This window comes from Serratia sp. YC16, from assembly GCF_009707615.1.
Classification (GTDB): Bacteria; Pseudomonadota; Gammaproteobacteria; order Enterobacterales; family Enterobacteriaceae; genus Serratia; species Serratia surfactantfaciens.
This window is the reverse complement of sequence record NZ_WLYN01000001.1, coordinates 1,305,913-1,363,428: the sequence shown is the minus strand read 5'-3', so window position 1 is coordinate 1,363,428 and position 57,516 is coordinate 1,305,913. Positions and strand designations below refer to the sequence as shown.

51 protein-coding genes and 2 tRNA genes (2 of these 53 cut by a window edge) are annotated in these 57,516 nt (G+C 58.9%); 35 read left to right on the top strand and 18 right to left on the bottom strand.

Features of this window, described 5'->3' with window-relative positions; genetic code table 11:
• The 6 genes from nuoI to nuoN all read left to right on the top strand — a co-directional run.
• Positions 1–271: the 3' end of an NADH-quinone oxidoreductase subunit NuoI gene (nuoI, locus tag GKN89_RS06375; protein WP_025160170.1), read on the top strand. The gene continues 272 nt to the left of window position 1, outside the view; the window shows 271 of its 543 coding nt (coding positions 273–543); its start codon lies off the left edge, out of view; it ends in the stop codon at positions 269–271.
• 13 nt (positions 272–284) lie between these two features.
• Complete coding sequence (gene nuoJ / locus GKN89_RS06370) at positions 285–842, top strand: NADH-quinone oxidoreductase subunit J (RefSeq protein ID WP_019453717.1); 558 nt, start codon at positions 285–287, stop codon at positions 840–842.
• Entirely contained in the window at positions 839–1,141 is a 303-nt protein-coding gene (nuoK, locus tag GKN89_RS06365; protein WP_004936014.1) for an NADH-quinone oxidoreductase subunit NuoK, read from the top strand. Before nuoJ ends, nuoK begins: the two co-directional genes overlap by 4 nt.
• Positions 1,138–2,985, top strand: coding sequence for an NADH-quinone oxidoreductase subunit L (nuoL, locus tag GKN89_RS06360; RefSeq protein WP_019453716.1), 1,848 nt, complete (start codon positions 1,138–1,140; stop codon positions 2,983–2,985). The genes nuoK and nuoL overlap by 4 nt, the downstream gene beginning before the upstream one ends.
• A gap of 95 nt (positions 2,986–3,080) precedes the next feature.
• Positions 3,081–4,610 (top strand): NADH-quinone oxidoreductase subunit M, encoded by a 1,530-nt coding sequence (gene nuoM / locus GKN89_RS06355; protein WP_025160171.1) that lies wholly within the window; start codon positions 3,081–3,083, stop codon positions 4,608–4,610.
• A gap of 6 nt (positions 4,611–4,616) precedes the next feature.
• Positions 4,617–6,074 (top strand): NADH-quinone oxidoreductase subunit NuoN, encoded by a 1,458-nt coding sequence (gene nuoN / locus GKN89_RS06350; RefSeq protein WP_004936000.1) that lies wholly within the window; start codon positions 4,617–4,619, stop codon positions 6,072–6,074.
• A gap of 59 nt (positions 6,075–6,133) precedes the next feature.
• Here the strand turns inward: nuoN and GKN89_RS06345 are convergent, their stop codons facing one another.
• A complete protein-coding gene (locus GKN89_RS06345) occupies positions 6,134–7,009 on the bottom strand; it encodes a LysR family transcriptional regulator (RefSeq protein WP_154746563.1) in 876 nt (291 codons plus the stop codon).
• Positions 7,010–7,280: 271 nt separating this feature from the next.
• On the opposite strand from GKN89_RS06345, the gene GKN89_RS06340 reads away from it, so the two are divergent.
• The 10 genes from GKN89_RS06340 (at position 7,281) to menE (ending at position 17,664) form a co-directional block, all read left to right on the top strand.
• Positions 7,281–8,516, top strand: coding sequence for an MFS transporter (locus GKN89_RS06340; RefSeq protein WP_063919780.1), 1,236 nt, complete (start codon positions 7,281–7,283; stop codon positions 8,514–8,516).
• A 130-nt stretch (positions 8,517–8,646) separates the two neighbouring features.
• Positions 8,647–9,156 (top strand): DUF1097 domain-containing protein, encoded by a 510-nt coding sequence (locus GKN89_RS06335; RefSeq protein WP_019453712.1) that lies wholly within the window; start codon positions 8,647–8,649, stop codon positions 9,154–9,156.
• A 239-nt stretch (positions 9,157–9,395) separates the two neighbouring features.
• On the top strand, positions 9,396–10,160 hold the full coding sequence (gene idnO / locus GKN89_RS06330) for a gluconate 5-dehydrogenase (protein WP_154746562.1): 765 nt from the start codon (positions 9,396–9,398) through the stop codon (positions 10,158–10,160).
• A gap of 22 nt (positions 10,161–10,182) precedes the next feature.
• Positions 10,183–11,214: an L-idonate 5-dehydrogenase gene (gene idnD / locus GKN89_RS06325; protein ID WP_154746561.1), complete on the top strand. Its 1,032-nt coding sequence runs from the start codon at positions 10,183–10,185 to the stop codon at positions 11,212–11,214.
• Between the two features lie 81 nt (positions 11,215–11,295).
• Positions 11,296–11,607, top strand: coding sequence for a stress response protein ElaB (elaB, locus tag GKN89_RS06320; RefSeq protein ID WP_025160172.1), 312 nt, complete (start codon positions 11,296–11,298; stop codon positions 11,605–11,607).
• 388 nt (positions 11,608–11,995) lie between these two features.
• Positions 11,996–13,672 (top strand): 2-succinyl-5-enolpyruvyl-6-hydroxy-3-cyclohexene-1-carboxylic-acid synthase, encoded by a 1,677-nt coding sequence (menD, locus tag GKN89_RS06315; protein ID WP_154746560.1) that lies wholly within the window; start codon positions 11,996–11,998, stop codon positions 13,670–13,672.
• Positions 13,669–14,439: a 2-succinyl-6-hydroxy-2,4-cyclohexadiene-1-carboxylate synthase gene (gene menH / locus GKN89_RS06310; protein WP_154746559.1), complete on the top strand. Its 771-nt coding sequence runs from the start codon at positions 13,669–13,671 to the stop codon at positions 14,437–14,439. The genes menD and menH overlap by 4 nt, the downstream gene beginning before the upstream one ends.
• Before the next feature lie 11 nt (positions 14,440–14,450).
• Entirely contained in the window at positions 14,451–15,308 is an 858-nt protein-coding gene (gene menB, locus GKN89_RS06305) for a 1,4-dihydroxy-2-naphthoyl-CoA synthase (protein WP_019453706.1), read from the top strand.
• The gene (gene menC / locus GKN89_RS06300; protein ID WP_154746558.1) at positions 15,308–16,291 is read left to right on the top strand and encodes an o-succinylbenzoate synthase; all 984 of its coding nucleotides are present in this window, start codon (positions 15,308–15,310) and stop codon (positions 16,289–16,291) included. Before menB ends, menC begins: the two co-directional genes overlap by 1 nt.
• Positions 16,279–17,664, top strand: coding sequence for an o-succinylbenzoate--CoA ligase (menE, locus tag GKN89_RS06295; protein ID WP_154746557.1), 1,386 nt, complete (start codon positions 16,279–16,281; stop codon positions 17,662–17,664). The genes menC and menE overlap by 13 nt, the downstream gene beginning before the upstream one ends.
• A gap of 43 nt (positions 17,665–17,707) precedes the next feature.
• Here menE and katA read toward each other — a convergent pair whose 3' ends face one another.
• A complete protein-coding gene (gene katA / locus GKN89_RS06290) occupies positions 17,708–19,144 on the bottom strand; it encodes a catalase KatA (protein ID WP_019453703.1) in 1,437 nt (478 codons plus the stop codon).
• Positions 19,145–19,482: 338 nt separating this feature from the next.
• On the opposite strand from katA, the gene GKN89_RS06285 reads away from it, so the two are divergent.
• The 3 genes from GKN89_RS06285 to GKN89_RS06275 all read left to right on the top strand — a co-directional run bounded on the left by GKN89_RS06285 (position 19,483) and on the right by GKN89_RS06275 (position 23,408).
• Positions 19,483–20,022 (top strand): YfaZ family outer membrane protein, encoded by a 540-nt coding sequence (locus tag GKN89_RS06285; protein ID WP_019453702.1) that lies wholly within the window; start codon positions 19,483–19,485, stop codon positions 20,020–20,022.
• Positions 20,023–20,224: 202 nt separating this feature from the next.
• Positions 20,225–22,405 carry a TonB-dependent siderophore receptor gene (locus GKN89_RS06280; protein WP_154746556.1) on the top strand — a complete coding sequence of 727 codons (2,181 nt, stop codon included), beginning with the start codon at positions 20,225–20,227 and terminating at the stop codon, positions 22,403–22,405.
• 94 nt (positions 22,406–22,499) lie between these two features.
• A complete protein-coding gene (locus tag GKN89_RS06275; protein ID WP_230328955.1) occupies positions 22,500–23,408 on the top strand; it encodes an ABC transporter substrate-binding protein in 909 nt (302 codons plus the stop codon).
• Between the two features lie 34 nt (positions 23,409–23,442).
• On the opposite strand, the gene tyrP is transcribed toward GKN89_RS06275, so the two are convergent.
• Positions 23,443–24,651 (bottom strand): tyrosine transporter TyrP, encoded by a 1,209-nt coding sequence (gene tyrP / locus GKN89_RS06270; protein ID WP_063919773.1) that lies wholly within the window; start codon positions 24,649–24,651, stop codon positions 23,443–23,445.
• Positions 24,652–24,896: 245 nt separating this feature from the next.
• On the opposite strand from tyrP, the gene GKN89_RS06265 reads away from it, so the two are divergent.
• Entirely contained in the window at positions 24,897–26,093 is a 1,197-nt protein-coding gene (locus tag GKN89_RS06265) for a nicotinamide mononucleotide deamidase-related protein YfaY (protein ID WP_025160177.1), read from the top strand.
• A 3-nt stretch (positions 26,094–26,096) separates the two neighbouring features.
• Here the strand turns inward: GKN89_RS06265 and GKN89_RS06260 are convergent, their stop codons facing one another.
• On the bottom strand, positions 26,097–27,299 hold the full coding sequence (locus GKN89_RS06260) for an NAD(P)/FAD-dependent oxidoreductase (RefSeq protein WP_154746554.1): 1,203 nt from the start codon (positions 27,297–27,299) through the stop codon (positions 26,097–26,099).
• Between the two features lie 119 nt (positions 27,300–27,418).
• Here GKN89_RS06260 and GKN89_RS06255 point away from each other — a divergent pair, with 119 nt between their 5' ends.
• A complete protein-coding gene (locus tag GKN89_RS06255) occupies positions 27,419–28,240 on the top strand; it encodes a helix-turn-helix domain-containing protein (protein WP_154746553.1) in 822 nt (273 codons plus the stop codon).
• Between the two features lie 247 nt (positions 28,241–28,487).
• Positions 28,488–28,640, top strand: a complete 153-nt coding sequence (locus GKN89_RS24460) for a Hok/Gef family protein (protein WP_004935921.1) — start codon at positions 28,488–28,490, stop codon at positions 28,638–28,640.
• Between the two features lie 59 nt (positions 28,641–28,699).
• Here the strand turns inward: GKN89_RS24460 and yfaE are convergent, their stop codons facing one another.
• The 4 genes from yfaE to ubiG form a co-directional block, all read right to left on the bottom strand.
• A complete protein-coding gene (gene yfaE / locus GKN89_RS06245; RefSeq protein ID WP_019453695.1) occupies positions 28,700–28,960 on the bottom strand; it encodes a class I ribonucleotide reductase maintenance protein YfaE in 261 nt (86 codons plus the stop codon).
• A gap of 3 nt (positions 28,961–28,963) precedes the next feature.
• Positions 28,964–30,094, bottom strand: a complete 1,131-nt coding sequence (nrdB, locus tag GKN89_RS06240; protein ID WP_019453694.1) for a class Ia ribonucleoside-diphosphate reductase subunit beta — start codon at positions 30,092–30,094, stop codon at positions 28,964–28,966.
• Between the two features lie 67 nt (positions 30,095–30,161).
• A complete protein-coding gene (gene nrdA / locus GKN89_RS06235) occupies positions 30,162–32,450 on the bottom strand; it encodes a class 1a ribonucleoside-diphosphate reductase subunit alpha (protein ID WP_019453693.1) in 2,289 nt (762 codons plus the stop codon).
• 438 nt (positions 32,451–32,888) lie between these two features.
• On the bottom strand, positions 32,889–33,614 hold the full coding sequence (gene ubiG / locus GKN89_RS06230) for a bifunctional 2-polyprenyl-6-hydroxyphenol methylase/3-demethylubiquinol 3-O-methyltransferase UbiG (protein ID WP_019453692.1): 726 nt from the start codon (positions 33,612–33,614) through the stop codon (positions 32,889–32,891).
• 212 nt (positions 33,615–33,826) lie between these two features.
• Between ubiG and gyrA the strand changes: the two genes are divergently transcribed.
• Both gyrA and rcsC read left to right on the top strand, forming a co-directional pair.
• Positions 33,827–36,469, top strand: coding sequence for a DNA topoisomerase (ATP-hydrolyzing) subunit A (gene gyrA / locus GKN89_RS06225; protein ID WP_019453691.1), 2,643 nt, complete (start codon positions 33,827–33,829; stop codon positions 36,467–36,469).
• Between the two features lie 165 nt (positions 36,470–36,634).
• Positions 36,635–39,496 carry a two-component system sensor histidine kinase RcsC gene (gene rcsC, locus GKN89_RS06220; protein ID WP_154746552.1) on the top strand — a complete coding sequence of 954 codons (2,862 nt, stop codon included), beginning with the start codon at positions 36,635–36,637 and terminating at the stop codon, positions 39,494–39,496.
• A gap of 61 nt (positions 39,497–39,557) precedes the next feature.
• Here rcsC and rcsB read toward each other — a convergent pair whose 3' ends face one another.
• From rcsB to GKN89_RS06200, 4 genes are read right to left on the bottom strand one after another with little or no spacing between them, the layout of a single operon-like run.
• A complete protein-coding gene (rcsB, locus tag GKN89_RS06215) occupies positions 39,558–40,208 on the bottom strand; it encodes a response regulator transcription factor RcsB (protein WP_019453689.1) in 651 nt (216 codons plus the stop codon).
• Positions 40,201–42,903, bottom strand: coding sequence for a phosphotransferase RcsD (gene rcsD / locus GKN89_RS06210; protein WP_154746551.1), 2,703 nt, complete (start codon positions 42,901–42,903; stop codon positions 40,201–40,203). Before rcsD ends, rcsB begins: the two co-directional genes overlap by 8 nt.
• A gap of 20 nt (positions 42,904–42,923) precedes the next feature.
• Positions 42,924–44,078, bottom strand: coding sequence for an MFS transporter (locus GKN89_RS06205; RefSeq protein WP_063919770.1), 1,155 nt, complete (start codon positions 44,076–44,078; stop codon positions 42,924–42,926).
• A gap of 54 nt (positions 44,079–44,132) precedes the next feature.
• Positions 44,133–44,540, bottom strand: a complete 408-nt coding sequence (locus tag GKN89_RS06200) for a DUF4186 domain-containing protein (protein ID WP_154746550.1) — start codon at positions 44,538–44,540, stop codon at positions 44,133–44,135.
• 697 nt (positions 44,541–45,237) lie between these two features.
• Here GKN89_RS06200 and ompC point away from each other — a divergent pair.
• Positions 45,238–46,368: a porin OmpC gene (ompC, locus tag GKN89_RS06195; RefSeq protein ID WP_025160179.1), complete on the top strand. Its 1,131-nt coding sequence runs from the start codon at positions 45,238–45,240 to the stop codon at positions 46,366–46,368.
• A 153-nt stretch (positions 46,369–46,521) separates the two neighbouring features.
• Complete coding sequence (locus GKN89_RS06190; RefSeq protein ID WP_019453684.1) at positions 46,522–46,938, top strand: VOC family protein; 417 nt, start codon at positions 46,522–46,524, stop codon at positions 46,936–46,938.
• Here the strand turns inward: GKN89_RS06190 and GKN89_RS06185 are convergent.
• A complete protein-coding gene (locus tag GKN89_RS06185) occupies positions 46,932–47,510 on the bottom strand; it encodes a TetR/AcrR family transcriptional regulator (protein WP_154746549.1) in 579 nt (192 codons plus the stop codon). The two genes, GKN89_RS06190 and GKN89_RS06185, sit on opposite strands and share 7 nt — an antisense overlap.
• Before the next feature lie 107 nt (positions 47,511–47,617).
• Between GKN89_RS06185 and GKN89_RS06180 the strand changes: the two genes are divergently transcribed.
• The 4 genes from GKN89_RS06180 to GKN89_RS06165 all read left to right on the top strand — a co-directional run bounded on the left by GKN89_RS06180 (position 47,618) and on the right by GKN89_RS06165 (position 48,869).
• Positions 47,618–48,085, top strand: coding sequence for a nuclear transport factor 2 family protein (locus tag GKN89_RS06180; protein WP_154746548.1), 468 nt, complete (start codon positions 47,618–47,620; stop codon positions 48,083–48,085).
• 127 nt (positions 48,086–48,212) lie between these two features.
• Positions 48,213–48,542, top strand: a complete 330-nt coding sequence (gene osmE / locus GKN89_RS06175; protein ID WP_019453681.1) for an osmotically-inducible lipoprotein OsmE — start codon at positions 48,213–48,215, stop codon at positions 48,540–48,542.
• A 157-nt stretch (positions 48,543–48,699) separates the two neighbouring features.
• Positions 48,700–48,787, top strand: a tRNA-Ser gene (locus GKN89_RS06170).
• 6 nt (positions 48,788–48,793) lie between these two features.
• A tRNA-Thr gene (locus tag GKN89_RS06165) sits at positions 48,794–48,869 on the top strand.
• 235 nt (positions 48,870–49,104) lie between these two features.
• Here the strand turns inward: GKN89_RS06165 and GKN89_RS06160 are convergent.
• Positions 49,105–49,347 carry a DinI family protein gene (locus GKN89_RS06160; RefSeq protein WP_047574299.1) on the bottom strand — a complete coding sequence of 81 codons (243 nt, stop codon included), beginning with the start codon at positions 49,345–49,347 and terminating at the stop codon, positions 49,105–49,107.
• A gap of 661 nt (positions 49,348–50,008) precedes the next feature.
• Between GKN89_RS06160 and GKN89_RS06155 the strand changes: the two genes are divergently transcribed.
• Both GKN89_RS06155 and GKN89_RS06150 read left to right on the top strand, forming a co-directional pair.
• Positions 50,009–50,662: a helix-turn-helix domain-containing protein gene (locus GKN89_RS06155; RefSeq protein WP_154746547.1), complete on the top strand. Its 654-nt coding sequence runs from the start codon at positions 50,009–50,011 to the stop codon at positions 50,660–50,662.
• A complete protein-coding gene (locus tag GKN89_RS06150; RefSeq protein WP_154746546.1) occupies positions 50,663–51,151 on the top strand; it encodes a hypothetical protein in 489 nt (162 codons plus the stop codon). It begins immediately after the preceding gene.
• Here the strand turns inward: GKN89_RS06150 and GKN89_RS06145 are convergent.
• The 4 genes from GKN89_RS06145 to ttrS form a co-directional block, all read right to left on the bottom strand.
• On the bottom strand, positions 51,144–51,875 hold the full coding sequence (locus GKN89_RS06145; RefSeq protein WP_154746545.1) for a metallophosphoesterase: 732 nt from the start codon (positions 51,873–51,875) through the stop codon (positions 51,144–51,146). The two genes, GKN89_RS06150 and GKN89_RS06145, sit on opposite strands and share 8 nt — an antisense overlap.
• A gap of 17 nt (positions 51,876–51,892) precedes the next feature.
• Positions 51,893–52,555, bottom strand: a complete 663-nt coding sequence (locus tag GKN89_RS06140) for a VUT family protein (RefSeq protein ID WP_063919755.1) — start codon at positions 52,553–52,555, stop codon at positions 51,893–51,895.
• A 337-nt stretch (positions 52,556–52,892) separates the two neighbouring features.
• Positions 52,893–53,492: a tetrathionate respiration response regulator TtrR gene (gene ttrR, locus GKN89_RS06135; RefSeq protein WP_154746544.1), complete on the bottom strand. Its 600-nt coding sequence runs from the start codon at positions 53,490–53,492 to the stop codon at positions 52,893–52,895.
• Entirely contained in the window at positions 53,467–55,218 is a 1,752-nt protein-coding gene (gene ttrS / locus GKN89_RS06130) for a tetrathionate respiration histidine kinase TtrS (protein WP_370520174.1), read from the bottom strand. The genes ttrR and ttrS overlap by 26 nt, the downstream gene beginning before the upstream one ends.
• 194 nt (positions 55,219–55,412) lie before the next feature.
• Here ttrS and ttrB point away from each other — a divergent pair, with 194 nt between their 5' ends.
• The 3 genes in view from ttrB to ttrA are tightly spaced (each overlapping or abutting the next) and all read left to right on the top strand, a layout consistent with a single transcriptional unit that may run on beyond the window.
• On the top strand, positions 55,413–56,150 hold the full coding sequence (gene ttrB / locus GKN89_RS06125; protein WP_154746543.1) for a tetrathionate reductase subunit TtrB: 738 nt from the start codon (positions 55,413–55,415) through the stop codon (positions 56,148–56,150).
• On the top strand, positions 56,147–57,172 hold the full coding sequence (ttrC, locus tag GKN89_RS06120; RefSeq protein WP_154746542.1) for a tetrathionate reductase subunit TtrC: 1,026 nt from the start codon (positions 56,147–56,149) through the stop codon (positions 57,170–57,172). Before ttrB ends, ttrC begins: the two co-directional genes overlap by 4 nt.
• Positions 57,165–57,516: the beginning of a tetrathionate reductase subunit TtrA gene (ttrA, locus tag GKN89_RS06115; protein WP_154746541.1), read on the top strand. The gene runs 2,720 nt beyond the window's last position; only the first 352 of its 3,072 coding nucleotides appear in the window; it begins with the start codon at positions 57,165–57,167; its stop codon lies off the right edge, out of view. Before ttrC ends, ttrA begins: the two co-directional genes overlap by 8 nt.

Here is a 57,516-nt window from a genome sequence, read left to right as displayed (position 1 = left end):
CTTCCGCATCAACTTCTCGCGCTGCATCTTCTGCGGCCTGTGCGAAGAGGCTTGCCCGACCACCGCTATCCAGCTGACGCCGGATTTCGAATTGGGTGAGTACAAGCGTCAGGATCTGGTGTACGAAAAAGAAGATCTGTTGATCTCGGGGCCGGGTAAATATCCGGAATATAACTTCTACCGGATGGCCGGTATGGCGATTGACGGCAAAGCCAAAGGCGAAGCCGAAAACGAAGCCAAACCGATCGACGTCAAAGGTCTGTTGCCCTAAGGAGCCAGCAAGCATGGAAATTGCATTTTACCTGGCAGGTTTGATTGCGGTGGCCGCGACGATTCGCGTGATCACCCATACCAACCCTGTGCATGCGCTGCTGTATCTGATCGTCTCGTTATTGGCGATCTCGGCAGTCTTCTTCTCGCTCGGCGCCTACTTTGCCGCCGCGTTGGAAATCATCGTTTATGCGGGCGCCATCATGGTGCTGTTCGTATTCGTGGTGATGATGCTGAACCTTGGCAACGTGCAGCAGCAAGAGCGCGACTGGATGAAGCCGACGGTGTGGATCGGGCCTGGCCTGTTGTCGCTGGCGTTGCTGGTGGTGCTGATTGTCGCTATTCGCAGCGTATCCGATCAGGGTATCAGCGGTGAGATGGTCGACGCGAAGGCGGTGGGCATCAGCCTGTTCGGTCCTTACGTATTGGCGGTTGAGCTGGCTTCAATGCTGCTGTTGGCGGGTCTGGTTGTCGCCTTCCATATCGGCCGCGAACACAAGCCTGGCGAGGTGCTGAGCAACGCGCCGGCGAGTGGCGAAATGGCGAGAAGAAAATCGGAGGAGCAAGCATGATCCCTCTTCAACACGGCCTGATCCTGGCGGCTATCCTGTTCGTGCTCGGGCTGACCGGGCTGCTGGTGCGCCGCAACCTGCTGTTTATGCTGATCAGCCTGGAAGTGATGATCAACGCTGCGGCGTTGGCGTTTATCGTGGCGGGAAGCTACTGGGGCCAGGCGGACGGGCAGGTGATGTACATCCTGGCGATCAGCCTGGCGGCAGCCGAGGCCAGTATCGGCCTGGCGCTGCTGCTGCAGCTCTACCGTCGTCGTCATACCCTGAATATTGATACTGTCAGTGAGATGCGCGGATGAACCTATTATATTTAACAATTCTGCTACCGCTGATCGGGTTCCTGCTGTTGGCATTTTCCCGCGGTCGTTGGTCTGAGAACACGGCGGCCACCGTCGGCGTGGGCTCTATCGGCCTGGCTGCGCTGGTCACGGTGTATGTGGCGATGGATTTCTTCGCCCAGAAAGCCGCCGGCGTGCAGCTGTTCGAACAAAGCCTGTGGACCTGGATGGCCGTCGGCAACTTCAATATCGGCGTGACCCTGGTGCTGGACGGCCTGTCGCTGACCATGCTGTCGGTGGTTACCGGCGTCGGCTTCTTCATCCACATGTTCGCTTCCTGGTACATGCGCGGTGAAGAGGGCTATTCGCGCTTCTTCGCCTACACTAACCTGTTTATCGCCAGCATGGTGGTCCTGGTGCTGGCGGACAACCTGTTGCTGATGTATCTGGGTTGGGAAGGCGTGGGCCTGTGCAGCTACCTGTTGATCGGTTTCTACTACAAAGATCCGGCCAACGGCGCGGCGGCGATGAAAGCTTTCATCGTCACCCGCGTGGGCGACGTGTTCCTGGCGTTCGCGCTGTTCATCCTCTACAACGAGCTGGGCACGCTGAACATCCGCGAGCTGATGATCCTGGCGCCGCAGAAACTGGCGGTGGGCGATACCGCCATCACCTGGGCGACGCTGATGCTGCTGGGCGGCGCGGTCGGTAAATCGGCGCAGCTGCCGTTGCAAACCTGGCTGGCGGACGCGATGGCGGGCCCAACCCCGGTTTCCGCACTGATCCACGCGGCGACCATGGTGACCGCGGGTGTCTACCTGATCGCCCGCACGCACGGCCTGTTCCTGATGGCGCCGGAAGTGCTGCACCTGGTGGGCATCGTCGGTGCGGTCACTCTGCTGCTGGCCGGCTTCGCCGCGCTGGTGCAGACCGACATCAAGCGCGTGCTCGCTTACTCCACCATGAGCCAAATCGGTTACATGTTCCTGGCGCTGGGCGTGCAGGCATGGGACGCGGCGATCTTCCACCTGATGACCCACGCGTTCTTCAAGGCGCTGCTGTTCCTGTCGTCCGGTTCGGTGATCCTGGCCTGCCACCACGAGCAAAACATCTTCAAGATGGGCGGCCTGCGCAAGAGCATCCCGCTGGTGTACGTCTGCTTCCTGGTGGGTGGCGCGGCGCTGTCTGCGTTGCCGCTGGTCACGGCCGGCTTCTTCAGTAAGGACGAGATCCTGGCGGGCGCGATGGCCAACGGCCACATCAACCTGATGGTTGCCGGCCTGGTCGGTGCGTTCATGACCTCGCTGTACACCTTCCGTATGATTTTCATCGTGTTCCATGGCGAAGAGAAAATCAAAGCGCATGCCGGTAAAGGCATCACTCACCACCTGCCGCTGTTGGTTCTGCTGGTGCTGTCCACCTTCGTCGGCGCGATGATCGTGCCGCCGTTGCAGGGCGTGCTGCCGGATACGACCGAACTGGCGCACGGCAGCGTGCTGACGCTGGAAATCACCTCCGGCGTGGTGGCTATCGTCGGCATTCTGCTGGCGGCCGCGCTGTGGCTGGGCAAACGCAGCCTGGTCAACAGCATCGCCAACAGCGCGCCGGGTCGTTTCTTCTCGACCTGGTGGTTCCATGCCTGGGGCTTCGACTGGCTGTATGACAAAGTGTTCGTCAAGCCGTACCTGGGCATTGCGAAGCTGCTGCAGCGCGATCCGCTGAACTCGCTGATGAACCTGCCGGCCGTCTTCTCCCGTTGGGGGAACCGCGGTCTGACGGTGAGCGAGAACGGCCAGGTGCGTTGGTATATAGCGTCTATGGGTGTGGGTGCAGTGGTCGTATTGGCTCTGTTGATTTTGGTTTAATTGAATAATTTAAACAGACGCATTTTTCGGGCGTAGCGCCGGGCAGGCGCTACGTACAAAGTTTGAAATTATTCGTATAAGGGACACAAAACGCCATGCTATTACCTTGGCTAATTCTTATCCCCTTTATCGGCGGTCTGCTGTGCTGGCAGCTTGAGCGCTTCGGTACTAAGGTGCCGCGCTGGATAGCGCTGATCGCAATGGGGCTGACGTTGGCGCTCTCTCTGCAGCTGTGGATGCAGGGCGGCTATACATTGACCACGCCGAAAGGCATTCCGCAGTGGCAGAGCGAATTCCTGCTGCCGTGGATCCCGCGCTTCGGCATCTCCATCCACCTGGCGCTGGACGGTCTGTCGCTGCTGATGGTGGTGTTGACCGGTCTGCTGGGCGTGCTGGCGATCCTCTGTTCCTGGCGTGAAATCCAGAAGTATCAGGGCTTCTTCCACCTCAACCTGCTGTGGATCCTGGGCGGCGTTATCGGCGTGTTCCTCGCCATCGACATGTTCCTGTTCTTCTTCTTCTGGGAAATGATGTTGGTGCCGATGTACTTCCTGATCGCACTGTGGGGCCACAAGGCGTCGGACGGTAAAACCCGTATCACCGCGGCGACCAAGTTCTTCATCTACACCCAGGCCAGCGGTCTGGTGATGCTGATTGCGATCCTGGGCCTGGTGTTCGTGCACTACAACGCCACCGGCGTGTGGACCTTCGATTACGAAGACCTGCTGCAAACGCCGATGTCCCACAATGTGCAGTATGTGTTGATGCTGGGCTTCTTCATCGCCTTCGCGGTGAAAATGCCGGTGGTGCCACTGCACGGCTGGTTGCCGGACGCGCACAGCCAGGCACCGACCGCAGGTTCCGTCGACCTGGCGGGCATCTTGCTGAAAACCGCGGCCTACGGCCTGCTGCGTTTCAGCCTGCCGCTGTTCCCTGAGGCTTCGCACGAGTTCGCGCCAATCGCCATGTGGCTGGGCGTGGTCGGCATCTTCTACGGTGCCTGGATGGCGTTCGCGCAGACCGACATCAAGCGTCTTATCGCCTACACCTCGGTTTCGCACATGGGCTTCGTGCTGATCGCCATCTACACCGGCAGCCAGCTGGCTTACCAGGGCGCCGTGATCCAGATGATCGCGCACGGTCTGTCTGCCGCCGGTATGTTTATCATCTGCGGCCAGCTGTATGAGCGCCTGCATACCCGTGACATGCGTCAGATGGGCGGCCTGTGGGGGCGTATCAAGTTCATCCCTGCGCTGTCGCTGTTCTTCGCCGTGGCTACGCTGGGGATGCCGGGCACCGGTAACTTCGTCGGCGAATTCATGATTCTGTTCGGCAGCTACCAGGTGGTGCCGGTGATCACCGTGATCTCCACCTTCGGTCTGGTGTTCGCTTCGGTTTACTCGCTGATCATGATGCAGCGCGCTTATTACGGTGCGCCTAAATCTGACCAGCCGCTGCAGGGCATGACCGCGCGCGAGCTGTTCATCATTCTGCTGCTGGTGGTGTTGCTGGTTCTGCTGGGGGTTTACCCGCAGCCGATTCTGGATACTTCCAACGCGGCGATGAGCAACGTGCAACACTGGTTTGGTTCGTCAGTTTCAGCAATTTCAACAACAAGGCCGTAATTCGCCATGACAATAACTCCTCAACAACTGATCGCACTGCTGCCGCTGTTGATCGTCGGATTGACGGTGGTGGTTGTGATGCTAGGCATTGCGTGGCGACGCGACCACTTTATCAACGCCACCCTGACCGTGATCGGTCTCAACCTGGCGCTGCTTTCGCTGTACTTTGTCGGCCAGGCAGGCCCAATGGACGTCACCCCGCTGCTGCGGGTTGACGGTTACTCGATGTTCTACACCGGGCTGGTGCTGCTGGCGAGTCTGGCGACCTGCACCTTCGCCTATCCGTGGCTGGTCGGCTATCCGGATAACCGCGAAGAGTTCTACCTGCTGGTGCTGATCGCCGCCCTGGGCGGCATCCTGCTGGCGAGCGCCAACCACCTGGCTTCGCTGTTCATCGGCATTGAGCTTATCTCACTGCCGCTGTTCGGCCTGGTGGGCTACGCCTATCGCCAGAAGCGCCCGTTGGAAGCCGCCATCAAATACATGCTGCTGTCCGCCGCCGCTTCGTCGTTCCTGCTGTTCGGCATGGCGCTGCTGTATGCCGAGTCCGGCGATCTGTCGCTGGCCGGCCTCGGCAAGAGCCTGCAGGAAAACATGATGCACCAGCCGCTGATCCTGGCCGGCATGGGCATGATGATCGTCGGTCTGGGCTTCAAGCTGTCGCTGGTGCCGTTCCAACTGTGGACGCCGGACGTGTATCAGGGCGCGCCTGCGCCGGTCTCGACCTTCCTGGCGACCGCCAGCAAGATCGCGATCTTCGCGGTCGTGATGCGTCTGTTCCTGTATGCCCCGGCCGCCGACAACGAAGCGCTGCGCATGGTGCTGTCGATCATCGCGTTCTGCTCTATCTTGTTCGGTAACCTGATGGCTATCAGCCAGACCAACATCAAGCGTCTGCTGGGCTACTCGTCCATCGCTCACCTGGGCTACCTGCTGGTGGCGCTGATTGCGGTGCAAACCCACCAGCTGTCGCTGGAAACCGCCGGCGTTTACCTGGCCGGTTATCTGTTCAGCAGCCTGGGCGCCTTCGGCGTAGTCAGCCTGATGTCCAGCCCGTACCGCGGCCCGGATGCGGATTCGCTGTTCTCTTACCGTGGCCTGTTCTGGCATAAGCCAATCTTGTCCGCGGTGATGACGGTGATGATGCTGTCGCTGGCCGGTATCCCGATGACGCTGGGCTTTATCGGTAAGTTCTTCGTGATCGCGATGGGCGTCAGCGCGCACCTGTGGTGGCTGACCGGCGCAGTTGTGGTAGGCAGCGCCATCGGCCTGTATTACTACCTGCGCGTGACCGTCAGCCTGTTCCTCAGCGCGCCGGAATCACTGCAGCGTGATACCCCGAACAACTGGGCGTTGACCGCCGGCGGCGTCGTGGTGCTGATCTCCGCCGCGCTGGTGCTGCTGCTGGGCGTCTACCCGCAGCCGCTGATTTCGCTGGTGCAGATGGCGCAGCCGACGTTCTGATAACGCTTCAGACGGCAAAAAGGTCGCTTCGGCGACCTTTTTTTATGGGGAAACGGCACTCAGCTGTAATGAGCACTAAACGATGCTTCCAGCGCCTGCACTACCGCGCGCACGCGGGCGGCGCGCTGTATGTCGGGATGCAGCACCAGCCAGATATCCACCCAGTCTTTGTTTTCCGGGAACAGGCGCACCAGCTCAGGGTCTTTGTCCGCCAGGAACGCGGAGAGCAGGCCGATGCCCAGCCCGCTGCGGGCGGCGGAACGCAACATCAGCTGCGAATTGCATTGCAGCACCACGTTGGGAGCGTGCAGCGTTTCACCGCAGAAATCGCTCCAGTGGCGCGGCACCAGTTCACGCGGGAACATCAGCAGATCGTGCCCGCGCAGCTGCTCACCTTTGGCCGGCATGCCGCGCTGCGCCAGGTAGCGCCGGCTGGCGTACAGCCCCATCTCGATGGTGGCCAGCCGCTTGATGATCAGCTCATCGTCATCGGGGCGGGCACCGCGGATCGCCAGGTCCGCGCCGTGATAAGAGATGTCGGCGATGTTCAGCGCCGTCAACAGCGTGATGGTGATGGCCGGATAGCGTTGCCGCAGATCTTGCAGCGCCGGCATCACGAAGGCTTCGGCCAGGGTATCGGTGGTGGCGATGCGCACGTTGCCGCACAGGCTTTCGTCGCCGCTGGTGGCTTTGCGGCCGATCGCCTGCACCGCATTTTCCATCTTCATCACGTCCGCCAGCATGGATTCGCCCAGCGGGCTGAGGGAGAAGGATTTCGGCGTGCGGATAAACAGCTTCGAACCCAACGAACTTTCCAGCGCGGAGATGCGGCGGCCTACGGTCGCCTGATCCACCTGCAGCTGATTGGCGGCTTTGCGAAGCGTGCCACAGCGCGCGACGGCCAAAAAGAAGCGTGCGTCGTCCCAATTCATCATGCCATTTCCTTTTTGCGGGTTGGTCGGCGCTGTAAAGCACAGGCCGGGCGAACGATAGCGGTTTCCATCATAAAGCGTTGTCCAGCCTGTAGGGAGAGAAAGACGTTAACGGCTTGCCCATCGGCGGTTATTTCTCCAGTGATGCAAGAATGAATCACCCTGATGCATTCTTGACGATACTTCGGCTGCTGCTGTAACGCTATGATAAGCGCCGTTCCCGGGCTGACCGGGCGATGGCAGGCCGCCGCCTGCCGATTTTGGGAGTTGAAGCATGTCAGAAAATACCGCCCTTCAGGATGCGGCGCCGAAAAATATGCAGACGTCGCACACGGCCATTTTACTGTTCCTGGCGCTGGCGTTGATGTCGGCATTGCTGAACAGCAGCGCTCCGACGCCGCTTTACCCGTTGTATCAGCAGCAGCTTGCGCTGAGTTCCGTCAGTCTGACGGTCGTTTACGGCGCCTATGCCGCCGGCGTGTTGATCTCGCTGTTCGGCGTCGGCAATCTGGCCGGCAAGGTGAAGGACTTGCGCAGCATGATCGTGCCGGCATTGCTGGTGGTGTTGAGCGGTGCGTTGCTGTTCGCCTGGGCCGATACCTTCGCCATGATGCTCATGGCGCGGCTGCTGGCCGGGGTAGGCACCGGGGCGCTGACCGGCGCGGCGAACATCGCGCTGGTGCGGTTTGGGCCGCGCGACGGCGGCAAAAACGCGGCTCTGATCGCCACGCTGTCGTTCACTACCGGGTTGGCGCTGGGGCCGATCTTCAGCGGCATCGCCTTACAAACCGGTTTTCATCCCACGACGCTGCCGTTCGTTCTTATCATGGCCATTGCCGCCATTGCTGCGCTGGGCGTAATGCTGTGGTGGCCGCGCGGTGTGGTCGCGGCGCCGGTTCGTTCTGCGTCGGCGGCGGCAGAAAAAGGCGCATTGCTCGCGGGGCTGCGCGCCACCGGCGCTAAATTCTTTGTTTGTGCCGGGGCGCTGTTTATCTGTTGGGCTCTGGCAGCCAGTATTTTAGCTATCGGCCCTGGCGTGGCGGAAACGCTGCTGGGGATGCACCAACGGGGCGTCTTTGGCTATGCGATTGCGGTTTATCTGCTGATTGCCGGCATTAGCCAGATCCTGAGCCGCCGCGTTAACGCTCGTCATTCGCTGCTGTTCGGTTGCCTGGCGCAGGTGCTGGCGGCAGCGGTGTTCGCTATGGCGATTCAGTGGCACTCTCTGGGGCTGGCGGCGGCGGGGCTGGTGGTGGCCGGCTATGCTTACGGCGCCATTTTCGTCGGCAGCGCGACGCTGGTGAACCTGATTTCGCCGCCGGCCAACCATGCGCGTTTGCTTTCTCTGTTTTACGTTATCGCTTATATCGCCAACTGGGTACCGATCTTGTTGGGCGTGGTGGTCGATCGCGTCGATCTGCGTCAGGCAACCCATTTACTGTTCCTGGGGAGCTCTGTGGTGTGCCTGTTGCTGGCATGGAAGACGACTCGTGTCGGGTTCCCTCGTTAATTGTTTTGTGATGAATGTCTATTTTTAATAATTAACGACTCTTTAATTACATTTATGATGTGATTTATGTCGCATAAATTGGCCTGTTTTCGGGTAAACTGCGCGCTTTCTTTTTGCCGCGGGTCACTTTATGAACGTTCTTTTCGCCATTGCCGTCACCACCGGGATCCTTTCCGGCGTGTGGGGATGGGTTGCCGTCAGTCTGGGCTTGATCAGCTGGGCCGGTTTTCTCGGCTGCACGGCGTATTTCGCCTGCCCGCAGGGCGGTCTGAAAGGGCTGTTGATCGGCGCGTTGACCTGTTGCAGCGGCGTCTTTTGGGCGATGATGATCATCCACGGCAGCGAACTGGCGCCGCAGTGGAGTCTGCTGGGGTATCTGCTGACCGGCGTCGTGGCGTTCCTGATGTGCATTCAGGCCAAACAGCAGTGGCTGGGGTTCGTGCCCGGTACCTTTATCGGCGCCTGTGCGACCTTCGCCGGCGGCGGCGATTGGCCGCTGGTGACGCTGTCCCTGCTGGTGGGCCTGCTGTTCGGCTATGCGATGAAAAACAGCGGCCTGTGGTGGGCGGCGCGCAGTGAAAAAGCCCGCGCCAAGCCGTCAATCAGCGCAAATGCCGGCTCAAACGGCGTCGCCGAGTGAGCGTCAGCCGCGCCGCTGTGCAACCGTATCCCCTGATAACAAGAACGGTAATGTTGTTGAAAATTATCCATTTTCAATTGCACAGGTGTTGATTCCTCCCTCGCGGATTGCGTGAGATCACGTTAAGGGTAACAGGATTTCGTAACATGGTTTTCAGTGATTCCCATCACGTTTTTACCGGTAACAATCGGCTGAGATAGAGGCCTGTCCGATTGGAGGCCTGATGGCCGGGAATCATCATGAACAATTTGTTTTCACTGGATACCAAGACCGTTTTGATCACCGGCGCTTCACGCGGCATCGGTTTTCTGTTGGCGCGTGGCCTGGCGCAGCAAGGCGCGCATATTCTGATCAACGCCACCACCGAAGCGCATGCCCGCCACGCGGCCGAACGCCTGCGAGACGAAGGGCTGCGCGCTGATGCGGTGGCGTTCGACGTCACCGATTCTCAGGCGGTGCATGCCGCTATCGACCGTATCGAAGCGGACATCGGCGCGATAGACGTATTGATCAACAACGCCGGCATCCAGCGCCGCCACCCATTCACCGAGTTCCCGGAGCAAGACTGGGACGACATCATCGCCGTCAACCAGAAAGCGGTGTTTATCGTGTCGCAGACCGTAGCGCGCTACATGGTGCCGCGTCGACGCGGCAAAATAATCAACATCGGCTCGATGCAGAGCGAACTGGGGCGGGACACCATTACGCCTTATGCGGCGTCCAAGGGCGCGGTGAAAATGCTGACGCGCGGCATGTGCGTGGAACTGGCGCGTTACAATATTCAGGTCAACGGTATCGCCCCCGGCTATTTCAAAACCGAGATGACGCAGGCGCTGGCCGACGATCCGGCCTTTACCGCCTGGCTGACCCAACGTACGCCCGCCGCGCGCTGGGGCGATCCGCAGGAGCTGATCGGCGCGGCGGTGTTCCTGGCCGCTGACGCTTCCGCCTTCGTCAATGGGCAGTTGCTGTTTGTCGATGGCGGCATGTCCGCCGCGGTGTAACCTTGTTTCCGTGGAGCATGAGATGAAAATTCAAACCCAGTCCTGCGTGGTGAACGGCAAACGCGACGTGGCGGTGATTGCGCAAGAGGTGGAGTACCAGGGGGTGGGGACGCTGGTGAAAATCCGTCGCGGCGGCATCTGCGGTTCGGATCTGCATTACTTCCAGGAAGGTAAGGTCGGCAATTTTCAGGTGCGTCAGCCAATGGTGCTGGGCCATGAGGCGATCGGCGAGGTGATCGCCAGCGATTCACCGCAGCTGCCGGTCGGTCAGAAGGTGGCGCTCAATCCCAGTAAGCCCTGCGGGCAGTGCAGATATTGTCTGGCGGAGCAGAGCAATCAATGCGTCGGGATGCGTTTTTTCGGCAGCGCGATGTATTTTCCGCACGTCGACGGCGCTTTTACCCAATATAAAGTGGTGAGCAGCGCGCAGTGCATTCCCTACGGCGCCGATCGCGATGACAGGGTGATGGTGTTCGCCGAACCGTTGGCGGTGGCGATCCACGCAGCGCAACAGCCTGGCGGCGTGGCCGGGAAAAAGGTCTTTGTGTCCGGCGTCGGCCCGATCGGCTGTCTGCTGGTGACGGCGCTGAAGGCGCTGGGCGCCGCCGAGATAGTCTGCGCCGATCTCAGCCCGCGTTGCCTGGCGATTGCCGCTCAAATGGGCGCGGATCGGTGCCTGCATGCCGCGGATGACGATTTCAGCGATTATCTGCGAGACAAAGGCTATTTCGACGTCGCCTTCGAAGTGGCGGGGCATCCGCAGTCGCTGCAGCGCTGCCTGGAGATCACGCGCGCTAAAGGCACCGTGGTGCAGGTGGGCATGGGTGGCAGCTTCCCCGATTTTCCATTGATGTTGTTGATCGCCAAGGAGTTGAACCTGCTCGGTTCGTTCCGTTTCGTGGCGGAGTTCGCGCAGGCGGTGGAGTGGCTGGCCGACGGCGTGGTCGATCCGCTGCCGCTGCTGTCGGCCGAATTCGCCAGCGGGCAGTTGGCGCAGGCGCTGGAGTTTGCCGGCGATAAACGCCAGGCCGCCAAGGTGCAATTGGTGTTTTAGGGTAAAAGTCCGATGGCCGCGTCCGGCGATCCTTGTCTATAGTGTAGGAACGCTTAATTTTTCAACCACGGAGATCTCACTATGGCAAGACATACGGATGCTGAGCAAACTACGCTGGATGACGATCTGAGAATGCTGACCGAGACGCTGGAAGAAGTGCTGCAATACACCGGCGATCGCGCGGATCAGGCTTACGTCGACATCAAGTCGCACGCCGAGCAGGCGCTGAGTGAGGTCAAGGCGCGCTGGGCGAACACCGGCGAATCCTACTATGCGCGGGCCAAAGAGGCGGTACACCGCACCGACGACTACGTGCGGGATAAACCCTGGCACAGCGTGGGCATCGGCGCCACCGTCGGGTTGGTGCTGGGGTTGCTGCTGGCGCGAAAATAAATCCTGTGTGCGGGGCGGCGGTAAGCCGCTTCGTTTTTTTCTTCAGACTGTGTTCTTTCACACGCTTCATCCCGCTGTTTCTCCAATAGCTTTTCCTTATCCCGCCTATACTTCCCGCTAGCCGCCAAAGAGAGGCTATTCCCCTGATTTTTGTATGGATGGATTGAGGCATTGTCGCTGCAAGTGTAAAGTGTCTGTGTCTTTATTGTTTGTTTTTTGTTCTTAATCAAATAATTATCTGATGTAAACACCCAGGGATATACGGCGTTCTTGCGCTGGCGCAAAAGCCGTGAAAATAACACCTCATATAATACAGAGCGTAACTACAGGCGCGGCACCCGTCGGCTGCGCCGGAGACGATCTCTGCTAACTGACTTGTGAGCGAACTATGTCGACAAGTGTTTTTAATCGCCGGTGGGCGGCTGTGCTGCTCGAGGCGTTGGCCCGCCATGGGGTGCGGCATGTTTGTATCGCTCCGGGATCGCGCTCCACGCCGCTGACGCTGGCCGCTGCGGCTAACCCCTCTTTTGTTTGCCACACCCATTTTGATGAGCGCGGGCTCGGCCATCTGGCGCTCGGGCTGGCGAAGGCCGCGCGTGAACCGGTGGCGGTGATCGTCACCTCCGGCACCGCGGCGGCTAACCTTTATCCGGCTTTGATCGAAGCCGGCCTGACCGGTGAGCGGCTGGTGTTTCTCACCGCCGATCGGCCGCCGGAACTGATCGATTGCGGCGCCAATCAGGCGATCCGTCAGAACGGCCTCTACAGCAGCCATCCGACGCTGGCGATTGATTTGCCGCGTCCTACGCCGGATATTCCGGCCGCCTGGCTGGTCTCCAGCGTCGACAGCGCGATGGCGCGCTTGCAGCACGGCGCTTTGCATATCAACTGTCCGTTCGCCGAGCCGCTGTACGGCGGCGATGAGCTTAACCACGCTGACTGGTCCGCCGCATTGGGCGACTGGTGGCAGAGCGATCGGCCATGGCTGCGGGAAAGCGAGGCGCATGCGGCGCCGGCACCGCAGCCGGACTGGTTCTTCTGGCGGCAAAAGCGCGGCGTGGTGTTGGCCGGGCGCATGAGCGCGGAAGAGGGCGCGCGATTGGCCGACTGGGCCGAGACGCTGGGCTGGCCGCTGATCGGCGACGCGCTGTCGCAGACTGGGCAACCGCTGCCCTGCGCCGACTTGTGGCTCGCTCATCCACAGGCCCAACGCATGCTGAAAGACGCGCAGCTGGTGGTGCAGTTCGGCGGCAGCCTGACCGGCAAGCGCGTGCTGCAGTGGCAGGCACAGTGCCGGCCGGAAGAGTATTGGGTGATCGACGAGTTGCCTGGGCGGCTCGATCCGGCCCAGCATCGCGGCCGTCGCCTGCGCGCCAGCGTGGCGCAATGGTTGGCGCAACATCCGGCGCAGCCGCGCACACCGTGGGCCGCCGGGCTGACCGCGTTGGCGAGCCAGGCGCTGGCGGCCGCGTCCGCGCGTTTGCACGATAGCTTTGGCGAGGCTCAACTGGCGCATCGGCTGTCGGAGCTGCTGCCGGAGAATGGCCAGCTGTTCCTCGGCAACAGCCTGGTGGTGCGGCTGATCGACGCGCTAACGCCATTGCCCGCTGCCTATCCGGTGTTCAGCAACCGCGGCGCCAGCGGCATCGATGGTCTGATCTCCACCGCCGCCGGCGTACAGCGCGCCACCGCCAAACCGACACTGGCGGTGGTGGGCGATCTTTCCGCCTTGTATGACCTCAATGCGCTGGCGCTGCTGCGTCAGTGCTCTGCGCCGACGGTGTTGATCGTCGTCAACAATAACGGTGGCCAAATTTTCTCGCTGCTGCCGACGCCGGAAGAGGAACGGCAGCGCTTTTACTGCATGCCGCAAAATGTCGAGTTCAGCCACGCGGCGGCGATGTTCCAACTGGGGTACGCGCGGCCGGAGAACTGGAGCCAACTGCAACAGGCGGTTGAACAAGGCTGGCGGCGCGGCGGCGCAACGATTATCGAACTGCAGGTGCCGCCGAGTGAAGGAGCCGAAAGCCTGCAATATCTGGTGCAACAGATGGCGGTGCAATGATGCTGGCGACGCGGGTTTTACAACAGGGCGAAGCGGGCCGGCCTTGGCTGGTGTGGCTGCACGGCCTGCTCGGCAACAGCAATGAGTGGCGGGTGATCGCCGCGCGCTGCCCGGAATGGCCATCGCTGGCTATCGATCTGCCCGGTCACGGCGATTCCGTGGCGGTGAGCTGTCGCGGCTTCGACGACATCAGCGCTCAGATCGCCGCCACGCTGCAGCTACGCAATATCGAACGCTATTGGCTGGTGGGCTACTCGCTCGGCGGGCGCATCGCCATGTATCACGCCTGCCATGGCCGCCACGACGGTCTGCAAGGCGTGCTGGTCGAGGGCGGCAATCCGGGGCTGGAGGACGTAGAACATCGCCGCCATCGCTGCGAGCAGGATGCGCTGTGGGCGGCGCGCTTTCGCAGTGAGCCGATCGCCGAAGTTCTGGCGGACTGGTATCAACAGCCGGTGTTCAAAGAGCTTAGCCATGTGCATCGTCAGGCGCTGATCGGCGCGCGCTCGGTCAACAGCGGCCCGGCGATCGCCGATATGCTCGAAGCGACGTCGCTCGGGCGGCAACCTTACCTGGCGCCGCAGCTGAGCCAACTGACCGTACCGCTGCGGGTGCTGTGCGGTGAAAACGATCCCAAATTTCAACGGCTGGCGCGCGACGCCGGGTTACCGTTGCGCATCGTGCCGCAGGCCGGCCACAACGCGCATCTGGCTAATCCGCAAGATTTCGTCGCCGCGCTGCAGACCTTTCTCGTTAACCCTGGTTAAAGGAACCGAACATGCTTTATCCGAATGAAGAACAGCTGTACGCCGCCATCGCCTGGCAGGATTGCACCGGCGATTTCGAAGACATCCTGTATCACAAGTCCGCCGACGGCATCGCCAAAATCACCATCAACCGGCCGCAGGTGCGCAATGCGTTTCGCCCGCAAACGGTCAAAGAGATGATCGACGCGCTGGCCAACGCCCGTTACGACGATGGCATCGGGGTGATTATTCTCACCGGCGCCGGCGATAAGGCCTTCTGCTCTGGCGGCGATCAGAAAGTGCGCGGCGACTACGGCGGCTATCGCGACGACAGCGGCGTACATCACCTCAACGTGCTGGACTTCCAGCGCCAGATCCGCACCTGCCCGAAACCGGTGGTGGCGATGGTGGCCGGCTACTCGATCGGCGGCGGCCATGTGCTGCACATGATGTGCGATCTGACCATTGCGGCGGATAACGCCATTTTCGGCCAGACCGGCCCGAAAGTCGGCTCGTTCGACGGCGGCTGGGGCGCGTCTTATATGGCGCGCATCGTCGGCCAGAAGAAGGCGCGCGAAATCTGGTTCCTGTGCCGCCAGTACGACGCCGCCGCCGCGCTGGACATGGGGCTGGTCAACACCGTGGTGCCGCTGGCCGAACTGGAGAAAGAGACGGTGCGCTGGTGCCGCGAAATGCTGCAGAACAGCCCGATGGCGCTGCGCTGCCTGAAGGCGGCGCTGAACGCCGACTGCGACGGCCAGGCCGGTTTGCAAGAGCTGGCGGGCAACGCCACCATGCTGTTCTATATGACCGACGAAGGGCAGGAAGGGCGCAACGCATTCAACGAGAAGCGTCAGCCGGACTTCAGCAAATTCAAGCGTAACCCGTAATGAACGGCGCGAATCGCAGCGCGGCGCTTTACCGTTACAGCCTGCCGATGGAGGCGGGTGTGGTGCTGCGCAATCAGCGGTTGAAAACGCGTGACGGATTGGTGGTGCAGCTGTGCCAGGGCGATCGTGAAGGCTGGGGAGAGATCGCGCCGCTGCCGGAGTTCAGCCGGGAAACGCCGGCGCAGGCCGAGCAGGCCGCATTGGAGTGGCTGCAGGCGTGGTTAGCGGGAAACGAACCGGATGATAGCGCGCTGCCCTCGGTGGCCTTTGGGCTCAGCTGCGCGCAGGCCGAGCTGGAGCAGCGCTTGCCGACGCAGGCGGATTTCCGCAAGGCGCCGCTGTGCACCGGCGATCCGGATGAGCTGTTCGAAACCTTGAATGCCTTGCCGGGCGAGAAAGTCGCCAAGGTGAAAGTGGGGCTGTATGAGGCGGTACGCGACGGCATGATCGTCAACGTGCTGCTGGAGGCGCTGCCGGATCTGCGGCTGCGGCTGGACGCCAACCGCAGCTGGAGCCGCGCCAAAGCCGACGGCTTCGCCAGGTACGTCAACCCGGCGTGGCGCGATCGCATCGCCTTCCTGGAGGAGCCCTGCAAGACCCGTGATGAATCGCGCGATTTCGCCCGGGCGACCGGCATCGCTATCGCCTGGGATGAGAGCGTGCGTGAGGCGGACTTTGTGGTGCAGGCCGAGCCGGGCGTGGCGGCCATCGTGATCAAGCCGATGCTGGTCGGCAGCCTGACGCGCTGCCAGACACTGGTGGCGCAGGCGCACGCGGCGGGGCTGACGGCGGTGATCAGCTCCAGCATCGAATCCAGCCTGGGGTTGACCCAGCTGGCGCGCATCGCCCGCTGGCTGACGCCGGACATCGTGCCGGGGTTGGACACGCTGGGGTTAATGCAGGCGCAGGTGCTGCGTCCGTGGCCGGACAGCGCGTTGCCGCTGCTGGATGTCTCGGCGCTGGAGTGCCTATGGCGCCGTTGAACGATTGGCCGTGGCGGCACTGGGCGCGCCTTCAGCCGCAGGCGACGGCGCTGCTGCTCGGCGAACGGCCGCTGAGCTGGCTGGCGTTGCAAAGCCAGGTGGATGAGCTGGCGGCGGATTTTCAGCACCAGGGCGTGGAGCCGGGTTGCGGCGTGGCGCTGAGCGGCAAAAACAGCTATCCGCTGCTGCTGGCCTATCTGGCGCTGCTGCAATGCGGCGCCCGTCTGCTGCCGCTCAATCCCGCCTTGCCGACGCCGCTGTTGGCGCAGCTACTGCCTGAATTGGATATAACCTTTGCCTTCGGCCCGGATCCTTTGCCGGCGCTGCCGGAGGCGCTGATTCGGTTGACGCCGCCCTCGACCGAGCCGCGCTGGCCGAACCTGCCGGCGTGGGATGCGCAGCGTCTGGCGACGCTGACGTTGACCTCCGGCTCCAGCGGTATGCCGAAGGCGGCCGCGCACAGTTACGCCAACCATCTGGCCAGCGCCGACGGGGTGTTGCGGCTGATGGATTTCCAGCGTGAGGATTGCTGGCTGTTGTCATTGCCGCTGTATCACGTTTCCGGCCAGGGCATCGTCTGGCGCTGGCTGGCAGCGGGTGCCCGGTTGGCAGTGCGCGAGATGCACCCGCTGGCCGAGGCGCTGGCGGGATGCACGTATGCTTCGCTGGTACCGACGCAGCTTTGGCGGCTGCTGGCGCAACCGCTGACGGGCGTGACGCTGAAGGCAGTGCTGCTCGGTGGCGCGATGATCCCGGTCGAACTGACCGAACGGGCGGAAGCGGCAGGGATACGCTGCTGGTGCGGTTATGGGTTGACCGAACTCGCCTCTACGGTGTGCGCCAAGCGCGCCGATGCGCGGCCGGGCGTCGGTCTGCCGCTGAGCGGCCGCGAGATCAAACTGGTGGACGAGGAGGTCTGGATCCGCGCCGACAGCCTGGCGCTCGGCTACTGGTGTCATGGCCATGTGCGGCCGCTGGCCGATGAGCAGGGCTGGTTCGCGACCCGCGATCGCGGCGTGATGGCCGAAGGGGAGCTGCGCATTCTCGGCCGGCTGGACAACCTGTTTTTCAGCGGCGGCGAAGGGGTGCAACCGGAAGATATCGAACGCGTGCTGGCGGCGCATCCGCAGATCACGCAGGCGTTTGTGGTGCCGGCGGCGGATGCCGAATTCGGCCAGCGGCCGGTGGCGGTGATCGACGGCGACCCGTCGTTGTCGCTGGCGGCATTGCTCGCCTGGTCGCAGGATAAGCTGGCTAATTTCCAGCGTCCGATGGCGCTGTTTGCCTTGCCCGACGAGCTGAAAAGCGGCGGCATCAAGATTTCGCGCCGTCAGCTGCAGCAGTGGGTAGCGCAGCGTTTCTCTCAGGCATAAAAAAGCCGCCCGACAGGGCGGCTGAGTTGATGACGGCAGGGGGTTACTTCAGCCCCAACGCCTTGGCGACGCCGGCGCCGTAGTCCGGGTGCACCTTGCTGAACAGCTCGACCTGCCGGCGCTGAATCTGTTCCGGCACCTGCGACAGCTCGCCGGCGATGCGGGTGAACATGCGCTGGTGCTCTTCGGCGCTCAGCAGGTTGAACAGCGCGCGCGGCTGGCTGTAGTAATCGTCGTCTTCACGATGATTCCAGTGGTCGGCCGCCCCCTCAATGCTCAACGGCGGTTCGCTGAAGTCCGGCTGCTCCTGGAACAGACCGAAGCTGTTCGGCTCGTAGGTGGCGCCGTTGCCGCTGTTGCCGTCCACGCGCATCGCACCGTCGCGATGATAGTTGTGGAACGGGCATTTGGCGCCGTTCACCGGGATCTGGTGGTGGTTGACGCCCAGGCGATAGCGGTGTGCATCCCCATACGAGAACAGGCGGCCCTGCAGCATTTTATCCGGCGAGAAGCTGATGCCCGGCACCACGTTGGCGGGGTTCATCGCCACCTGCTCGACCTCGGAGAAGTAGTTGTCGGGGTTGCGGTTGAGCTCGAAATAGCCGACGTCGATCAGCGGATAGTCGCCGTGCGGCCATACCTTGGTCAGATCGAACGGGTTATAGGGAGTCTGCGAGGCTTCATGTTCCGGCATGATCTGAATTTGCAGCTTCCAGCGCGGGAAGTCGCCGCGCTTGATCGCTTCGAACAGATCGCGCTGTGAGCTTTCGCGATCCTTGGCGATGATCGCTTCCGCCTCTTCATCCATCAGGTTTTCAATGCCTTGTTCGCAGCGGAAGTGGAATTTCACCCAGAAGCGCTCGTTGGCGGCATTGATAAAACTGAAGGTGTGGCTGCCGAAGCCGTGCATGTGGCGGTAGGACTTCGGAATGCCGCGATCGCTGAAGTCGATGGTCAGCTGATGCAGCGATTCAGGCAGGTGAGAGAAGAAGTCCCATTTGTACACCGGGTTGCGCAGGTTGGTATGCGGATCGCGTTTCACCACGTGGTTGAGATCGGGGAATTTCAGCGGATCGCGCAGATAGAACACCGGCGTATCGTTGCCCACCAAATCCCAGTTGCCTTCTTCGGTATAAAACTTCATGGCGAAGCCGCGAATATCGCGCTCGGCGTCGGCGGCGCCGCGTTCACCGGCGACGGTGGAGAAGCGGATAAACATGTCGGTCTGTTTGCCGACCTCGGAGAAGATCTTGGCGCGGGTGTAGCGGGTAATGTCGTGGGTGACGGTAAAGGTGCCGTAGGCGCCCGAACCCTTGGCGTGCATGCGGCGCTCGGGGATGACCTCGCGGTCGAAGTGGGCCAGTTTTTCCAGGAACCACACGTCCTGCAACAACATCGGGCCGCGTTTGCCTGCGGTGATCACGTTATTGTTATCGACAACCGGGGCGCCGGCTGCGGTGGTCAGTCCTTTCTTGCTCATCACTTGCTCCTTATCGTAGTGCATTTAAGTAAAGACTCGGGCGGTTTAAGCGTTCATCAGCATAGTCCTTTGGCGGGGCTTTTTCCCCTGACCTTGGTCAAAGCCACTACTAGTTGTAGCCCTATTGCCGAGCGGCGGCAAATAGGTCTCGGTTATCGTTGGCATCGCCTTGACGAATATAGAGTGTTGTTTGCAAATATTTACATTTATTTGATTAATGAAGAATTTTTTCGCTTTTATCCCTTAAATCCTCATTGTGCTTTGGTATAGACTCGTGACGTTATTATTATGCGTTGATTCGATCATTCGGTACGGATGACAAACCAGAGGGAAAGATGATGAAAAAGACTTGGGTCGCGTGCGCGGCAGGATTGCTGTTTGTGACCGGCGCAGCGAACGCCATCAGCGTGTCGGGTGAGGCCGGGCAGCACTATACCAACCTGGGCTTCGGCATGAGCACCGGCTCTTCAGGTCTGGGCCTGACCGGCAACTGGGCGCGCAGCGACCACGACGGCAACGTCGGCAGCCTGGGCTTGAACTTCGGCGTGCCGCTGGGGCCGTTGACGGCGACCGTGGGCGGCAAAGCGCTGTACCTCAGCCCGAAAGACGGCAAGAGCGGCGGCGCGTTGGCGCTGGGCGGCGGCCTGGAGTGGGAAATCAACCGTTACTTCAGCCTGCACGGCGAAGGTTACTTTGCTCCTGAATCCTTCACCAGCGGCGTGAAGGCCTATAACGAAGCCAGCGGCGGCCTGCGCTGGAAGTTCCGTCCGTTGAGCGTGGACGTAGGCTACCGCTACATGAAGATGGAAGGCAAAGACGGGCGTCGTGACAACACCCTGGCCGATGGCCCTTATGTCGGCGTTGGTCTGAGCTTCTAACTCTGACGGACGGACTGCGGTCCATCGCGTTCAGCGAATCCCTCGGTCATTGGCCGGGGGATTTTTTTTTTGCGCCCTCCGTGGGGGCGTTCCTGTGGGAACGTAACGATAATAGATTAAATTATTTAAAGATTCGGCGATCGGCATCGCCACGGGAGAGCACATGCCGTAAAATGCGTAATATAAATTATTATATAGCGATATGGACGTCATGGCTTACCGAAATCCTCTGGCGGCGCTGATGCCGCTGCTTGTCTCACTCTTTCCTTATGAAGCCGCCGCGGCGCAAGCCGATCATGAAGAGGTGTTGACCGTCACGGGCAGTGCGTTATCCCCCGCGACGCAAAGCGCGTCTGGCGCCGGTTTTAAAACGACGGATATTGAACTGGGGCCGTTGGGCGCCAGGGCGTGGCTCGATACGCCTTATTCCTCCACCACCGTAACCCAACCGATGATTAAAAATCAGCAGGCGAAAAGCGTCGCCGAGTTACTGAAATATTCACCGAGCACGCAAATGCAGGCACGTGGCGGCATGGACGTTGGGCGCCCTCAGAGCCGAGGCATGCAGGGCAGCGTAGTGGCGAACAGTCGGCTGAATGGGCTGAACATCGTCTCCACCACGGCCTTTCCCGTTGAAATGCTGGAGCGGCTGGATGTTCTCAACAGCCTGACCGGCGCCTTGTATGGCCCTGCGAGCCCGGCGGGGCAGTTCAACTTTGTGGCGAAACGCCCGACGTCGCAACCGCTACGCGAGGTGACGCTCGGGTATCAGAGCCGCAGCGCCTTCAGCGGCCATGTCGATCTCGGTGGCCACCTCGACGATGACAACAGATTCGGCTATCGCATCAATGCGCTCAACGAAGAGGGCGAAGGCAACGTTGACGACAGTACATTGCGTCGTCGGCTGTTGGCCGTGGCGTTCGACTGGAATATAAAGCCGGGCACGCAGCTGCAACTGGACGCCAGCCATTACGAATTCCTGCAAAAGGGTTACCCCGGTGGCTTCAGCTATGGGCCGAATGTCCCGCTGCCTTCCGCCCCCAATCCGCAGAATAAACATCTGGCGCTCGCAACGGCAGGTAACGATTTAACCACTGACACCCTCAGCACGCGGCTGATTCATTATTTCAATGACGATTGGTCAGTATCGGGCGGCGTAGGTTGGCAACAGGCGGATCGCGCCATGCGTTCGGTATCCAGCACCCTGCTCAACGGCGACGGCGACATCAAGAGGTCGATGAGCGACTCCAGCGCCTCGGGGCGATTTCGGGTATTGAGCAATACGCTGACGTTGAACGGCCATATCGATACCGGCTCGGTGGGGCATGAGTTGGCGCTCGCCACGACGGGCTATGTCTGGTCTATCTACAGCGGCAAAGGCGCCAGCCGGCGCTACGATTTGGGTATCGACAATATGTATCATCCGTCGGCGATGCATGAGCCGGGCGACGGAAAGATCCCCAAGAACGGCGCGCGCTATAAATCCAGCGAGAACAGCCAGCAGAGCGTGACTTTCGGCGATACGATGACCTTCAATCCGCAGTGGTCGGCGATGCTTTATGTAAGCGAAAGCTGGTTGCAAACGCGTAATTACGGCGCCGACGGCAAGAAAATCGAAGAAGACAATCAGCAGGGTTTGAGCCCGAACGCGGCGTTGATGTACAAAATCACCCCGACGCTGATGGCTTATCTCAGCTATGCCGACTCGCTGGAGCAAGGTGGTACGGCCCCGCTGGGAGAAGGCGTGAAGAACGAAGGGCAGACGCTCAAGCCCTATCGCAGCCGGCAATATGAGATTGGCCTGAAAGCCGACGTCGGGGAGATGAACCTCGGCGCCGCGCTGTTCCGCCTCAAGCGGCCGTTCGCTTATGTTGACGCCGAAGACCGGGTGTACAAGGAGCAGGGCGAACAGGTGAACAATGGCCTGGAGTTGACGGCCGCCGGGCGCGTGCATGAAGGGCTGAGCCTGTTTGGCGGCGTAACGCTGCTCGATCCGCAACTGAAAGAGACGGTTTCCGACAGCACGCGCGGCAAGCGCGTGGTCGGCGTGCCGAAGGTGCAGGCCAATATGCTGGTGGAGTACAGCCTGCCGTCGATGCCGCAATGGGTCTATAGCGCCAACGTGCACTATACCGGCAAGCGAGCGGCGAACGACACCAACAGCGCCTGGGCTGACAGTTACACCACGCTGGACCTGGGGACCCGCTATGCTACCCGCATTCATTCCGTGCCTGCGACTTTGCGGCTGACGGTCAATAACGTCACGAACGAACATTACTGGGCCTCTATTTTCCCGTCGGGCACGGACGGGAACGGCGGGGCATCGAGCGCGTTTCTCGGCAGCGGCCGTGAAGTACGCGCATCCGTCACCTTTGACTTCTGAGGGCGCCATGAGAATCGTATCGTTGCCTGCATGGGTGCTGTTGGTTGGCGTGTTGTTTCACGGCGGTTTGTGGGCTGCGCCGCCTGCTGGCGAAATGCGCATTGCCTCGCCGTGGCCTGCGCAAAACGCCATCATAGCGATGCTGGGCTATGGCGACAATATCGTCGGCACATCGAATGTCGCGAAACAGATCCCGCTGTTTCGCCAAAGCCTGCCGCGCATTGACGCCGTCCCGGCGGTGAGTGTGAATAGCGGACAAGAGTTGAATCCGGAACAAATCATCGCGCTTGGCACCCGGCTGCTGTTCGTGCCTGACAGCATGAAAGTGCCGCAATTGGATGTGCTCGAACGGGCCGGCGTACGCGTATTGGCGTTTAAAGCCAATTCGATGGCGGCGCTGCGCGCACGAGTGTTAAAAACGGGCGCCGCGCTGGGGCCGGATGCGCAGGAAAAAGCGCTGGCCTACGAGCGCTATTTTTCTCGCAATGTGGCGCGCGTTGTCGAGCGACTGAAAGATTTACCGCCTGGGCAGCGCATTCGCGTTTATCACAGCATGGGCAATCCGTTGACCACCTCAGGTCGACCGTCGCTTAATCAGGATTGGATGGATCTGGCCGGCGCCGTCAACGTGGCGGAAACGTGGTTTGGCCTGAAAAAAGAGGGGGCGGGTGAGGTGGCGTTGGAGCAGATCGTGGCCGCCAATCCGCAGGTGATCGTGGCGATGAACAAGCGCGACGCCGAAGAGATACGCGCCTCTGCGCAATGGCGGGGCATCGATGCCGTTTTACAACATCGGGTCGTGGTCAATCCCAAGGGGATGTTCTGGTGGTGCCGCGAGACCAGCGAAGAGGCGCTGCAGTTTTTATGGTTGGCGAAAACGCTGTACCCGGCGCGTTTCGCCGACATTGACATGCGGGAAGAGACGAGAGATTTTTATCGGGCCTTTTTCGGTCTGTCGCTCAGCGCGGCGCAGATTGACGCTATTCTTAATCCACCCGCTTGAACGTATTCGGGGGCCGAAACGGCCCCCGAATACGTTACCCTACCGCCGGCAGCATGCCGCTGGCGATGCCCAATTGGATGGCGATCACCGTAATCCCGCAGATAAACACCAACGCCAAGGCCGGAGTGCCGCCCCAGACGCGATACTGCGCCTGATGTTTCTGCCGCGTTTTCCACACCAGCAGCGAAGGCAGCAGCAACGCCAGTACCGACAGGGCGATGGCGGCGAACCCCAGCGCCAGCACGAAGCCTCGCGGATAGAACAGCGCGAAGGCCAGCGGCGGCAGGAAGGTGATGGCGCCGGTTTGCAGACGGCCGCGCACATTGTCTTGCCGTTTGAACAGGTCGGCCAGGAAATCGAACAGCCCGAGCGCCACACCGAGGAACGAGGTCGCCAACGCCAGATCGGCGAACAGGTGCACCGCCAGTTCAACGTGCGGCGAAGCGACCGCATCGCGCACCGCCTGTAACAGACCGTTCAACCCGGCTTGCTGCGCCAGAATGCCGACGAAAGTGTCGGAGCTGATGCTGCCCAGCGTCGCCAACTGCCAGAAGATATAGGCGATCAGCGGAATGGCGCTGCCGATGATGAACACCCAGCGCAGTTTGCGAATGTTGCCGCCCATGTAGTTGACGATGCTCGGCACGCTGCCGTGGAAGCCGAATGAGGTGAAGATCACCGGAATGGCCGACAGCGCCAGGCCTTGCTCCAGCGGCAACGTCAGCAGGTTGGTCTGGTGGATATTCGGCAACATCAGGCCGAGCATCACCACCAGGAACACCACCTTGGCGCTGAACAGGATGCGGTTGAACAAATCGACCGAGTGGGTGCCGATGCACACCACGCCGCCAGCCACCAGGGTGAACAGCAGGACGCCGAGCGACACCGGGAAGTCCTGCGACGTCCATTGACTGATGCTGGTGGCGAGCAGTTCGCCGGCGCCGCTGATATAGGCGGCGGTGAGCGCGTACATCAGGAACATCATGCTGAAGCTGGTCAGCCACTGGCCGCCGCCGCCGAGATAACGTTTGGCGAGCGTGCCGAGACCGGTATCTGCTTGCTCATGCTGGTAAACCTCCACCAGCAGCAGCGCGGTGTAACACATCAACAGCCACAGCCCGACCAGTAAGGCCAGCGTGACGCCAAAGCCGACGCCGGCCGCCGCCAGCGGCATCGCCAGCATCCCGGCGCCAATGGTGGTGCCCGCCACGATAAAAACACTGCCAAGAGTGCGATTCTTCACGTTTTTTCTCTACCAGCCGAAAGATTTTGAAAATTATAGGTAACGATTTATGAGGATGGCAGGATAGTGGAAGCCCTAATTTGTGTCAAACCGGCGTTACGCGTGATGTAAATTAATATTTACACCAAGGAGGGCGGCACGGCGCATGAAGAACAGAACGATGGCTGAAATTATCCGCCGACGGTTAGTGAAAAGTTATTTACGGGCTTCTATAGTGGAATGACCAAAAAATGTGGGAGAGATCAATGTTAAGGGTGGAGATGCTCAGCACCGGCGATGAGGTGCTGCACGGGCAAATTATTGATACCAACGCCGCCTGGCTGGCGGACTACCTGTTCCAGCAGGGCGTGCCGATGAGCGGGCGTGAAACGGTAGGGGACAGCCTCTCTGCTTTGATCGAGATCCTGCAGGAACGGAGTCATATCGCCGATGTGCTGATCGTCAATGGTGGCCTGGGGCCGACCAGCGACGATCTCAGCGCGTTGGCCGCCGCTAAAGCCTGTGGCGTAGAACTGGTTGAACGGGCCGACTGGGTGGCGCGCATGGAGGCCTATTTCGCCGGGCGCGGGCGGCCAATGGCCCCTTCCAACCGCAAGCAGGCGCAGATCCCGGCCAATGCGGAAATGCTGGACAATCCGGTGGGTACCGCCTGCGGCTTTGCGCTGCAGCTCAACCAATGTCTGATGTTCTTCACGCCTGGCGTGCCGTCGGAATTCAAAGTGATGGTTGAACAGCAGATCGTGCCGCGCCTGCGTCAGCGCTTTACCTTGCCGGCGGCGCCGCTGTGCCTGCGCCTGACCACCTTCGGCACCTCCGAAAGCGATCTGGCCGCCGAGCTGGACGGCATGCCGCTGCCGCCGGACGTGGTGTTGGGTTATCGTTCATCCAGCCCGATCATCGAGTTGAAGTTGACCGGGCCTGAAAGCCGGCGTGCGGAAATGGAACAGGCCTGGCGACGCGTGCGCGAGGTGGCGGGGGACAACTGCATTTTTGAAGGCACCGCCGGTTTGCCGGCGACGCTGACGCAGCGCCTGAATCAGCAAGGATTGACGCTGGCGTTGAGCGAGCAATTCAGCGGCGGGTTGATCAATCTGCAGCTGCAGAGCGAAGGTGCGCCGCTGGCGGGGGGAGAGCTGTTACCGGCGCATTGCATCGAAACGTTGGAAACAACGCTGGCGCGCGCCCGCTCGCTGGCGGAGTTGACCGGCGCGCCGTTGGCGTTGGCGGTCAGCGCCATGCGCGATGAGCAGGTCAGCATTGCGCTGCATACGCCACGCGGCGGCATTGGCCAGACCGTGCGTTATCGCGCGTCGCGCCACGGCCTGCGGCTGCGTCAGGAGTCGGTGGCGATGTTGGCGTTGGATATGCTGCGTCGTTGGCTGAACGGAGGCCAGGCGTGCGGCCAAAACGCCTGGCTGGAGGTCGTGGAAATTATCGAGTGACGGTCACGGCGAGTTGCCGATTTCGCTGCTTTGCAGCAGCCGCTCGGACGCCAGACGTGACAGACGTATCGCCGCCGCGCCCCGCACTTGCAGCCCCTGGCTATAGTCCCTGAGCGCCTGCGCGGCGCTGTCGGCCTGCGCCAGATGCATCGCCAGGCTGGCGGCGTCCGCCAGCGCGCTGTTGGCGCCGAGCCCACCCGCCGGGCTCATGGCGTGCACGGCGTCGCCGAGAAAGGCGATGCGTTCGCTGTGCCACACCGGTATCGCCTTCGTGACCTGCACCGCCCGCACGCTGAGCGACTGGGGCTCCGTCAGCGCTAACGCCGTTTGCAAGGCGGGTGCCCATCCCTGCGAAATATGCCGTACGCGCGCCTGCAGCGCTGCGGCCCCCTCCGCCCGTGCCGGCCCGCCGAGCCGTTCAGCCGATCCGATACAGGCCCAATAAAGATAGTCGTCGACCGGCGTGAGGCGGCAATCGGGCGCGTAGCCGGCCACCAGCTGCGCCATGGGTGCCTGAAAGCGCATCGGTTCAATCACCAGCGACAAGCCGTCGGCGAAGACAACCGACACGCCGCGCAGCAATTCGGGGGCCAATTGGGCCCGGGTCGCCGCGTCGAGCGGCGTTTTGCCGTAGAGGGTGACCGCGCCGCTGTCTTCGGGCCCCGATTCGGGCAGGCAACGCCGCCGCACCAGCGAGTTGACGCCGTCGGCGGCGATCAGCACATCGACCCGCACTTGCTCGCCGTTGGCGAATTGAAGTTCCACACCCTGTGACGTTTGTGCAAACTCACGCAGGGTATAGCCGAAGCGCACTCGATCTTGCAGACCGGCGAGCAGGATTTCGCGCAGCGTTTGCCGATGAACGCCGAGATCGCCGTTTGGTTCTTGCATGGGCTGCTGGCTGGAAGGCAGCCAGTGTTTGGGGCGGCGATCGTTAAGCGGAGCAAGCTGCGGATCCCACAGATTGCTCTCGCCGCTGTTTTGCGCGCTGCTGGCGCAGAGCAACCGATAGTGCGCCGGCGGCAGGCAGGCGGCCAGCGCCTGCTGGCCCGAAGGATCGATACGCAGCCGGTACCCCTGATCGCGCGCCTGCGGTGTGGTGTCGCGTTCAAACACCGTGGCGTGGATGCCGTAGCGGCGCAGCCCCTGAGCCAGACACAGCCCGCCGGGCCCGGCGCCGATAATGCCAATGTTGAGTGTAGTCATCCTGTTCCCTCGTGAGTCAGTGGCCGTAGACGGTAGCGGCCGGAAGCATTTCATTATGTCGGTGCGGGAAAAGGTTGATATAACGGTATCTGGACTAAAAATAGTGATAAGTGGCCAATATGAACGATAACCCTCATGTTACCGACGCGGACTGCAGCGAATGGCCGGCGGGCCCCTGGCTGATCGCCCTTGGCGGCCGCGATGCGGTGGGCCGGGAGTATCGGTTGGGCACGCGTGAATACGACTGGCATCAGCATGTTCGCGGTCAGCTGCTGTGCGTTGAAAGCGGTTTGCTGCATGTGCGAACGGCGCAAGGCGATTGGGTGCTGCCGCCGGGGCGGGCGGGTTGGATCCCGCCGGCGACGGAGCACCGGGTGCAGGTCTGCGGTGCGCTGAGCGGCTGGAGCCTGTTACTGGCGCCGGAGGCTTGCACCGATTTGGCGAATAAACCCTGCGTTATCGGCATCAGCGCCGTGCTGCAGGCGCTGGCTCAGCGTGCGGAAGGCTGGGACAAGCGCAGCCTGCTGACCCAGGAACAGGATCGCATGGCGCAGGTGATGCGGGACGAGATACGTCTGGCGCCGACGGAGCCGCTGCATTTGCCGATGTCGTCTCATCCGCGCCTGGCCGGCGTTCTGCAGGCCTTGCTGGCGCAGCCGGGGAGCGAGCGCACGCTGGAGGCATGGGCCGAATGGGGCGCGATGTCGCCGCGCACCCTGCGGCGGCTGATGATCGGCGAAACGGGATTGAGTTTTGCCCAGTGGCGTCAGCAGGCCCGGTTGTCACATGCATTGGCGAAGCTGGCCGAAGGCGAAACGGTGTTGCAGATCGCTGAAGCGCTGGGGTATGCCTCGCCGAGCAACTTTATCGCCATGTTTCGCAAAGCCTTCGGCGACTCTCCGGCGCGTTATTTTTCCGTATCGGCAGGAAAGAGGCGCTAAGCGGACGCTGCAAGAACAAGAATACCTTGAGGATGGTTATATATCCCTGATTAATCATAATCTTATAGGGGATATTCGCGGTGAGGGAATGCTGTTACTCTCTTGGCGGGTGCTTGAGACTGTTCGTCTTGGGCATTGTGTGACAAGGCGGATAGATGAAAGCCCCAGACTGACTCTCAATCAGAATGGGGCTGCACATACCGCCTAGACACCGGTATGGTAGCCCCTTCGCAGCAAGGAGGCAAGCATGCGCTTAAGGCATGTGTTTCACTCGCTAACCGTTGTATGTATTACGGTTTTGTTATTTATCTGGATGATAAGAGACTCGCTGTGCGAGCTGAAAATCTACCAGGAAAATATCACTATCCTGATCAGGTTGGCGTGTGAGGTGAAGCGGTAATCATAGGGCGGGGGCAACCCCGCCTTCTGGTCTCCAGGCGCGGTTTCCGGCACCCGACTTTAAATTTCCAGCTCGATATCCGTCAGCGGCATGCAGCAGCAGGGCAGGATCTCGCCGGCGTTGATAAACGCCAACGGCTGCTGGCGGTAGGCCACTTCGCCTTTCACCAGTTTCAGGCGGCAGGCGCCGCAATAACCGGAGCGGCATTGGTACTCCACCTGCACGTCGTGCAGTTCCAGCACGTCGAGCAGGCAGTTTTCACTGTTGGGGCAGGAAAGCTGCGTGCCGGCGGCGCGCAGCGTTACGGTTGGCGTCGCCATCGCTTACAGTTCGAAGTCGCTCAGGTCGTCGGCGTTGATCTCCGAGTCGATCTGGCCAACCAGGTAGGAGCTCACTTCCACTTCCTGCGGCGCTACCTGCACGTTATCGGACACCAACCAGGCATTGATCCACGGGATCGGGTTGGAGCGGGTTTCGAACGGCAGGCCGAGGCCGACCGCCTGCATGCGGATATTGGTGATGTATTCCACATACTGGCACAGGATGTCTTTGTTCAGGCCGATCATCGAGCCGTCGCGGAACAGGTATTCCGCCCACTCTTTCTCCTGCTGGGCAGCCAGCACGAACAGATCGTAGCACTGTTGCTGACATTCCTCGGCGATCTCCGCCATTTCAGGATCGTCGGCGCCGGAACGCATCAGGTTCAGCATGTGCTGGGTGCCGGTCAGGTGCAGCGCTTCGTCGCGGGCGATCAGCTTGATGATTTTGGCGTTGCCTTCCATCAGTTCACGCTCGGCGAAAGCGAAGGAGCAGGCGAAGCTGACGTAGAAGCGGATCGCTTCCAGCGCGTTCACGCTCATCAGGCACAGGTACAGCTGCTTCTTCAGCGCGCGCAGATTGACGGTGACGGTTTTACCGTTCACCTGATGGGTGCCTTCACCCAGCAGGTGATAGTAGCTGGTCATCTCGATCAGATCGTCGTAGTAGCCGGAAATGTCTTTCGCGCGCTTTTTGATCTCTTCGTTGGTGACGATGTCGTCGAACACCAGCGCCGGATCGTTGACGATGTTGCGGATGATGTGAGTGTAGGAACGCGAGTGGATGGTCTCGGAGAACGACCAGGTTTCCACCCAGGTTTCCAGCTCAGGGATCGAGATCAGCGGCAGCAGGGCGACGTTCGGGCTGCGGCCCTGAATGGAGTCCAGCAGGGTCTGATACTTCAGGTTGCTGATGAAGATGTGCTTCTCGTGCTCCGGCAGCGCCTGGTAATCGATGCGATCGCGCGAGACGTCAACCTCTTCCGGGCGCCAGAAGAAGGAGAGCTGTTTTTCGATCAGTTTTTCGAAGATTTCATGCTTTTGCTGGTCGAAACGCGCAACGTTTACCGACTGGCCGAAGAACATCGGCTCTTGCAGCTGGTCGTTTTTGGTCTGAGAAAAAGTGGTGTAAGCCATAAGCCTGAATCCATCGTAACGTGGCTAAATGAAGGGGCCGGAAAATTCCGGCCCGCTAGGTCAAACTTTAGATCTTGCAGGCGCCGCTTTCGCAGTCGTCATCGCCGGCCTTGGCAGGCTGCAAATCTTCCTGGGCGTCTTCCGCACCGTCGCGAGTGTTCTGGTAGTACAGCGTTTTCACACCGAACTTGTAGGTGGTGAGCAGGTCTTTCAACAGCTGCTTCATCGGCACCTTGCCGCCCGGGAAGCGGGTCGGATCGTAGTTGGTGTTGGCCGAAATCGACTGGTCGATGAATTTCTGCATCAGACCTACCAGCTGCAGGTAGCCATCGTTGCTCGGCATTTCCCACAGCAGCTCATAGTTGTCTTTCAGACGCTCATACTCCGGCACCACCTGGCGCAGGATGCCGTCTTTCGACGCCTTGATGCTGATATGGCCGCGCGGCGGCTCGATGCCGTTGGTGGCGTTGGAAATCTGCGAAGAGGTTTCCGATGGCATCAGGGCGGACAGCGTCGAGTTGCGCAGGCCGGTTTCCTGGATCTCTTTACGCAGGGTTTCCCAGTCGTAATGCAGCGGCTCGTTGCAGACCGCATCCAGGTCTTTCTTGTAGGTGTCGATCGGCAGGATGCCCTGCGAATAGGTGGTCTCTTTGAACCACGGGCAAGCGCCTTGTTCCTGAGCCAGACGGTTGGAGGCTTTCAGCAGGTAGTACTGAATGGCTTCGAACGTTTTGTGGGTCAGGTTGTTGGCGCTGCCGTCGGAGTAGCGCACGCCGTTCTTCGCCAGATAATAGGCGAAGTTGATCACGCCGATGCCCAGGGTGCGGCGACCCATCGCGCCACGGTGCGCTGCCTTGATCGGATAATCCTGGTAATCCAGCAGGGCGTCGAGTGAACGCACCGCCAGGGTCGCCAGCTCTTCCAGATCGTCCAGGCTGTCGATCGCGCCCAGGTTGAAGGCGGACAGGGTGCACAGCGCAATTTCGCCGTTCTCGTCGTTGACGTCTTCCAGCGGCTTGGTCGGCAGGGCGATTTCCAGGCACAGGTTGGACTGACGCACCGGCGCGATCTGCGGATCGAACGGGCTGTGGGTGTTGCAGTGGTCGACGTTCTGAATGTAGATGCGGCCGGTAGAGGCGCGCTCTTGCATCATCAGCGAGAACAGCTCAACCGCTTTCACGCGCTTCTGGCGAATGCTGTCGTCTTTCTCGTACTGGGTGTACAGGCGCTCGAATTCGTCCTGATCGGCGAAGAACGCGTCATACAGCCCCGGCACGTCGGACGGGCTGAACAGGGTGATGTCTTCGCCCTTGATCAGACGCTGGTACATCAGGCGGTTCAGCTGCACGCCGTAGTCCATGTGACGCACGCGGTTGCCTTCAACGCCGCGGTTGTTTTTCAACACCAGCAGGCTTTCGACTTCCAGGTGCCACATCGGGTAGAACAGCGTTGCCGCGCCACCGCGTACGCCGCCCTGCGAGCAGGATTTAACGGCGGTCTGGAAGTGTTTGTAGAACGGGATGCAGCCGGTATGGAAGGCTTCACCGCCACGGATCGGGCTGCCCAGCGCGCGGATGCGGCCGGCGTTGATGCCGATGCCGGCGCGTTGCGAAACGTATTTCACAATGGCGCTGGAGGTGGCGTTGATGGAATCCAGGCTGTCGCCGCACTCGATCAGCACGCAGGAGCTGAACTGGCGGGTTGGGGTGCGCACGCCGGACATGATCGGCGTAGGCAGCGAAATCTTGAAGGTGGAAATCGCGTCGTAGAAACGTTTGACGTAATCCAGACGGGTTTCACGCGGGTAGTTGGAGAACAGGCAGGCGGACACCAGCATGTACAGGAACTGGGCGCTTTCGTAGATCTCGCCGCTGACGCGGTTCTGCACCAGATACTTGCCTTCCAGCTGCTTGACGGCGGCATAAGAGAAGTTCATGTCGCGCCAGTGATCGATAAAGGAGTCCATCTGCTCGAACTCTTCAGCGCTGTAGTCTTCCAGCAGATGTTTATCGTATTTGCCCATCTCAACCATGCGAATCACGTGAGCGTGCAGCTTCGGCGGCTCGAACTGGCCGTAAGCCTTTTTACGCAGGTGGAATATCGCCAGGCGAGCGGCCAGGTACTGATAGTCCGGCGCATCGCGGGAGATCAGGTCGGCAGCGGCTTTGATGATGGTTTCATGAATGTCGGCGGTTTTGATGCCGTCATAAAACTGAATGTGCGAACGCAACTCTACTTGAGAAACCGAGACGTTGTGCAATCCTTCTGCGGCCCAATCGATGACCCGGTGGATTTTGTCGAGGTTGATGCGCTCTTTACGGCCATCGCGTTTAGTTACAAGCAGACTTTGGTTCATGTGGTGTTTTACCTGTCCGTATGGTGCCCCTAAGCAGAAGTGTAGTCGCTCTGCTCAGTATGTAAACACTATATATAGGGGTTGTATGTCGGTGAGGTAACAAGATAGTGAGAAAAAACGGCCTTTGCAAGTGAACAAAATCGGCCTAATTTGTGGATAACTTGGGGGTGAAATGTAACTTGCCGCGCGAAGCGCGCGCCGTGACTGGCGCGACAAGCTTGTCAATAAGCGTGATCAGATTTTCCTTAAAAACTGAAAAAGCCGATCGTTTGACGCTTTATTAAACGTTAGAAAAAAACGGCATATTGATCTGATTTAATATTCTAAAAACCTGTTTACAACGGCGATTTTGATCGAAGTCGTGGAAATTAGGTATTTTTCTTAATACGCCGCTGGCGCCGTACCCCGGTAACGCAGGGCCGGCGCGGCATACGGCGCTCAACCTTCGTGCTGGGTGTGCACCATGTAGTTCACGTCAACGTTGCGGCCAAGCTTGAAATGATCGGTGATCGGGTTGTAATGCAGGCCGATCATATGCTTTTCGCGCAGCGGCGTGCCGTCGACCCAACCGATCAGTTCGGAGGGGCGAATGAACTTCTTATGATCGTGGGTGCCCTGCGGCACCATCTTCAGCACGTACTCTGCGCCGATCACCGCCATCAGCCAGGCTTTGGTGTTGCGGTTGATGGTGGAGAAGAACACGTGGCCGCCCGGTTTCACCAACTGGGCGCAGGCACGCACTACCGAGGCCGGATCCGGCACGTGCTCCAGCATCTCCATGCAGGTGACCACGTCGTAGCGCTGCGGGTTGACCTGAGCATGGCTTTCCACCGTCTCCTGCACGTAAGTCACGTTTACGCCGCTTTCCAGCGCATGCAGACGAGCGACCTGCAGCGGTTCCGCGCCCATGTCCAGGCCGGTCACCTGCGCGCCTTCGCGCGCCATGCTTTCCGCCAGAATGCCGCCGCCGCAGCCCACGTCGAGCACCTGCTTGTCAAAAATGCCGCCGGCGCGCTGCATGATGTAGTTCAGGCGCAGCGGGTTGATGCGGTGCAGCGGTTTGAACTCGCCTTCCAGATCCCACCAGCGGGAGGCGACGGCCTCGAACTTGGCGATTTCCTGGTGGTCAACGTTTTGCGCGTGGCTGGATGATTCTGCGTTCATGGGCTTGTCTGGCTCCTTGTTCTCGTTGCGCGGATTATACATGTTCCGACGCGGCATCGTCTGCGCCGATGCGTTTTTCGCGCACGAATCTGCACAATTTCCGTGAAACAGCGGCGGTTATTTTCCCGTAAAGCGCGCTTTGTGATATAGTTTTACACCTTTGCCACTATGGCAGCGGGCAGATGAATCATTAGTAGAGGGATAGCAGCTCCATGAGCGACCTTGCCAGAGAAATCACACCGGTAAACATCGAAGACGAGTTGAAAAACTCGTATCTGGACTACGCGATGTCCGTTATTGTCGGACGCGCGCTGCCAGATGTTCGTGATGGTCTGAAGCCGGTTCACCGCCGCGTTCTGTACGCGATGAGCGTACTGGGTAACGACTGGAATAAACCATACAAGAAATCGGCCCGTGTCGTCGGGGACGTGATCGGTAAATATCACCCACACGGTGACAGCGCGGTTTACGACACTATCGTGCGTATGGCTCAGCCGTTTTCACTGCGCTACATGCTGGTGGACGGTCAGGGTAACTTCGGTTCCGTCGACGGCGACTCCGCCGCGGCGATGCGTTATACCGAAGTGCGCATGTCCAAGATTGCTCACGAACTGTTGGCGGATCTGGAAAAAGAAACCGTCGACTTCGTGCCTAACTATGATGGCACCGAGCAGATCCCGGCCGTCATGCCGACCAAGATCCCGAACCTGCTGGTCAACGGCTCGTCGGGCATCGCCGTGGGTATGGCCACCAATATTCCACCGCACAACCTGGCTGAAGTCGTCAACGGCTGCCTGGCCTATATCGATGATGAAAACATCAGCATCGAAGGGCTGATGGAACACATTCCGGGGCCGGACTTCCCGACGGCGGCGATTATCAACGGCCGTCGCGGCATTGAAGAGGCCTACCGCACCGGGCGCGGCAAAGTCTACCTGCGCGCGCGCGCGGAAGTGGAAGCCGACGCCAAGACCGGCCGCGAAACCATCATCGTTCATGAGATCCCGTATCAGGTGAACAAGGCGCGTCTGATCGAGAAGATCGCCGAGCTGGTGAAAGAGAAACGCGTCGAAGGCATCAGCGCGCTGCGCGACGAGTCCGATAAAGACGGCATGCGTATCGTGATCGAAGTCAAACGCGACGCGGTCGGCGAAGTGGTGCTGAACAACCTGTATGCGCTGACGCAACTGCAGGTTACCTTCGGCATCAACATGGTGGCATTGCATCAGGGCCAGCCTAAGCTGCTGAACCTGAAAGACATCCTCGAAGCCTTCGTGCGCCATCGCCGCGAAGTGGTTACCCGCCGCACCATCTTCGAACTGCGTAAGGCCCGCGACCGCGCCCATATCCTGGAAGCGCTGGCCATCGCGTTGGCCAACATCGATCCGATCATCGAGTTGATTCGCCGTGCGCCGACGCCGGCGGAAGCAAAAGTCGCGCTGGTGGCGCAGCCGTGGGATCTGGGCAACGTCAGCGCCATGCTGGAGCGCGCCGGTGACGACGCCGCCCGCCCTGAGTGGCTGGAGCCGGAGTTCGGTATCCGCGACGGCAAGTACTACCTGACCGAGCAGCAGGCTCAGGCGATTCTGGATCTGCGTCTGCAGAAACTGACCGGTCTGGAGCATGAAAAGCTGCTGGACGAATACAAAGAGCTGCTCAACTTTATCGCCGAGCTGATCTTCATTCTGGAAAGCCCAGAACGTCTGATGGAAGTGATCCGCGAAGAGCTGGTGGCGGTCAAAGAGCTGTACAACGACGGCCGTCGCACCGAGATCACCGCCAATACTTCCGACATCAACATCGAAGACCTGATCAACCAGGAAGATGTGGTGGTGACCCTGTCTCACCAGGGGTACGTGAAGTATCAGCCGCTGTCCGACTATGAAGCTCAGCGCCGCGGCGGCAAAGGCAAGTCCGCCGCGCGTATTAAAGAAGAAGACTTTATCGATCGCCTGCTGGTGGCCAACACCCACGATACGATCCTGTGCTTCTCCAGCCGTGGCCGCCTGTACTGGATGAAGGTGTATCAACTGCCTGAAGCCAGCCGTGGCGCGCGCGGTCGCCCAATCGTCAACCTGCTGCCGCTGGAAGCCGATGAGCGTATCACCGCCATCCTGCCGGTGCGCGAGTATGAAGAAGGGCGTCACGTGTTCATGGCTACCGCCAGTGGTACCGTGAAGAAAACCGCGCTGACCGAGTTCAGCCGTCCGCGCAGCGCCGGCATCATCGCCGTCAACCTCAACGAGGGCGACGAGCTGATCGGTGTCGATCTGACCGACGGCAGCAACGAAGTGATGCTGTTCTCCGCCAACGGTAAAGTGGTGCGCTTCCCGGAAACGCAGGTTCGTTCGATGGGCCGTACCGCCACCGGCGTGCGCGGCATCAACCTCGGCGAAGGCGACAGCGTGATCTCCCTGATCGTGCCGCGCGGCGAAGGCGATATCCTGACCGTCACGCAAAACGGCTTCGGTAAACGTACCGCCGTGACCGAATACCCGACCAAGTCACGCGCCACCCAGGGGGTTATCTCCATCAAGGTGAGCGAGCGTAACGGTCAGGTGGTCGGCGCCGTGCAGGTGGAAACCAGCGACCAGATCATGATGATCACCGATGCCGGCACGCTGGTGCGTACCCGCGTTTCGGAAGTCAGCGTGGTGGGCCGTAACACCCAGGGCGTGACGTTGATCCGCACGGCGGAAGACGAAAACGTCGTCGGCCTGCAGCGCGTGGCCGAGCCGGTGGAAGACGAAGAGCTGGACAGCCTGGAGCCGGGCGCGGAAGCGGCGGAAGAAGACAGCACGCCGCTGGACGATGGCGACGACGCGGCTGAGCCGATGGACGACGACAACGTTTAAGCAAGGTGAAGGCGTCGGCATGCCGACACCGTAATGCACCGAGACAAAAGGGCCTGGCAGCGATGCTAGGCCCTTTTTCAGTTATATGGTTTAATTGGGCACCGAGCCGCCGGCCGCCGCGCCGGCGACAACGCGCGCCGTCACTGACTTTCGTATGGTACCCGATTGAAATACTTAGCCTCTTTTCGAACTACGCTGAAGATATCCCGCTATCTGTTTCGGGTGCTGGCGATTTTGCTGTGGTCGTTGGGAGCGCTGCTCACCACCTTTTATATTCTGAATATTCTGCATCAGAAAGAGTCGGACATCCGGCAGGAATACAACCTCAATTTCGATCAGGCGCAGGGCTACATCCGCCATTCCGCCGATATCATCCGCGACATCAAGTATATGGCGGAGAACCGCCTCAACGGTTCGGTCAGCAGCCTGGACATGTTCAGCGGGGTGTTTCCCGGCAAGGGCAGCCCGCCGCAATTCTTCCCGCTGTACCCGGAGTCCAACTGCGCGCTGAGCACCACCTACCGCAGTTCGCTCGATTCGCTAAGCGGCCTGATCCAGTATTGGAAAGAGAACTTCGTGGCGGCCTACGATCTTAACCGGGTGTTCTTCATCGGCGGCGACAGCCTGTGCATGGCGGAGTTCGGCGGCGGCAATGCGGTCGCCAACCGGGAAAACGTGCTCAAGTCGCTGCATGAGCGCATTCTAAAATACCGCAATGCCAAGAATCTGGATAAAGACAACAACCTGTATTGGATCAGCCCCAGCGCGCAGCGGCCGGACGTCGGTTATCTGTATGTGTTGACGCCGATTTATATCGGCAACAAGCTGGAAGCGCTGCTGGGCATCGAGCAAACCGTTAGGCTGGAGGACTTCGTCACCGCCGGCAACCTGCCGATCGGCGTCACGCTGCTGGATGAGAACAACGAGCCGGTGCTGCGCCTGGCGGATGGCGATCGCTATGCCGCTTCGCTTAACAGCTATCCCGCAGAGCACGCCTACTTTGGCTATGTCGACAATTACCGCGACCTGATCCTGAAGAAAGCGCTGCCGCCTTCTTCGCTGAGCATCGTCTATGCGCTGCCGGTGAAAAGCGTGGTGGAACGCTTCAAGATGCTGATCCTCAACGCGCTATTGCTGAACCTGCTGTCGGCCATCGTGCTGTTTACGCTGGCGTGGCTGTTTGAGCGCAAGATGTTCCTGCCGGCGGAGGACAACGCCTTCCGGTTGGAAGAACACGAGCAGTTCAACCGCAAGATCGTCGCCTCGGCGCCGGTGGGCATCTGTATCCTGCGCATCAGCGATGGCACCAATATCCTGAGCAACGAGCTGGCGCACAACTACATCAATCTGTTGACCCACGAAGATCGCGATCGCATTACGCGCATCATTTGCGAACAGCAGGCGAATTTCGTCGATGTGATGACCAGCAACAACAACAACCTGCAGATTAGCTTTGTTCACTCGCGCTACCGTAACGAAGAGGTGGCGATCTGCGTGCTGGTGGACGTCAGCGCGCGCGTGAAGATGGAAGAGTCGCTGCAGGAGATGGCGGCGGCGGCGGAGCAGGCCAGCCAGTCGAAATCGATGTTCCTGGCCACCGTCAGCCATGAACTGCGCACGCCGCTGTACGGCATTATCGGTAACCTCGATCTGTTGCAAACCAAGGCGTTGCCGCAAGGGGTGGACCGGCTGGTCAATGCGATGAACAACTCTTCCGGCCTGCTGCTGAAGATCATCAGCGATATCCTCGACTTCTCCAAGATCGAGTCCGAACAGCTGAAGATCGAGCCGCGCGAGTTCTCCTGCCTGGAGGTGATCACCCATATCGCCGGCAACTACTTGCCGCTGGTGGTGAAAAAACGTCTGGGGCTGTACTGCTTTATCGAACAGAACGTGCCGGAGCGCATCTTCGGCGATCCGGTGCGCTTGCAGCAGGTGCTGTCCAACCTGGTGAACAACGCCATCAAGTTCACCGATACCGGCTGCATCGTGCTGCAGGTCTGCACTCGCGGCAGCTATCTGGAGTTCAGCGTGCGCGATACCGGCGTCGGCATCCCGGAGAAGGAGATCTCGCGCTTGTTCGATCCGTTCTTCCAGGTCGGCACCGGCGTGCAGCGCCATTTCCAGGGAACCGGTCTGGGGTTGGCGATCTGTGAAAAACTGATCAACCTGATGGACGGCGATATCGCCGTCGAGTCCGAACCGGGGCTGGGCAGTCTGTTCAGCATCCGCATTCCGCTGTTCAACGCCCAGTTCCCCATCCCGCAGGCCAGTGATACCTGGCAAGGCCGTCGGCTGTGGCTGGATATCCGCAATCAGCGGCTGGAAAGCTACCTGATGGCCATCCTGGGCGGGTACGGTGCCGATATTCAGCGCTATGGCGGTCAGGAGACCGCCGCCGGCGAGGTGATGCTCAGCGATCATCCGCTGATGCTGGATACGCCGCTGCTGGCTCAGATCCAGTTCTCCACCGAGCATATCGGCCCATCGCTGGAAACCCGACCAGGCTATTGGATGCACAGTACGTCCACGCCGCGCGAAACGCTGACCTTGCTCAACCGGTTGTTCGGCGTCGGCGGTGGCATTGCTGAGGGGCTGGTGCAGCTGCCGGTGCCCGCCAAGGCCAGCGCGGCGGACAACGGCGATATTCATCTGCTGGTGGTCGATGATCATCCGATCAACCGTCGCCTGCTGTCTGATCAGCTGGGATCGCTGGGATATCAGGTGGTGACCGCCAACGACGGCGTGGATGCGCTCGGCGTGCTGAAACAGCACCACGTCGATATTGTGCTGACCGACGTCAATATGCCGAATATGGACGGCTATCGCCTGACGCAAGAGCTACGGCAGATGCAGTTCAGCGCGCCGGTGATCGGCGTGACGGCGAACGCGCTGGCGGAAGAGAGGCAGCGCTGCCTCGAGGCGGGCATGGATAATTGCCTGTCGAAACCGGTCACGCTGGAGACGCTGGAGCAGACGCTGGCGTATTACAGCCAACAGGTACGCTACAACCGCAGCGAGGCCTGAAAAGCAAACAGGCACGGCGAATGCCGTGCCTGTTTGGCGTTAACCTGCCGTGAGGCGAGGGTTACTCTTTGTCCAGCGGCGTCATGCTGACGGAGGAGAGGTAGTTGAGCAGGGCGATGTCGTTTTCGACGCCCAGCTTCATCATCGCCGATTTCTTCTGGCTGCTGATGGTTTTGATGCTGCGGTTGAGTTTCTTGGCGATTTCGGTCACCAGGAAACCTTCGGCGAACAGACGCAACACTTCACTCTCTTTCGGCGACAGACGTTTGTCGCCATAGCCGCTGGCGCTGATTTTCTCCAGCAGTTTAGAGACGCTTTCCGGCGTGAATTTCTTGCCTTTCTGCAGGGCGGCCAGCGCCTTCGGCAGATCGGTCGGCGCGCCTTGTTTCAGCACGATGCCTTCGATATCCAGATCCAGTACCGCGCTCAGGATCGCCGGGTTGTTGTTCATGGTCAGCACGATGATCGACAACTGCGGATAGTGGCGCTTGATGTACTTAATCAGCGTGATGCCGTCGCCATACTTGTCACCCGGCATCGACAGATCGGTGATCAGCACGTTGGCGTCCAGCTTGGACAGATTGTTGATCAGTGCGGTTGAGTCTTCGAACTCCCCAACGACATTCACCCATTCAATTTGCTCAAGCGACTTCCGGATGCCAAACAGTACGATAGGATGGTCATCAGCAATAATTACGTTCAGGTTATTCATGTTGTTGGCTACCTTGCTTCAGCAGTCTGCTGACGAAAAAATCAATCTGACTGATGTTATTCTCGATCTCGGGCGCATCACCTTCTGCGATGCGCTGTTCTAACGATTCGCACAGCTGCTTGCCGGGAAGCAGATTTAACATGGCAAACACGCCTTTCAGGCGGTGTGCGGTTTGTGACAGCGCATTGAAATCACTGCTGCCCGCCTCAGTATACAGTTTTTTGACATCGTCGGGTACTGTATCGACAAACAGCCCATAGTAATCACTTGATTTCAATTGTTTTTCATAGAGTTGGATATCTTCTGAGCTCAATGACAGCGGGCTTTCTTCCTGCTCCAGCGCGGCCATTTGCTGTTCGATCAGCATCAGCACGGCGTCGATTAAAGCGCCGTTCAGGTTGTAGTTCACCCGAATGTAGCGCTTGTCCAATGCTTGCCAGCCCGGTTCATCGCTCGCCAGCAACAGCGTGTAATGATCGGCGCGCTGCGGGTTATCGGTCAGCAATACGTCATAATCGCGATTGACCGCCCGATCTTCGGCGACGATACAGTCGGCGCCGTAGGCTTGCAGCAAGCGGGTCACGATGCCGCGCACTTCATCCGACGTGACGTCCAGCAGGGCGGTGACGCCGTCGAGCAGCTTTTCCTGATCCTGCGGCTCTTTTTTCTCCATCTCCATAGCGACGCGAATGGTATAGCGGGTGCCGATATCCACTTTGCTGCGAATGTCCAACTGGCCGTTAAGCTTCTTGCACAGCTGATTGCACAAGAAGAAGGTGAGACCGGAACCGTGATTGAAGCGGTCCACCAGCGTCTGGCTGAGGAACGGGTAGTTGAGGTTGCTGATCTCTTCGTTGGAGATGCCGGAGCCGGTGTCGTTGATCTGAAAAATCAGGCGGTCCGGGTGTTCGGGCTCATGGTCGACCACCAGGGAAATCTTGCCGCAGGCGGTGGTGATAATGGCGTATTGCACCAGCAGCGAGATCACTTTGCGCAACGCGTTGGCGTCGCCGATGTAGTTTTGTTCGACGTCCAGCTGGAAATGCTTGAACAGCGCCAATCCCTTCTGGTTGAGGGCGGGCAGGGCCTCCAGCAGCAGCTCATCGACCATTGCCGCAGGGGAGAACGGTTCGCGCGTGGGTTGCCAGTCCTGGGTTTCCAGCCGGGTCAGCAGGGTGATGTTATCGATCAATCCCAGCACCGAAGCCGACTCCGCCGCCAGCTGGCCCAACAGCGCCTGCTGTTGATCTTCACCCGACGAGATGCGCAGGCGATCGACCAGATCGTGCATCTGGCGCACCGGCTGGTTCAGCTCGATGCCCAGGTTGTGCAACATCAGCTTACGCGCCTGAACGTTCTTGTCGTATTCGCGTCGTGCCTGCTGCAGCCGCTTGTTCACCATCACCTCTTTATCCTGATCGTGCATCAGGAACAGGTAAGTGTCCGGCGATAGCTGGCTGCGGAAAATGCGAATTTCATACACCTCGTTGTTGACCGTAGCCTGGATCACCCCGTGATGCTGTTCGGCCATGTGGGCGATTTTTTGCAGGCTGAGGTGCGGCAGCAGATGTTCGGCGATTTTGTTGCTGGCGATCACCGTATTGTTGGCGAAGCTGTAAACCAGCAGGCCGGAGGGCAGGCTGGCGATGATCTCTTGATTCAGCGCGCGCTCGGCCTCAAGCTCCACCGCCATATTTTCGCTCGGACGAATGTACTGGCGGCGGATAAAGTAGATGCTCAACATCGACAGCCCCAGCAGCAACAGATTGACCGCGATCAGCCAGATGTTGTTGCGCAGCAGATCGATGGCCAGATTGATGGCCGAAACGCGATACACCACCTTCAGCGGCGCATTGGGCAAGGCGGCGCTGAACTCGACCCAGCCACCGCTCATCGTCGTATGGGAGCCGAGTGCGGTTTCCGTCGGAATCGCGTTGTCGTCAAGATCGGCATTGTCTGGCAGCAACAGGAAATTGGCGCGGGCCAGATTGGCAGGAATGATATCGTTGATCGGCATATCGAAGGCGATCACCGTCGCCAGATGTCCCGGCTGATTGAACGTGGTGCGAATCGAGAACGAATAGGCGTTCTGGAAGCGTTGCTTGCGCAGATCGGAAAAGCTCTCGCGTTCGTCGAGCATATTGGCCTGCTGCAGCATCTCGGCGCGGCGTTCGTCCGCAGAGGTGGTCAGGTAGCTTTCCCGAAAGCGCGAAGCCAGCTCTTTGAGCGGCTGGGTGGTGATCAGACTGAGGCTGTTGTCCTGGCCATTGAGATAATACATGGCGTAGTTCTCGGTCTTGGCGCCCCAGCGGGTGTCGAGGTAGTCCGAGATATTGGCGATCATCGCCAGCGTGTTCTCGTCATGACTGCCGAAGATCACCGCATCGGTTTTCTTATGCTGCTTTTCCACATAATAAACGTCGGGCCGCAGGCGCGTCTCCTGCAAGCCGGGATCGGCATTCTGCGCCGGCGCATTGCCGAATTTGTCGTAGACCTGGTAAGTCATGTAACGGTAGGTGTCGATGCGTTTTTGCAGCGAACCGGCGATGCTGTTCAGCGTGTATTTCTTTTCCGCCAACCAGGCGTTGGTGTAGTTGTAGCCATACAGACCGATGCCGATCGTCAGCAGCACGATAAACAGCAGGAAGCAGCGGGTGATATTGCTGGAGCTAATGGTCAGTTGCTTATTTTGCATAGTGGCTGCGCATTCCTGAATCAGCGAGTGACGGCCCTGGCGCTGGCGGTGACCGCCAACAGCAGAACGGCTACGCAGGCGAAAGCCGCCGTCAGGCTGGAAAACTGAGCGATAAAACCGATCAGCGCCGGGCCGGCCAGAATACCGGCATAGCCGACGGTGGTGACGGAGGCGATCGCCAGATTGGCCGGCATGTCGCGCTGGTTGCCTGCGGCGCTGAACAGGATCGGCACGACGTTCGAGGCACCGAGGCCGACCAGCATGAAGCCGACCAGCGAAACGGTGGCGTGATTGAAGGCGATGGCCAGGCTCAGACCGAGAGCGGCGCACAGGCTGCCCAGCAGCAGCACCCGGTAGCGGCCTAGCGAGTTCACCACCCGATCGCCATTGAGCCGGCCGAGCGTCATGGTGATGGAGAACAGCGCATAGCCCAGGCCGGCCTGACTGTGTTCGACGCCGCGCAAGGTGGTGAGAAACAGCGCGCTCCAGTCGAGCATCGACCCTTCCGCCAGAAACATGATAAAGCACAAAATGCCGATAAACATCACCCAGCCGCGCGGCAAGACGAACATCGGCCCGCCGTCGTCGGCGCCGCTCTCACGCAGCAGATGGCGGCTGGCGAACGCCAGCAGCACTATCACCGCCAGCACGGTGAGCAGGGTGGATTGCAGCGGCGTCAGCCCCAGCCACAGCAGCGCGCTGACGCCGCCGGCGCCGGCAATGCCGCCGATGCTGAAAAAACCGTGAAAGCCGGACATCATCGCTTTGCCGCTGGCGCGCTCGACGATCACCGCCTGTACGTTCATCGCCACGTCGATCATGCCGATCGCCGCACCGAACAGCAGCAGCGCCACGGCCATGCCGCCGAGGGAATCCATCAGCGCCAGCAACGGCAGATCGATGCACAGCCCCAGCCCCGCCATCAGGATCACCGCGCGGCAGCCCAATTTTCCGGTCAGGAAGCCGGTCAGCGGCATCGCCAGCATGGAGCCGGCGCCGATGCACAACAGCAACAGGCCGAGCGAACCGTCATCGATGCCGATACGTGCTTTGGCGAAGGGCACCAGCGGCGCCCAGGCGGCCATGCCGAGGCCGGCGACGAAAAAGGCCAGGCGGGTGGCGATCTGTTGAGGAACGCCGGGCGTTTGCTGTTCATTGCACAAGGTGGCTGTCATGTAAGCGTCAGGATCTTGGATCAAAAGAGTGGCGAAAGTTACTGACAGTTTTTATCACAATCCGCGATCCGGGTCGAAAAGATTCGCGCCTGGCTCCTCTCTGGCGCCGCCGCTGCGCACCAGCCACAGCTTGATCGCCTGGACAATATAGTCTTTTTGCCGATCGTCCAGTGCGACGCCCTGCGGTATGCCGTGCCATTTTTCCAGACAGCCGCGGCAGCAGGTGGCGGTGGCGTGTTGGGCGACGAACACCGGATGGCCGCGCATCGGCGTCTGCCTGCCATCGTTTTTGGGGTGAGCGGCGGCCAGGCGGCGATCGATAAAATCACGGGCATGGCTGAGGATCAGCGGCAAGCCTTTGTCATCGAGATAGGCTTGATCCTTGGTATTTAAACGGAAGCGGGCGCGGAAAGACGAGCTTTGCAGCCGTCGCCACAGCGCGTCGGGTTGAAATGGCCTCATTATCTATTTGCTCGCAGCAAGGGCGGTTTTTTCAGGCTACCAGAAGTGAAACTCCGCGGCTAATTATGCCTGCGGTGGAAAATAATGGGCGGGATAAGGCACGAAATGAAAAGCAAGCTCAATTTGTAGACTAAAATAAGGAAAAAGATTAGCAATTAGTGCGGAAGTAAATTAGTGAAACTATATCATGGGGTTATTTATTTGCTTGCTATTTGTGCGGATCGAAATTGTGAGGAGAGTGTGAAGAAAAATAAAAAACCGGCCAGAAGCCGGTTAAAGGAATGCAGAAATTATCTTCGGGTAATGAAGGTAATAATGAAAATAATGATGATAGCGAAGTGATTATAGCGGCTGCGTGCGGACAGCGTTTTGGCACAATGTGCTTATTGCCCGGTTCAATTGTATGGTTGGCTTTTTTTTCTTAAAGATATGTATAACTACATGATTTTTTATCAATTAATCTATTCTTTGTCTTTAAGTGCTTTATTTTGTTTGTCTGTAAGGTTTTGTGAAAGTTCGCGCGCATTTACATTTTGAAACCTTTATTAATTACAATGAAACACTATCGGATACTTGGTATCATTTTCTTTCTGGATTAATATAACCCTTGTTACCAGAATGGTAATGCACAGTCGTGCTAATAATGCTCGAAAAGGGCAGTGGCCGTAGCTCGACATAATTAACGAGGATAATAACGATGAAACTTCGAGTACTCTCTCTGATGGTACCCGCACTGCTGGTTGCAGGCACAGCAGGCGCGGCGGAAATCTACAACAAAGACGGTAATAAACTGGATTTGTACGGTAAAGTCGACGGTCTTCACTATTTCTCCAGCAACAACGGTGCGGACGGCGATCAGTCTTATATGCGTTTTGGCCTGCGCGGCGAAACGCAGATCAGCGATCAGCTGACCGGTTACGGCCAGTGGGAATATCAGGCCAACCTGAACCACGCTGAAAATCAGGACAACAAGAACTTCACCCGTTACGGCTTCGCCGGTCTGAAATTCGGCGACTACGGCTCCTTCGACTACGGCCGTAACACCGGCGTGCTGTACGACGTCGCGGCTTACACCGACTTGCAGCCTGAGTTCGACGGCTCGACCTACGGCGCTGACCAGTTCATGTTCCAACGCTCCAGCGGCCTGGCGACCTACCGTAACAACGGCTTCTTCGGTTTGGTTGACGGCCTGAACTTCGCCCTGCAGTACCAGGGTAAAAACGGCAGCGCTGAAGAGACCAACAACGGTCGTGACGTTCTGGGTCAGAACGGCGAAGGCTACGGCATGTCCATGAGCTATGACATGGGCTACGGCATCAGCGCCGCAGGCGCCTTCTTCAACTCTCGTCGTACCAGCGAGCAGAACGGCGGTGGCGGCTACCAGAACATCATGGGCCGCGGCGATAAAGCAGAAGGGTATTCCGGCGGTCTGAAATATGACGCCAACGATACCTACCTGGCTGTGATGTTCACCCAGTCTTACAACGCGGCGCGTTTCGGTAGCTCTACCAGCGATGCTTTCGGTTACGCCAACAAGGCGCAGAGCTTCGAAGCCTACGCGCACTACCAGTTCGACTTCGGTCTGCGTCCGTTCGTAGGCTATAACCAGACCAAAGGTAAAGACCTGGGCCGCGCCGGCAACGGCAAGGACTACGGTGATGAAGATCTGGTCAAATTCGTCGACCTGGGCGCGACCTACTTCTTCAACAAAAACATGTCCACCTATGTTGACTACAAAATCAACCTGTTGGACAACAACGACTTCACCCAAGCTGCCGGTATCAACACCGACAACGTGGTTGCCGTGGGCCTGGTTTACCAGTTCTAAGCCTCTGCATGTGAATGTCATCGCGCGGCCTTCGGGTCGCGCTTTTTTTTGCCTGTGAAGAAGCACGGATTGATCCGTTAGCGGCACGGGAAGCGCTTTGGGTTTCCGCCCCTCGGCCTACGCTGTCAATACAGCAAACAGAGCGGAGGTGATATGGAGCTCAAGATCGATAAAGTGATCGAGACGGTGTTGTACGTCAGCGATATTGAGCGCGCGGACGCTTTCTATCGAGAGGTGCTGCAGCTGCCGGTGATGGTCGCCAACGAGCGATTTCGCGCCTATAACGTCGGCGATCGGAGCGTATTGCTGCTGTTTGTCGAGGGTGATTCGCTGCGCGGGGCGCAGTATCCGACCGGCTTTATTCCCGCTCACGATGGCGTGGGGCCGGCGCATATCGGGCTGGCGGTGGCGAAAGAACAGCTGCTGCATTGGGAACGGCATCTGATGGCCAACGGCGTGGAGATTGAGGGACGGATGCGTTGGGAGCAGGGCGGCGAGAGCATTTATTTTCGCGATCCCGACGCCCACCTGTTGGAGCTGGTGACGCCGGGCATCTGGGCCAATTACTGATCGAAGCCGCCTTGCGCCAGTATTGTCAGCGTGGCATCCAGCACCTGCCGCGCTGCCTGTGGTTGCCGCTCTATCTGCACCCTGACAATGGCGCCGTCGATCAACATCGCCAGCATCGCTGCGTGCTGTTCCCGCTGTGGGCCGGCGGGCAGGTGGCGCGCCAACTCATCCGTCATCTGCCGCTTATGCTGGCTGGCGATTTGCAGGCTTTCCGGCAGCAGGTCGGCGATCTCCACCGCCGTATTGATAAATGCGCAGCCGCGAAAGCGCGGATCGTCGAACCATTCCGCCAGGCAGGGGGCCAGCGCCGGCAGCAGCCCGCCGGCCTGCGCCACATGGCGCGCCAACGATGCGCCGAACCAGTCCAGCCACTGCTGATGGCGATAGGCCAAAAACGCCGTAATCAGGTCGTTCTTGCTGGGAAAGTGGCGGTAGAACGTCACTTTGGTCACCCCTGATTCCTTGATGATGCGATCGATGCCGGTGGCGCGGATCCCCTCCTGATAAAACAGATCGTGCGCCGTCAGCAAAATGCGCTGGCGGGCGGGCAAGGCGTTGAGATCGGCGGTCATCATTTTCTCCCGGGCTCTTTTCGGGTGATTGTAGACAACTCTGTCTACATGCGCTAGCGTAATGTTGTAGACAGAGTTGTCTACATGCCTTCACCCAGGAGATGAACATGAGCATTAAACCCCCATTGCCGCCTTTTACCCGCGACTCGGCCATTGAAAAAGTGCGGCTGGCGGAGGATGCGTGGAACAGCCGCGAGCCTGAGCGGGTGTCGCAGGTGTATTCGCTCGATACTCACTGGCGGAATCGCGCGGAATTTGTCGACGGCCACGCGGCGGTGGTCGGTTTTTTGCAACGCAAGTGGGCGAAAGAGCTGGAGTATCGGCTGATTAAGGAACTGTGGGCGTTTGACGGCGCGCGCATTGCGGTGCGTTTCGCTTATGAATGGCGCGACGATTCCGGCAACTGGTATCGCAGCTTCGGTAACGAAAACTGGGAGTTCAATCAGGATGGATTAATGATCAATCGTCATGCCTGCATTAACGACATGCCGATCCGCGAGCAGGATCGGCGTTTTCATTGGCCGCTCGGCCGGCGCCCGGACGATGTCCCGGCGCTGAGCGATTTCGGTTTTTGAATCCGATGTCGCGCCCGCGATGGCCGCTCGTGAGAAAAAACGCACCGATCGACAAAGGGGAATTTGTAGAAAAGCCTTTCCGCTTCTAGACTTAGGGGACAACAAACGCACTCCAAGAGGACAAGCTATGACGAAGAAGTTGGTGTTGGCCGTCGGCACTGCGGCGGTATTTTCCATTCTTGCCGGCTGTACCGCCTATGACCGGGCAACCAGTTATGTCAACGAGCCGGTGGTTAGCGATGTCAAAGTAGGGATGACCAAGCAGCAGGTGCGGGCGATTGCCGGTCCGCCGTCGACGACCGCCACGCTGGTTCACGCGCAGGGTACCTGCGACACTTATGCGGTGGCGCCGCGCGACGGCAAGGTGCAGACGTATTTTGTCAGCTACAACGATACGGGCCACGTTATGAACAAAGGCTATCAAACCTGTTCAGACTACGATTCGCAGCCGAAATAACCGCGTTTCTGCCGAACAAAAAAGCCTCGTTTTCACGGGGCTTTTCATTTTTTAAGCGTTTAAGGCCTGAAGTTTAGGCAACTGTACCGCCGATGCGATTTTTTTGCATGAAAACGATAGACATTTCATAACGGTATCGCTAATATCTGCGCCCATTGGAAGGATGGCCGAGTGGTTTAAGGCAACGGTCTTGAAAACCGTCGAGTGTAACAGCTCCCAGAGTTCGAATCTCTGTCCTTCCGCCAAATTCAGCCGGCTTAGCTCAGTAGGTAGAGCAACTGACTTGTTATCAGTAGGTCACCAGTTCGATTCCGGTAGCCGGCACCATGACAGAAGCCCCAGCAGCGATGCTGGGGCTTTTTGTTATGGGGCTGGTACGAGGAAAGCGTGTACCCCGCAGGAATTGACGCTTCGAAGTACGCCGGTATTAACCGATAATCGGGGGCATGCGCCGCAGCAAGTCCTTTGACCCGAGGGTTATTCGCTGTGGAACCTGGGGATGAGCAGTGCGGTAAACGGGGGAAATTATAGCCGGTGGGTGAGCCCGGCTATCAGATTGGGTTTATATGTCCATAACCAGCCACTGATCCGCTTCTTCGAACATCTCTTCCAACATCCGGTTCAGCTTTTCGCGATCGCTTTTGCTGGCGTCGGAGTTCAGGCCGTTGGCCTGCATCGGCTTCACGCGCACTTCCGCTTCCGGGAACAACGCATGCACGCGTTTCTCCAGTTCGCTGCGAATAATCTCGGCGGCGTTGGGCAGCCCAGCGACGTTGCGTTTGTCGTACACCAATTCTACAAACATGACCCACCTGTAAATACTGATTTAATGTACAGTATTTTGGCCTGAGGAGTGCGAGTTGGCAAGAGGGGATGCGGAATTTTGCATGGGCATTCATCTTTACGTGCCGGGCGGCAGAATTTGCCGTTGAGCCGGCCAGGCCGATGGTCCGCATTTTTCCCCACCCGTAATCGCCTGTCGAATCTTCAGAAGATTATCGCCATTACCCGCTGAGCGCATTTCTCTCTCATTCAATACATAAGGTGGTGGCGTCGGACTGGCGCTCCCTGGTGTTGGAGGCCCGACGCCACCTTTCTGGTCGCCGTTTTGGTGTTTCCCTCGTCTGCCGTGGCGTAAATACGGTGAAGAGGCTTCTTGCGTTTTAACAACACTGCTAATGTTTGATGCGTTGGTATGTGAGTTATTGGCGTCACGCTTGCAAAACGCTCGTCGCAGTATGGGATGCAAACCAGATAAAGCGGTTACATAAGAAATTTGAATTATTGTTGTGGTGGCCCATCTTGCTTCTGTAAGAACGCTTAGTTAAAAAATTACCTATATTACAAATAGTTATCTTTTAATTTGCATGTAATTCGACCTGTGCCATTGTCATCATGTCCCTTTGAATGGTTTAATATTTTAAATTAACTTTAATGACGCTAAAGTATAGGTTTAAAACATTATAATGCAACAAAACAACATTAAAATATCAGAAGAAAGTGGTATGTCATTGAAAATGATAGGGGAAAACCTGACTTATCTCATGCGCATGCATGGGATTGACGCCAACAGACTGAGTATCGAAACAGGGATCGGTATTGCCACTATCAACAACCTAAGAAAGGGCATCGGGAATCCGACGATCTCTACGCTCTCGTCAATTGGTGAATTTTTCAGCGTGAAAGTTGGGGAGCTGACTGACAAGGACTTACGAGTCTCGGGAGAGGCCAATAACAACGTTAGATCGCTACCGCTCATTAGCTACAGCGATATAGAGCGTTTCCTGGATCAGGCGATGACAACATCAGATACCTACACGACAGAAGTGGATGACATTACGGACGATTCGCTGTTTGTGGTGGAGATAACGAATAACTCGTTGTCACCTGAATGGGATCGTGGAACCTATTGTGTCATCTCCCTTCAGGAACCATTTTGTGATGGAGATATCGTCCTGGTTAAGCTAAAAAACTACCCAATATGCTTAAGAAGGGTCTTTGTTTCTCATGACGACTTGCAGTTTACAAACATCTCATTAGATTCAGACAGCAGTGTGAAGTCCTACAGCGATTACGCGATTATCGGTGTTTTATTGAAAACGATAAAGAGGCTGAAATAAATGGATTTGTTTAAAATAGTCCGCAAGTTAAGGAGAATATACTCTCCCAGTTATCTGTACACTTTAGATCGCAGCGTGACGCGAACCGTCGAGGGGGATTGGCTTTTCAAAGAGTTTGGCACCCATACCTTCGTGAAAAAAAACTGGGGGCAGCTCGTTGAGGGCGACTTTCTAAGGCATGTTAACCCTAAAGACATTGCTTTCATCGCCGAAACGGAGTCTAAAATAAAAATTGCCTCAGCCAAACTGTCGATTCATGAGGAGAAAAGGAACTGTATGTGGACGTTGAAAAACGGTGCTGATTCAATATCCATATCAGGAAAGGATTTTTTAAGAAATCGTGAGCTGGTCGATAAAACCGAATCTTTAGATGCGACAAAAATAGCATTTTATGCCGGAGTAAAAGAAGGCAGAGAAATCTCCGCCTCCTTGCAAAACGCAAAGAAAGGTGACAAGCCTAAAAAAACGATACTGACGTTGATTAAATGAACCATGGCTCGACGTGAATATGTTCATCGAACGTAATCACGCTGAAAGCCGTATTGTCTATGCTGCTGACTTCGCTTGTGCCGTTTTTCCATTGCGAGCAAATTGCAGGGGAAACCGAGACCAGGGTGTCTCCCATTTTCCGTTGAAATAGCGTATGCGCATGGCCTGAACCAATAAACTTAACGTTCAATCGTTGACAGAGGCTCAAAAGTTCGCCGGCATTGTTTAACATACAACTATCGACAATGGGGGTGCCGACAGGAAGCGGGTGATGGTGCAAGAAAATAGCTATCTTTTTATTTTCACTGGATATTATGGCTTCTTCAAGCGTTTCTAACGCTTGATTCGACACCCAGCCAAAATCTTCATTGTCAACAACCGAGTCGATGCTAAGCATGCGCCACTCGTCATCTTCAAAAGAATTTATATCATAGTTACCGCCCTGTTGGCGGGCTACATCACTCAGATTTTTTTTACTGTCGTGGTTGCCTGGGAATAAATAAAAAGGTAATGAAACGCGGCTCATTACGTTAAAGAAACGCTCATATGAGGGAATGTCACCATCATGAGAGATATCACCTGTTACAATGATCAAGTCTGCCTTTATTTGATCGGCATTGGCATTAATAAAATCAATGGCCTTTTCGAAATTAGCCAGGTGCTTAGAGGCCAGCGCGCTTTCATTAGGCATAATGTGTATGTCACTAATCTGAATTATTTTCATGCTCTACCTTACTGAAATTATTTAAAAGGATTGTATGATGCGCCCCAATCATAATGATCGGTGTTTTCTATTTTCTTAACCCATTCTACCAGGATGATAGCGAGCGGCAGCAATACAATGGAGACGACCACCTTATAAGACCAGGTGGTGCTTATGATATTAACCAGTTCCATAAAGGTGTATTTGCCCGAAAGGCTAATCGGATAGGCCGTCAGCAACAGCGCGGCCTGCGTAGACATGGAGCCTGCAATATAGCGAATGAAGAAGTATTTGCCGGAGAAGATAATTTTCATCTTTGAAATGATGAAGCCATTAACAAAATATGAGACGGGAACGGATACCCAGGTGCCTATCATGACGCGCCAAAATTCATGGTATAAAGCGTTATAGTGAGTCGCTATAGCGTTATTTTCTGGCTGGATGACAGCGGAGAGGTTAAGTATGATGACATATAAACTTTGGCAGAACACCATGATCCATATTGCTCTTACCGATAATTTATAGCCGTAAACCTCGGTAAGCAACGTAGATATCAGAAAACACAGGGAGAATACAATGCCGCTAGCGGTTATTTTAAAACCATAGATATCAAAAACTTTATAAACCAGGGTGTCGCAGGTGATCATTATGGTTACGGTCAGGCCAACAAAAAGACCATAGAGTTTGAGATTTCCTTGCATCTTTGTTCCTTATTCAGTCCATATTTTTTGTTATTAACTATCCATACTGGTTGCCGCGTACACGAGCCGACCCGACAGTGGCGTCATCGTGTACAGGCGATGTCATATGCCCGCATTTCTCTTCATTCGAAATATAAAACGTCCTCTTTACCTCTCAGGTTCCCAGAAGGCAAAAGCGCCACGCGGGGGTTGTGCAGGGGCATTGATGGCCCGTTCGTCGGACTGGGGCGATCTGGTTACAATTCATTAATTATCTTAATGAATATATTGCCTGGTTCGCGCTGTGTCAATCAGGTGCGGAGGGACTCAGGGCTAGTTTTATGCGGGGCTTCTGCGTTTATTCTTGAATCGTGAGCGGTAAAGTTTGCAGCTGAATCACCAATTCTGCCAGGCTGGCGGCCTGCATTTTCTCCATCACTTTTGCGCGATGGACCTCCACGGTGCGCAGCGCGATATTCAGCCGTTCCGCCATTTCCCGGTTCATCATGCCGCGCACCACCAGATGCGCGATCTCACGCTCTTTCGGCGTGAGCGTGCGGTAGCGGCCAAAAGTTTCATGGCGCTGTTGGGTCTCGGCGGAGACTTGCTGCGCCCGTGCTAGGGCGGCGATCAACGGCTCTGCGGCGATCGGTTTTTGCAGGAAGTCCACTGCGCCGTACTTCATCTGTTCTACCGCCATCGGTACGTCGCCATGGCCGGACAGGAACACCACCGCCAGCGTGCTGCCGCGGCGGCGCAGTTCAGCGTAGGTCTGGTGACCGTCGAGCTTCGGCATTCGCATATCCAGCAACACGATTCCGGTCTGCAACAGGTCAGCCTGCGCCAAAAAGTCGGTGCTGTCATTCCAGCAGTGGACGCAATGGCCGAGGTTGGTCAATAAAAAATGGCAGGCGTCGGTGACGGCGACGTCATCATCTACCAGATGAATTAGCGACATGGTTTTCCTCATCGTTAAATAGGAAATGCAGGGTGACGCACAGCCCATTGCGGCTGTCGGGAGCGGGGCGGTTAGCTAACAGGATCTCGCCGCCGCCATAGCGGACCAGGCGGCGGCAAATAGCCAGCCCCAGCCCCATGCCGCCGGCTTTGGTGGTGTTGAAGGGGCGGAAAGCCTGCTCCAGCCCGACTGCGCTCATCCCACCCGCGTTGTCCTGCAAATGCAAATCGAGCGCCCGGTCGTTCTCGTCGGAGGAAAGCCAGATGGCGTTGGCACCGGCCTGCGCCGCATTCAGCAGCAGGTTCGCCAGCAGCTGTTCCAGTAGCGCCGGCGGCAGGGTTAGCGTTAGCGAAGGCGCCACGTTGTTGAACAACTTCAGGTCGGGATAGCGCTGCGTCAGGCGCAGCAGCGCCCACACCCGCTCGGCGGTTTCATTCACCGCGATGGGGCGCCAGTTCGCCTTGTCTGCCGTCTCGGTGGGGGGCTGCACCCACTGGCGCAGGTTATGGATCGTTTCGCCACCGCGCTGCGCCTGCCGGTCGATATTTTCCAGCGGTGCCAGCAGCGGATGGCCGGCGTCCGTTTTGCGCAGTTGGATGAGGCACCCCTGCGCATAGTGGCGAATGGCCGCCAGCGGCTGGTTGAGCTCATGCGCAAAGCCGGAGGCCATCTCCCCCAGCACGTTCAGCTGCCTGGCATTTTCCAGCGCCTGTTCCTGTCGGCGCAGTTGCTCTCCGGCATGAAGCAATTGTCGCCCGCGGCGGCGTACCAGCAGCGCTATCCAGATATGGTTGACGAACAACAGCGCCAGCACCGTGAGCGACAGGCCGACGGCTGTCTGATGCTGGATCAGCCAGCTCTTGATATCCAGCCACAGCAGCCGCTGTTCCGGGTGTTGATTGACGGCGCGCAACAAGGCTTCCACCTCGCTGGTCGAGGCTGGCGCCCCCCACAGGAAGGGAGACTGCGGCGGCGCGGTCAGCAAGGCTCTCGCCACCGCATCCACCAGCGGATTATCCAGGCCGGGCAGGGCGGCGAACGACCAGTTGGGGTAAAGCGGCGTGCTGGTGACGCAGTCAACTGACGTGGCCTGTTGCAGCAGCGGGCGAAAATCCGCCTGGTTGAGCAGGCCTTCCCGATCCATTTTCTCCAGCAGGCAAACCGGGACGATGGCGGCCTGAATGGCACGTTCGCGCAGCAGATAGAGCAGGGCATCGGCAGGGAAGCCGGTAAAACGCAGATGGAAATCGCGCTCGGGCCGCATGCCGGCATCGCTGAGCGCCTTATAACCGGTCAGATAGCCGCCGAAGGCCTGCGGATCGATGGCGCCCACCGTTTTGCCCATCAGCGCCTGCGGCGTCGTGACGTCACTGTCGCGCCGCACCAGAATCACGCTGCCGATGATGTTGCCCGTTGCCCGATCGCCGTTGGCGGCGCGCAACGACGCCAGCCAGCGCAGATGATAGTGGCTGTTCAATTGCACGAATTGCGCCGGATTGGTGACCACGAACTGCACGCTGCCCTGATTGACCGCCTCGCGCATCTGCGCCAGATCGAGCGGCTGCAGGCGGAAGCGCTCACCGCTGACGCTGTCGTTGAGCTGGTCGATCAGCGGTTGCCAGTCGCGCACGGTCGCCGCATCGCCTCGCATCGCCAGCACGCCGACCGACCATTCCTTCGCCTGCGCCGCTGCCCCCCAGCCGAGACAAAACAGCAGTAATAACACGACCCTCACGGCCCCTCCTGATGGCGATTTATCTGCCGCCACTTGTTTTAGATCAACGTTGGGTCCGGTATGTGGTTAACCACAATAGAGCGCCTTCGATGCCATTTTTACACTGTAAATCATCGACATTGTTTATTCATCTAACGGGCGTCAATAGCGTGATCGGGGTGACGCCCTGGGTGTGGGAGAAACGGATGGACTTCAGTAAACGGCAGTTTTTGCAACGGCTGGGCGTATTGACGGCGGGGGCTTCGCTGGTCCCCGTGGCGGAGGCCGGGCTGACGTTGGCGCCGACGCGGCGCGAGGGGGATGCTCGCCGCCGCTACGCGATGCTGATCGATCTGCGGCGCTGCGTCGGGTGCCAGGCCTGTACCGTCAGCTGCGCCATTGAAAACCAGACGCCGCACGGCGAGTTTCGCACCACGGTAAACCAGTACCAGGTCAGCCTCGAAGGGGAAGAGGTGGCGACCAACGTGCTGCTGCCCAGGCTGTGCAACCACTGCGACAACCCGCCCTGCGTGCCGGTATGCCCGGTACAGGCCACCTTCCAGCGCGAGGACGGGATCGTGGTTGTCGACAACACACGCTGCGTCGGATGCGCCTATTGCGTGCAGGCCTGTCCGTACGACGCCCGCTTTATCAATCACGCCACCCAAACGGCGGACAAATGCACCTTCTGCGTGCACCGGCTGGAGGCGGGATTGTTGCCGGCGTGCGTGGAGTCATGCGTGGGGGGCGCGCGGATCATCGGCGACATGCACGATCCGCACAGCACGTTGAGCAAGATGCTGCGGCGCCATGAGGCCGAGATCAAAGTTCTCAAGCCGGAAAACCACACCGCGCCCCACGTGTTTTATCTGGGGCTGGATGAAGCCTTCGTTACGCCGCTGCCGGGGCGGGCGCAGGTCGCCTTATGGGGAGAGAGACGATGAGTCGCCAACTGACGATCGCAGAAGTGTTGAGCCAACCGCAGGCGGTTAGCTGGCTGCCGTGGGCCGTGCAATATTTCTTCTTTATCGGCATCGCCGCCTGCGCCGCGCTGCTGGCCTGCGCATGGCGCTGGCGCGGTGGAGAGAACGCCGCACACCTGGAGCGCGTGGCGCTGTTTATCGGGCTGACGTGCGCCATCACCGCGCCGCTGGCGCTGACCGCAGACCTGCATCAAACCGCCCGCTTCTGGCATTTCTATGCCTATCCGACGCCCTGGTCGTGGATGCCGTGGGGCGCGCTGTTTTTGCCGCTGTTTACCCTGCTGATCGGCCTGTGGTTTCTCGCGCTCGAATTCACGCGGCTGACGGGCAGACCGGTTGCGCTGCTGCGCGGGGTTGCGCCCGCCTGCGCGCTGGTGGCTATCGGCCTGCTGCTGTACACCGGGCGAGAGGTTTCCGTCGTGCGCGCCCGCCCGATCTGGTTCAGCTACGGATTTCCTATCGTCATGTTGCTCAGCGCGCTGCAGGCGCTCTTGGCCTTGTTGCTGCTGGCGATGCGCGAACGGCCCGGTCTGCAGGCGCCGCTGGCGCGTGGAATGCTGCTGACGCTGTTGCTGCTCGGCGGGGCGATTCTGTTGTGGGTGTGCGGCGATACGTTATCCGGCGCGGCGGTACGCCACTGGCTGCGGACGCAGGCGATAGCGCGCCATTATGCCGCCGGATGGATCGCGTTATGGGGGCTGACGCTGGCGTGCGCCGCCTGGGGCGCCTATCGGCGCTTGCCGCGCGGCGGTGTGCCGCTGCTGGTGGCCGGTGCTCTGGGGCTGAGTTGGCTGATGCGCTGGACGCTGTTGATCGAGGTGCAAACCATCCCGAAATACAACGCGTCTTATTCCCCCTACAGCCTGCCGCTGGGCACCGATGGCTTGCTGGCGATCGTCGGCACCTTTGGGTTGTGGCTGGCGTTAATGATCATGGTGCGTGAAGCACAGGCGTTTTTACTGCGGAGAAAACAACATGGCTAAACTCACCCGGCGTCAGTGGTTGAAAGTGGGCCTGGCCTTCGGCGGGTTGTCCGCCTTTGGCCTGAGCTATCGCGAGGTCGCCAAACGGGCGATCGACGGCTTGATCCACGGCACCTCTGGGCGCGTGACGCGGGATCGCATCAACGGCAACTCTCTGCCGCCCGAAGGGCGGGCGGCGCCGGAATGGCAAAGCAATCCGCAGCAGGCCATCTCGATGACCCAATGTTTCGGCTGTTGGACGCAGTGCGGCGTGCGGGTGAGGGTGGATCGGCAGACCGACCGGGTGCTGCGCATTGCCGGCAACCCTTATCATCCGCTGTCTCAGGAGCAGCACGTCGATTCCG

Coding starts and splice junctions, on each gene's coding strand:
- nuoJ (WP_019453717.1), top strand. CDS start 285: ATGGAAATTGCATTTTACCTGGCAGGTTTGATTGCGGTGGCCGCGACG.
- nuoK (WP_004936014.1), top strand. CDS start 839: ATGATCCCTCTTCAACACGGCCTGATCCTGGCGGCTATCCTGTTCGTG.
- nuoL (WP_019453716.1), top strand. CDS start 1,138: ATGAACCTATTATATTTAACAATTCTGCTACCGCTGATCGGGTTCCTG.
- nuoM (WP_025160171.1), top strand. CDS start 3,081: ATGCTATTACCTTGGCTAATTCTTATCCCCTTTATCGGCGGTCTGCTG.
- nuoN (WP_004936000.1), top strand. CDS start 4,617: ATGACAATAACTCCTCAACAACTGATCGCACTGCTGCCGCTGTTGATC.
- GKN89_RS06345 (WP_154746563.1), bottom strand. CDS start 7,009: ATGATGAATTGGGACGACGCACGCTTCTTTTTGGCCGTCGCGCGCTGT.
- GKN89_RS06340 (WP_063919780.1), top strand. CDS start 7,281: ATGTCAGAAAATACCGCCCTTCAGGATGCGGCGCCGAAAAATATGCAG.
- GKN89_RS06335 (WP_019453712.1), top strand. CDS start 8,647: ATGAACGTTCTTTTCGCCATTGCCGTCACCACCGGGATCCTTTCCGGC.
- idnO (WP_154746562.1), top strand. CDS start 9,396: ATGAACAATTTGTTTTCACTGGATACCAAGACCGTTTTGATCACCGGC.
- idnD (WP_154746561.1), top strand. CDS start 10,183: ATGAAAATTCAAACCCAGTCCTGCGTGGTGAACGGCAAACGCGACGTG.
- elaB (WP_025160172.1), top strand. CDS start 11,296: ATGGCAAGACATACGGATGCTGAGCAAACTACGCTGGATGACGATCTG.
- menD (WP_154746560.1), top strand. CDS start 11,996: ATGTCGACAAGTGTTTTTAATCGCCGGTGGGCGGCTGTGCTGCTCGAG.
- menH (WP_154746559.1), top strand. CDS start 13,669: ATGATGCTGGCGACGCGGGTTTTACAACAGGGCGAAGCGGGCCGGCCT.
- menB (WP_019453706.1), top strand. CDS start 14,451: ATGCTTTATCCGAATGAAGAACAGCTGTACGCCGCCATCGCCTGGCAG.
- menC (WP_154746558.1), top strand. CDS start 15,308: ATGAACGGCGCGAATCGCAGCGCGGCGCTTTACCGTTACAGCCTGCCG.
- menE (WP_154746557.1), top strand. CDS start 16,279: ATGGCGCCGTTGAACGATTGGCCGTGGCGGCACTGGGCGCGCCTTCAG.
- katA (WP_019453703.1), bottom strand. CDS start 19,144: ATGAGCAAGAAAGGACTGACCACCGCAGCCGGCGCCCCGGTTGTCGAT.
- GKN89_RS06285 (WP_019453702.1), top strand. CDS start 19,483: ATGAAAAAGACTTGGGTCGCGTGCGCGGCAGGATTGCTGTTTGTGACC.
- GKN89_RS06280 (WP_154746556.1), top strand. CDS start 20,225: ATGGACGTCATGGCTTACCGAAATCCTCTGGCGGCGCTGATGCCGCTG.
- GKN89_RS06275 (WP_230328955.1), top strand. CDS start 22,500: ATGCGCATTGCCTCGCCGTGGCCTGCGCAAAACGCCATCATAGCGATG.
- GKN89_RS06265 (WP_025160177.1), top strand. CDS start 24,897: ATGTTAAGGGTGGAGATGCTCAGCACCGGCGATGAGGTGCTGCACGGG.
- GKN89_RS06260 (WP_154746554.1), bottom strand. CDS start 27,299: ATGACTACACTCAACATTGGCATTATCGGCGCCGGGCCCGGCGGGCTG.
- GKN89_RS06255 (WP_154746553.1), top strand. CDS start 27,419: ATGAACGATAACCCTCATGTTACCGACGCGGACTGCAGCGAATGGCCG.
- GKN89_RS24460 (WP_004935921.1), top strand. CDS start 28,488: ATGCGCTTAAGGCATGTGTTTCACTCGCTAACCGTTGTATGTATTACG.
- yfaE (WP_019453695.1), bottom strand. CDS start 28,960: ATGGCGACGCCAACCGTAACGCTGCGCGCCGCCGGCACGCAGCTTTCC.
- nrdB (WP_019453694.1), bottom strand. CDS start 30,094: ATGGCTTACACCACTTTTTCTCAGACCAAAAACGACCAGCTGCAAGAG.
- nrdA (WP_019453693.1), bottom strand. CDS start 32,450: ATGAACCAAAGTCTGCTTGTAACTAAACGCGATGGCCGTAAAGAGCGC.
- ubiG (WP_019453692.1), bottom strand. CDS start 33,614: ATGAACGCAGAATCATCCAGCCACGCGCAAAACGTTGACCACCAGGAA.
- gyrA (WP_019453691.1), top strand. CDS start 33,827: ATGAGCGACCTTGCCAGAGAAATCACACCGGTAAACATCGAAGACGAG.
- rcsB (WP_019453689.1), bottom strand. CDS start 40,208: ATGAATAACCTGAACGTAATTATTGCTGATGACCATCCTATCGTACTG.
- rcsD (WP_154746551.1), bottom strand. CDS start 42,903: ATGCAAAATAAGCAACTGACCATTAGCTCCAGCAATATCACCCGCTGC.
- GKN89_RS06205 (WP_063919770.1), bottom strand. CDS start 44,078: ATGACAGCCACCTTGTGCAATGAACAGCAAACGCCCGGCGTTCCTCAA.
- GKN89_RS06200 (WP_154746550.1), bottom strand. CDS start 44,540: ATGAGGCCATTTCAACCCGACGCGCTGTGGCGACGGCTGCAAAGCTCG.
- ompC (WP_025160179.1), top strand. CDS start 45,238: ATGAAACTTCGAGTACTCTCTCTGATGGTACCCGCACTGCTGGTTGCA.
- GKN89_RS06190 (WP_019453684.1), top strand. CDS start 46,522: ATGGAGCTCAAGATCGATAAAGTGATCGAGACGGTGTTGTACGTCAGC.
- GKN89_RS06185 (WP_154746549.1), bottom strand. CDS start 47,510: ATGACCGCCGATCTCAACGCCTTGCCCGCCCGCCAGCGCATTTTGCTG.
- GKN89_RS06180 (WP_154746548.1), top strand. CDS start 47,618: ATGAGCATTAAACCCCCATTGCCGCCTTTTACCCGCGACTCGGCCATT.
- osmE (WP_019453681.1), top strand. CDS start 48,213: ATGACGAAGAAGTTGGTGTTGGCCGTCGGCACTGCGGCGGTATTTTCC.
- GKN89_RS06160 (WP_047574299.1), bottom strand. CDS start 49,347: ATGTTTGTAGAATTGGTGTACGACAAACGCAACGTCGCTGGGCTGCCC.
- GKN89_RS06155 (WP_154746547.1), top strand. CDS start 50,009: ATGCAACAAAACAACATTAAAATATCAGAAGAAAGTGGTATGTCATTG.
- GKN89_RS06150 (WP_154746546.1), top strand. CDS start 50,663: ATGGATTTGTTTAAAATAGTCCGCAAGTTAAGGAGAATATACTCTCCC.
- GKN89_RS06145 (WP_154746545.1), bottom strand. CDS start 51,875: ATGAAAATAATTCAGATTAGTGACATACACATTATGCCTAATGAAAGC.
- GKN89_RS06140 (WP_063919755.1), bottom strand. CDS start 52,555: ATGCAAGGAAATCTCAAACTCTATGGTCTTTTTGTTGGCCTGACCGTA.
- ttrR (WP_154746544.1), bottom strand. CDS start 53,492: ATGTCGCTAATTCATCTGGTAGATGATGACGTCGCCGTCACCGACGCC.
- ttrB (WP_154746543.1), top strand. CDS start 55,413: ATGGACTTCAGTAAACGGCAGTTTTTGCAACGGCTGGGCGTATTGACG.
- ttrC (WP_154746542.1), top strand. CDS start 56,147: ATGAGTCGCCAACTGACGATCGCAGAAGTGTTGAGCCAACCGCAGGCG.